The sequence below is a fragment of the Microcystis sp. LEGE 00066 genome, from assembly GCF_015207925.1.
GTDB lineage: Bacteria > Cyanobacteriota > Cyanobacteriia > Cyanobacteriales > Microcystaceae > Microcystis > Microcystis ichthyoblabe_A.
On record NZ_JADEVX010000006.1, the window covers coordinates 1 to 57,671 of the forward strand.

The window sequence follows — 57,671 nt, forward strand, 5'->3', positions numbered from 1 at the left end:
CAGAGAAGTTAAAGCCTGTGGTAGCCTAGATGTGCAAGTAAAACGCAATCCTAATCACGAGGCTAGACTAGCTAAACTAACAGTTAGATTTGCCAGTTTTGAAATACAAGTACCTAAGCATCACTCGAAAGCGAACCCTCGTCAACCGGTCAAATTACAGGCAATTTTAGCTGAAGAAGAAAATCCGCGTCCCGGAGTTAATCCTATCAGTTGGCTCCTCTTAACTAGCCTAGACATTAGTAGCTTTGAATCGGCGATAACCTGTGTGCGCTGGTATAGTTATCGCTGGTTGATAGAACGCTATCATTTTGTTTTAAAAAGTGGTTGTGGATTAGAAAAACTGCAATTAGAAACGGGTCGTAGAATTGAGATGGCTTTAGCTACCTATTCAATTGTAGCTTGGAGATTACTTTGGTTAACCTATCAAGCACGCTTACACGGAGAGGAGAGTTGTGAAAGTTTTTTGGAAGAACATGAATGGCAATCTTTGTGTGCCACTATTCATAAAAAGGAGCCGCCGCCTGAAAAGCCGCCCTCCTTTAGGGAAGCAGTCAGAATGATTGCTTCTCTTGGGGGGTTTTTAGGTAGAAAAGGTGACGGTGAACCAGGTGTTAAAACTATTTGGTTGGGACTGCGAAGGTTACATGATATCAGCCAGACTTGGAAACTATCTCATCAAATTAGTCCCCCCATAGAACCTCCTTGAGCCATCTTGCACACTTTTCTCTTTTTGTCAAATTTTATGTTAAGAAAGATGTGACTAATGGATAGCTTATCAAGGGGGGCAGGGGGGATCGAACCTAAAATCCATTTTTAATTTAATTATAACCAGCTACTTAGCGGATCAAATAAGGCTGATACCCATTACTGGGGGAATAAACAAAGGATTTAAAGCATTTAACCTGTTGGTATAACAAATCCCAGCGCGGTTGTTTTTCCGGCTCTTCGTTACTTGGTATGGTTCGATAGGGGGGCATAAATCGACTAAATCCTTATCTGGCAAAGGATTTAATTGATTAGTTCGCTCTAGATCGAAAATAATTGACAAAAATCGCTAAATGCCTTTCTATATAGGGGTTCCATCCCTTATAACCCCCGTTCATTGCATAACACAAACCGAAGAGCCGTTTTTCCTCCTCGCCGGATTGTAGTTCTTCTTCCATTCGCTGAACAAAAGCTCTTAACATTTTTTTTCGCCCGGAACTATTTAAATAACAGCCACCATTTCGATAGTCAAAATCTTCTAGAACACTGATCACATTTCGATTAACAAGATACAACATCAAAGAATCGATAATCGGTGCGCGAAATTCCTCGATTAAATCAGACGCTAAGGCAGCGTGACGTTCCGAACTTTGATGCAAACAAGCATCATAAGGATCGAGTCCTTGAAGCTCGATTAAAGCCAGCAAATGGTTCCATAGTATCTGATAACCGAAACTCAAAATCGCATTGACCGGATTACCCGGAGGACGACGGGAACGACCTAAAAAGGTGAAATCAGGATTGATCAAACAGTCTCCCAACGCCGAAAAATAACTGTGGGCTGCCGCTCCCTCAAAACCGATCAGACGATCAATACTCTGGGCCTTGGCCGACTGTTCGATCAGATACTCGATACTTTGAATCGATCGAGCCATATTATCCGTTCCCCTTTTCCTCTGTTGTCGGAGCAGAATAACCCGACTATTTTTTAATTTAGCCCCCACGATCGCCCTAGCTACTATTAATCGATCGCTCGCGCTCAACTGCTGCTGGTAACGACTTAGATAACGATAACCTCGCTCGATCGAGATCGAGCGCCCGTAACAATAACCCATGCGTGACAGATAAACGATCGGGATATTTTTCCGTAAACAAGCGCGGATCGCCTCGGTCGTCATCTGAGACTTGCCGAAAATTAAAACCTGTTCCACCAGAGGTAATTGTACCGACCCTAGAACCTGCCCTTCTCGCTTAACTAGCAGGTTTTCCCCCTTGACAGACACATAACAACCCTGTTGGGAAACATACAGACATCTCATCTGGATACCTCCCTCACTCGTCCCGTCTTCTTTCGATCGAGCGATTGGCTTCCCGATGGGTGAGTCTGTATGTTTCTCTGATACTATCTGGTAATCGATCTCGCCAGAGCCAGATCACCACTCGATCGCCGAGAGAAACAACGATAAATGTGGAAAGCGTGATCAGGGCCGTGTTCACAATCACCGCCAGTAGTCCTAAAGGTGCGATTAAGAGGATAATCAGCGTAATTGTTCCATTAACTCCCGATACCGTACAATTCCGAATGAAAGCACTCCTTTTGGATATATACATAACCTTTTTCTCCTAGATAGAGAGCGACACTCCCTACCAAGATAGCCCTAAATATCTCTTCAATACCCTAAAAAGCCAATAATTTAACCCCTCGCTCGATCGGCTAATTTTTCCAGTCCTGATCGGATTTTCTAGCCCTCGGGGTGAAGTAAATTTATATCGGCTTTCCCCTTGACTGAACCGATTGCATCTGTATGACTCAGCACCCCAAATCCCCTAGGGAAAGAACGCTGCGTGAACGAGATAGTCGCGAATTCCAGCGACTTATGCTCCTGATCGCCACCCTCGTCCGACACCCCGGAGTCGGTTATCAAACCCTCGATCCCTCGGAAAATTACCATTCGGGGAAAGATCACAACGCATTAACGGAAGTACAGGAACGGGTGAGAGAACTCGCCGCCACCCTCGCCCTCGGTTGGCCTGCGGAATATCCCTCCATTGCCACCCTGAGAAAAGACATAACGACCCTACGGGATTACAAAATTCTTGATCGCCACGTCTATCGCTGGGGGTATTATCTCGGCACCGGGGTTATGAGTCCCGACGAACTTAAAATCGCCTTTGATGCACTCCGCTCCCGGGCCCTCTATCAGGGTGATCCGAGAATCCGTCAGATCTATCACCAACTCGATCGCCGTCTTCAAGGGTTTACACTCGGCTCCCGGGCTGACTTTCTCTATCCCGTCTGGGAACAACTCGATCGACCGATCAACTATACCGATCCGGAAGAGATGATGGAACGGGGAAAATATCGCCAAACTTTATACGAGAAAATCGACACCCTAGAACAGGCCATTGTCCGGGGAGAGGTAATCGAGATCGCCCGACCGATCGATCCCTATCAAAAGAAATTTACCGGGCTTTTCCCGATCTATCCCCTCCAGCTAATTTACCGTGACATTGGCTGGTATCTCCTCTATGAAACCTATCCCGATGGCTGTCTGGCCATCGGCCGACTCAATCGTTTCGCCGGTCATTGTCGAATCCTCCCAGAACCCTCTCGCTCCCTCGAAGAACAGCGCCACAGCCTCAATAATGCCCACAAACTGATTAAAAATGGCTGGGGCTTGAATTTGGGGGATTTAGCAGCGCAAAAATTGGAATTAGCGGCACAATTAACCCTAATTACCGTTAAAGTTCGCTTTTTTCATCCTGTGAGTTACTTTATCCGGGAGGGAGAAGCACGTCACCCCCGGCAGCAGTTGACAAATCCCCAGATCGACCCGCAGACGAAAATCCTTAACTCGATCGATTACCACATCGCTCTCCCGTCCCGTTCCCTGGAAGAATTTCTCTGGTGGGTACAGCGTTATCTCGAACAGGCCCAGATTCTCTCTCCCCCAGAAATGGCCGAAAAACACCGGCGATCGGCGCAAATGTTGGTCGATCGATATTCTCCCCAAAAAGACGATAATCATAGTAAAAAATTCATACCACCAGAAACTTAGACAGGATCAGCTTTTGAAGCTTTTTAGAAAAAATCTTCAAAATATCGTGTTATCTCTAGCAGTTACTAGGGCATATTGATATACTGAGAACATCGGTCAGCAAGGAGTTGAGGCGTTTATGGCCCTAGGATACTGGCAAGCGAAAATCTGGGGATTACTCCACGATCCTATCTTCAAAGCCCTACATAGCAACTCAGGACGCGCTGATAACAGCTTCTGGAGAGATTTAGAAGTAATGAAGTTGTGGGGAAAACATAACCCCGAAGAATCGACTAAAAAAATTCTCAAACAAATCAAACTAGCTGACTATATCACCTCAGCCAGCGATCGATCGGCGATCGGTAGTTTAACCCAATTCGTTAACTACGATCGAGAAACAGGTCTAGAATTGCGTCACCTCCTCTCCGGAGAACCCTTAGATCTCAAATTAGCCGACACAACCCATCAGAAAATCGCTTCTAACCGCACAGATTACTTAAAAGAACAGGAAAAACGGCTATTTAACCAAATTCCCGACAGATTACGCACAGGAATCTCAGAAAACGAAGCTAAAGAACTATTTTGGTGGTTATGGCGCTGTCTTCCCCAAGCGGCGACGAAATTACTCGATGACGAAAATCTGCTTTTAATGCCCGCCGAAACCAGAATACCGGACGGATCGATCTGGAGTCATGCCAGTTTAACGGCGGCCATCGCCGGGTCCCTAGCGGGATATGATCTCACCTCCGAGGATGTGGTCAATAAATGGCCGACAGGAAAACAATTATCCCACGCTTATCTCGTTAGTTTTACCTTTTCCCCTGTGCAAGAACTAATCAAAGCCAGCCGCAAAATGCGCGATTTTTGGGCAGGTTCTTGGATTCTGCACTATCTATCTGCTCAAGTCTGCTGGCAACTGGCCCAACAATACGGCCCCGATAGTTTGATCTATCCCTCTCTCTACGCACAACCCTTAATCGATCGATGGTTACTAGAGAAATATCCCGATTTTAAACCTTGGATCGACCCACCGAGCGATCGACAATTACTAACCGCCGGATTTCCCAACATTATTATCCTCGTCTTGCCCAAAGATAAGGTGGCAGCGGCCATGCAAACCGCTAAATCTAGTTTATTAAAAGAATGGAAAGAAATTAGTCGGCAAGTTTTCGAGGAATTGGCAGAACGTCACTGGATGCCCAAATTAAAAGAAAATAGTCATACCTGGGACAGTTGGTTAAATGCCCAATGGCAAACCTATTATGTGGGGGTCCCCATCGGTAGAGAAGACCAACTCCTCACCAGTAGCGAAATTTACCAAGAAAACGAAAATAGCGCCGAAAATCAAGCCGAAGACCCAGAAAAAGCGCAAAGCTGGCGAGACAAACAAAACGAACTTTATAATCTAAGTGGCGACAAGGCTTTATTCTTAACAAAAGAGCAGGAATTTCTGCAAAAAGCTGGAAAACTACGCCTTGAGAAATGGAAAAAACATCCCTTTAGTTCTAATGTTGGTTCTTGGTGGAGTAGTGCTTTCGATCAAAACCGTTCGGCCCTTGCTGCTGTCAAAAACGCCCGCGATTGGCAGATTCCCACCGCTTTCGGCCCCCGTTCCACCATTTCTGGACTTGGCCCCGTCGTCCATCCCGATAGTAACAACGATTGGATTGAAGCTAAAACATCGGTTGCAGTTGTAATTGCAAAACCCGTCGTCCATCCCGATAGTAACAACGATTGGATTAGCGAAAAAGCAAGCAAAGAATATTGGCAACGAAATGCCGGATTATTCGATGGGATCGAACAACTCAACGCCACGGAAACCGTTAAACGCGGATTACACCTAATCCTGCCAAAACTCTTAAAAAATAGCGACCAAGAGCGTCTAGATGCCGCTTATCCCGATTTAACCGTGGGAGTCGCCGGTTATCTCAAAACAGGCGGTGATCTCGACCATTTTCATCGAGTTTGTCGCACCATCTCGCGTAGGTTAAGAGAAGACGGGAAAAAGATTCCCCCGGCACTTACCCAACCCTGGGGAATCCCCTACATTGACGATCACATCGAACCAGAATATAAACGTTATCACCCTCGATTTCTCAATGCGGGATGGTTAGTAGAAGAACTAGAGATTACCGATGAAGAAATGGCTAATTATCGCCATCAATTAAGCCAATTAATTGACCAAAACTATCCCCACAATAACCCGGCTGATTGGTATGTTATCGCCGCAGGAGACGGTGACGGAATGGGGGAATGGTTAAAAGGCCAAGAAATGAAACCCTATCGAGAATATATCGCTAAGTCACTTCATCAATACGCCGATCATCCCCCGACCGAAACCGATACCCTAGAAAAAGAAGTACAAAAAGCTTTTGGCGATTTTGTCACCCTCAATAAACGCATGGGACCATCTACCCATAGCGCCCTCAGTCGCGCCCTTTTAGACTTCTCTAATCAACTCGTTCCCTACCTCACCGAACAACGCTATGCAGGACGCTTAATCTATGGTGGCGGTGATGATGTTCTCGCCTATACTAATCTCTGGGAATGGGATAAATGGTTATGGGATATCCAGCAATGTTTTAAGGGAGAAAAAGACCCCCATGGGGAATTTAAGAACGCCGGTGACTATTGGCAATGGGAAGGCGAAAAACCTCCCGAAAATCTCTCCAAACGTCCCCTATTTACCATGGGAAAGCAAGCGACTATCAGTTTCGGTATTGTCATCGCTCATCATTCCGTACCCCTTGCTATCGCCCTAGAAAATCTCTGGGAAGCCGAGAAAAAAGCCAAGGAACACGCCTATAAAGACTTTGACGGCAAAAAAGTCAAAAAAGATGCCGTACAAGTGCGCGTTCTCTACGGCAACGGAAACATCCTAAAATCTACGGCTAAGTTTGATGTTTTTTATCAATGGCAAAAACTCTTAGAATTCGATTTAGATGCCAGTATCTTTGAACAAGCTGCGACAATTTGGGAACAACATCCCGCACCAGTACAAGAAGCGATTTTTCCATGGACAAAAGCCTTCTGTCGCCGTCGGGAGAACTTATCAGAAAAACAAACAGAGCAGATTCAAAAAGAACTTGCCAACTTTCTAGATAGCCTTTGGCAAACTACAGAAAACACACCAAAAGTTCTCAATGAAGCTATCAACAATTGGCTTAAACTAGCGGCTTTTATGACTCGAAAAAGAGAGATTAAGATCGGAGGTTCCATTTAATGTATTGGTACACAATCACTCCCCTAGATGTTCTTCTCCTACGCGATGCCAAACCCTTTAGCCCCGGAGAAAGAGCCTGGGCCGGAAGTACATTTCCCCCCAACGGTCACACGATCGCCGGTGCTTTAAGTGCTTTACTAGATCGCTCTAAAAATAGTTATTTTAAAATCACCGGTCCATTCCTATCCTTTGCCGGAGATACTTTATATCTACCCCGTCCTTTAGGATTCGCCAATTCTGACCCATTAATTCCTATTTCTTGGAGTGATAATTTAACGATTTCAGAAAAGCATATATTTTGGGATCGATCGAAACCTGCCCCCTTAGCTAAGGCTAAACCTCACAAAAATTGCCAAAATCGAGAAAATGAAGCGGAAGAAGAGAAAGAAGGTAAATATCGTCAGTATCTACCTTTTAAAGTTATTCTCAATTATTTAAAAACAGGAGCGATCGACCCTTGCCAATGGTTAGTAAAACACAAAGAAAAAGATAAACCCTGGCAAGAAGAAATTCGTTCCCATAACACCATGAAATCGGGAAGTAAACAGGTAGAAGATGCCGATGGATACTTTGTGGAAAAAGCGATCCGAATGCTACCCGGTTGGAGTATAGCGATCGGAATTGATGTTGATATTCTCACTCCCACAACTTTGCGGTTAGGAGGAGAAGGACACCGAGTTATACTGGAAAAATGCGATAATTTAGGTCAACAATGGCAAGAATTAAAACAACAATCCGAGGAGAACTTTAAACAAATAAATAAAGCGATCGCTTATCTCGTTACCCCCGGTATTTTTGAACGCCGTCACGATAATAATCAAGCCATTTGTCGCTCTTGGCCATGGGAATGGAAACTCGCCCATACTGTTAATAGTAATCAGAAACCGGGCAATCTAGTCAGTGTCGCAACCGATCGAGCTATCCCGATCAGTTGCCGCATTCAATCAAAAGAAAATACTAGCATTCCCGCCCCCCAAGTCTTCGCGGCCCCCGCCGGTAGTCAATACTATTTAAATCAACCTGATCGCCTATTTCAAGAGCAGCCCAATAGTCCCGAATATCACCAACGCTGGCGCAAATTAGGCTACTCAGAATTACTTTGGATCAAATTTGATCGCTGTTTTTGGACAAGCGAATAGGGGCAAATTAGGCTACTCAGAATTACTTTGGACCAACTATAAAGGAGAATAATTAATCATGAAAGATTTTCGCACTGGCTATCTTTACAGTCTCGCTCCTATTCACTGTGGTGGCGAAGGTGACTTAGGCAATATTCTCGAAATTGCTCGCGAAGTACATACAAATTTTCCCTATGTGCCAGGATCTTCTCTGCGCGGCAGTCTCCGAGACGAGATGGAAGTTTTGGATCCCGATGCAACTAGCGTTCTATTCGGTAAAGAGTTAGATGAAACAGGACAAATGGGAGTTCATCAAGTTTGGTTTGGGGATGCTCGCTTATTGTGGGTTCCCATGAAAACTATGTCTCAAAACAATACAGATGTATTTGCTTGGGTTAGTTGTCCTTCTCTCCTCTGCGCTCATGCGATCGCCACAAAAAAAGGGTTTGTCTCTTTTCCAGATCATGCCGTCGGATTGCGTGCGGGAACATACACCGTAGCTGATGCTCAAATCAATGTTTCTGGAGTTTCCCCAGAACAAGAACAAGCGATCGCTCTTTCTGGTAATTTCCCAAATTCCTTAAAAGACTCTCTACAACCCACTTGGGAAAAAAACAGAATCGTTCTTCCCGATGGGGATTTTGAAATCCTAATGGAACACGCTCTCTGGACACAAATCCGTAACAAAATCCAAGAAGCAGGCGCTGCTGAAGTTTTTTGGACAGATGTATGTATTCCCAGAGACACCATTCTCTACTTCAACTGGGGATATAGTCTCGATCAGAAAAATCCCGCTACCGAATCTCAGCACGAACTGCTTATGAGTGTCCTGCAAGGATTAATCCAAGTTGGTGGACAAGCTAATGTCGGTCGCGGTTGGGTACAAAGTTGGGTTAATAACGATAATTTTGTTTCCAGTCTCTCTAGTCAACCTTTAACCGCAGGAGTTTAATTAATCATGTCTAAAAAACACAAAAGCTCGCAATTTACCCCCAATAATTCTTCTAGTCAGCCTAAATCAGCCACTCCTCCCAATTATAGCCCCAATTCCGTCTCATCATCCCCCACAAGAGTTCAATCTCTAACACCTGCAAATATGCCGCCCTTAGCATCATCCAGAGTTCAACCCGAACAGATGAGTTTAAACGCTCACGCACATATTCAAAAATATTTAAAAGAAACTGGTAGAAATTCCCTCACTAAAGAAGACTTAAACGCTGTCCTCCGTCTCTCTCAACACCTGCGAGTATTTGGTCTTCTCTCCGCCGTTGGCTATATAAACCAAGCCAATCAGCAAGATAATAATGTGGTGCGAAAAAGAACTGTCCCCGTATGGAAATGCTTGATTAACAACCTATTGGAGCCTCAAAGTACATTACCCGAAAAAGCTCTCATGGAAAAGGTAATTGCTATGAGTCGAAATAATCCCAGTCAATACATGATTAGTTGGCGTAAATCCCTACAAATGTCTAATCATTGGAATTTTTGGGCGCGTGCCTACTCTGATAGCTAGTTATCTCTCTGTCTTCCCTCTACAAGAGGACAAAAATAATAATTTAAACCACAGGAAAAATTTATGTACACTGGTCCGAAACTGCTAGAGTTACTAGCCTCCAAACACCAACAACAGAACACATCACAATTATACAAACAGGAAATATTTACCCTAGAATGGCGGGCAAAAGTCGGTTCTTTCCCTCATCCAGACCTAGAAACCTTAATTTCTGCTGGCGAACCCTGCGGTGCATGGAAACCTGAGCAAGGTCGTCCTGAAGATAAGCGCAATGTAGGGGAAAATTGGCGATATTTACAAGAACTTCCCCTCTATGGTTACATACCTGGTTCTTCAATTCGCGGATTAGTTCGTGCATGGGCAGAAAAACGCCCCGAAATTCGCGATCGAATGCGTGAGCTTCTCGGAAAACAGGAAAACGACAATATTACTGCCGGAAAAATCGAATTTCTCGATGCTTGGCCTAGGAAAGCCGCTAAATTAACCCTAGATATAGTTAATCCTCAACAAGATTTTCAGGTTTTTCATCGGGGACAAAGCACACCTGTATCCTCTTACACCTTGGGTGATGGACAGGAAGAAATCGAGATTATCGTGGCCATTCGTGGCATTCCTAATCAAACAACACCTGAAGAAGTAGCAGAAGTTTGGGACTGGATAAAACAGGCACTCGGTTTTTACGGTGTGGGAAGTCGTACTGCCAGCGGCTACGGTAGTTTCAAGGATAGTAAAGTTAAAGTTAGACCAGAGCCAGATTACAGAACTAAAAACCTTATTTTCACCCTCTACAGTCAAGGGTCTTCTGGCCCAGATATGAGAACGATGGAACTTCGTCCTTCCCATTGGCGTGGTTGGTTACGTTCTTGGTTATTACGCTTTTTCTTGGGAGTGATGAATCAAAATAACGCCGAAACGACTGTTAATGAATTACTCGGCACTCTTGAACCAGACACACAAAAAGGTCTTGTTCGCTTACAAGTAACAAAGGGGAACAGTTGGGGTGAAGAATCTGAAAACAAACCCGATTTTTATTGTTGGAAAGGACAAGTGAGAATTAGCGCCCCCACGGAAATTTTAAATAAAGTAATTCTTCCTGTAGTTAAGTTTGCCGCTAGTCTCGGTGGTGTGGGCAGAGGGTGGCGCAGACCTTTGCATATTTTTACCATGAATAATGGCAATAAGGCCGCAAGAGGAACTTATTTACATCTAAAACACACAGTCAAAAATCAAGAAACAAATGCAGAAGAAACAAAAAACTTCGCTCTCATTCCTAATAGAGTAGAAGTATGGCAAAACACCTATAGAGTATGGCTAGAGTTTGTACAACAAAAGTGGCCAAATCGTATTAGTCTCAACAGTAATCAAAATCTTGCATCCGAAGTCTTCTCGCCTCAAACCTGTGTAGTTTATCTTGTACCCGGCCCCGTCCGAGAACCAATTGATCAACAAGATATGTCTTGGTTAATTAGCAATCCTACAGATACCCGTGGTGATGGTATGAATTTAATTTATCAAAATCAATATAAACGTAAAATAGATGTAGGAGGTAATGCGGGAAATGGAGGAGCCTATTGTTCTTGGGTAAGTATTAAGCGTATTAAATTTCCTAATAGAGAACAAAATACTGCTTGCTCAGAAGTTGTCTGTGTATTTAAAGGAGGAAATAATTCATTAAGAAATCAATTTATTCAGGATGTCAGCAGCATTGCTGGGGCAGCGAGAGTATTTGGGAGTTAAAAGGTAATCTATGATAGCTAATTTTTCTTTCGCTAAATGGTCATTAATAGACTATCATCGGCTAATTAATTCAGGAATTTTAGCTGATCGCAGAGTAGAATTAATCAATGGATATATAGTCGAAACTTTTCCCAAGACTCCCTTAAACATCTACTACAGAGAGGAATTAGCGCATTTTCTTCGTCAAAATCTTGGTCATCAAGCATGGGTTAGAGAAAGTGGTGCTATCACCCTAGAAAACTCCGAACCAGAAGTCGCTATTTCTGTAGTTGTTTACCCTCCTTCTCGCTATCAAGAACATCATCCCTATCCCAGTGAAATATTTTGGTTAATCGAAATTACTGACGCGCATCTTGACCAATATCTCTACAATAAAAAATCAATTTATGCTCAGGCAAAAATTCCAGAATATTGGCTAATTGATATTACCTCTAAAGAACTTTATATTTTCCGTAAACCTGAAAATGACAATTATCAATTTCATCAAAAACTAACCACAGGTGATGCATTTTCTCTATCATTTCCTGACTTGAAAATATACCTAGATAATTTTTGGTCTGATCATCTTTTCTCAACCTAAATTTTACTGCAATAATCTCATGAAATCAATTTTAGTTGCAACGATCGGAACCAGAGATTTAATGTTTCAAGTCACCAATGGTGACTGGTATAATATTGGCGATGATCGTATGAAAGGTGATATTCTCGGAGAACAGATAGAAGTGGTGTCTGATTTAGCTCTGACCGAAAAATCATCTTTTCGAGAAATATCCCAATACCTTTGGGAAAATATTGAATATTATGGAGATCGAGTAAAACCTGTGATTCTGGGTAAACTTTTGGAAGATAAAATCAATGATCTCGAAAAAGTTTATTTAGTAGTAACTGATCAAAATGAAACAGTAAAAGAAAGAGAAAAAGATAGTCTTTACTCAGGAGAATTAATCAAGTATTGGCTAAATAAATTAAATTCTGATTTGGTAGTAAATATTCTCTATATAGGTAGAAATGATGAAAACCCTTCTAACTTCGAGGAAATGTTCCGTTGGTGGCAACAAGTATGGAAAGAAAATATAAAACCTCAACCCGAACAACCCATTTTATTGTGCTTAAAAGGTGGGGTGGGGCAAGCTTCAGAAGCGTCGAGAATTTCGGGATTGAGTTCTTATGGAAACGATATTAAATTCTATGAATTTATTCTCACTCCTTATAACAATCAAAAGGGCATTTCTTCAGATTACACGGGCCCTTTTTTAGGCACTAACTATCTTTGGGATCGCACTCGACAACAAGCCCTACAATTATTAGAACGCTATGATTATGCTGGTCTTCAGAACTTAGTTAAACCTTACTATGAACAAAATAAACAAAAATGGAAGGAAACCTATGCGCTAATTAAATCTGGATTAAGTTGGAATCAAGGACAATTTGAAGATTTTTTTCAATCCGCTTCTTTTAGTTTCAATAATCAACAAAAAGAGCAGCATCAACAATATTGGTGGATGGCCTACGAACAAGCTTATACTGCTGTAGTTAGAGTAAAACAAAAAAATACAACCGAGGCTATGCTCCATAGTTTCCGAGCGGTAGAAGGCTTAATTTATGAGTGTTTAAAACATGAATTTAAAGACTATATGGTTAATTCTGAATATACTTATTCATCTTTAAAATCATCTGTGTTGAATAAATATCCTGCTCTTAAAGAACTTTTTGTTAATAATGTTAAGCTAGATAGTCGCACTCAACAGAAATTAATAGAGAAGTATATTGCTCTCACTTCTCCCCAGGCAAACTTTAGGGATTTAAAAGCTTGGGGTTCTGAAGAATTGCGTAATCTTAGAAATCGACTATCTCACAAATTAGGAGGTATTAGTGAGAAGGAATTATTCAGTGCTTGGGGAAAAGATACTTACAATCAAAAAGACTGGGAAAAACGTATTTTAAATTGTCTCAATCTAATTACTGAAAATAAATTCTCTTCTTTATGTCAAGGAAGTTTATTTGCTTCTATTCATCAGAGAGTCCTAGAAGCTATCAAAAATTATAATGTTGTTTAAAGTACAAAATGCAATTAGCCCCTACAATAATATTACTGCAGCCATGGTAGGGGTCGATCGTCTGGTCTGAAAATCTAATATAGATGTTTCTCCTCAATTGAGATGTAGCTGGGATGCTGGTGATAAATTAGCAAGTCAAAAGACTATTTAAAAATCAAACTCGTCTAACTCCGATTGTGGGGAAGAAAAGCGACTGCGAGGAGATTTTTTCGACTTTCTAAAAAAAGCGGGAATAATTGCGGCGATAAAAAATCCTATTCCCAAAGAAAAAGCCAATAAAATGCCGATGGGTACTTTAATTGACTCAAATTGTAGAAACTTTAAAGAAACTGGTTGGATATTTTGAATAGCAAAAACTGCCATGGTCATAATCCAACCACCGACAATAGCACTAGCTAAAAAATTAGTGATTGTATTCATGCTTGTCCTCGCCAGATTTGTAGGAGACTTTTTAACCTTTTGTAGGCTAATTTGGGAGTTATATCCCTATTAATTTAACTTCCCTAGGGCGGAAATTACCGTTAATTGACTAAAACGTTACAATTGTCGATCGATCTCAAATAAATCTCGATCGCGATCATATAATTGTGGTCTGATCGCCCTAAGCTAGAGCTAGTAAATATAAATAGCACCCTGTTGATTGATGTTAAAGGTGGTATAACCGGGGGTACTCCCCGGAACTTTGGTGACAGTAATCGTGACTAAATTATCATTATTGACTTCTACGCCATAGATTAAACTAGAAGAATAGCGATCCGCGGCCGCATTAGCTCGATTAATCAGAATATATGCTGGAATTACGAAACCTTTTAGGGTTGTCTCTGCACCCGGAGATAATAATTGGGGAGAGGAATCAATATTGGCCGATAGGTCATAATTGAGGTCAATATCGGTTTGATTGATGATTTTGATCTCCACAGGACGACTCATATTCACCCTAGCGACAGGCTGCCAAGGACCCGGTTGAAAGGTGGTAGCGGGGGGATTTTGAGCGGGTAAAGAGAGGGGAAAAACTAATCCCAAACTTAACACTAGGGAAAAAGTCAAAAAGCGATCGCATTTCATAGATAAATCCTGGTCTTAGGTTTTCATCCTATTTTAGGGAGGTATCCCCAGTGTTTTATAATTAAAGTAGAAGCTTTTGAAATTGGGTTCTTCGGCAGGTAGTATGCTAAGGACTCTTTGCTTATCCTGAAAACCTTACGCGTCAAGTACAGTATTTGTGATTGCATAACAAGTGCCGAAGAACCTGAAATTGTCTATAGCATTGATTGACCAACTATCAGGGAAAATCCTAAGCTTCCCTGATTTTGCTCCGTAAACAAGGCTAAATACACCGATTTTTCTCTAGAAGTTTCCCTAGTAACCCCTATCAACGGTTTAACTTAGGTTGAGATTGATTATATGCCTACCATCGACATATCGGGAGTATCCCACAGTTACGAGTTATTTTCGCCCCGAGCGGATAAGCCGGTTTTAGTCTTTATACACGGTTGGCTGCTGAGTCGTCACTACTGGCAGCCTTTGGTAGATATTCTCTCCCCGGATTATCCCTGTCTAGTTTACGATCTCCGGGGTTTTGGCGACTCCCAAAAAATCACCTCTAAGAGTCCTCCTAGCAGTTATAACCTTGAATCCTACTCCCAAGACGTTATTACTCTTCTTAACTGCTTAAACCTCGACGTTGCTTGGTTAGTCGGTCATTCCCTCGGTGGTAGTGTTGCCTTGTGGGCCGCGGATATCTGTCCTCAACGGATTAAAGGGGTAATCTGTATGAATGCCGGCGGCGGCATCTATCTAAAGGAGGAATTTGAGCGATTTCGGGAAGCCGGAAGACAAATCCTACAGAGAAGACCGCCTTGGTTGCCCAGTGTTCCCTTTATTGATCTTTTATTCTCGCGGATGATGGTCAAGCAAACCCTAAGTAAAAAATGGGGCAAACAGCGCGTGATTGATTTTGTCCGGGCCGATTACCAAGCGGCCCTGGGGTCACTTTTGGAAACCACCACTATCGATGAAGTTCATCTTTTACCCCAGATTGTCTCCCGTCTCCCGCAGCCGGTCTATTTTCTGGCGGGGAAAGAGGATACGATTATGGAAGTTAAGTACGTTAACCATTTGGCCAGTTTTCATCCCTTGTTTGAAACCGGCAGCAACGTGATTGAGTTATCCGATTGTGGTCATTTTGTCATGCTCGAACAAACAGCAGCGGTGGCCCAAAAGATGATCGCTATTCTAAATCAGCATCGGGGTTAGGGGTTGGGTTTTAGGGTTTTAGTGGAAATTTCCCTATCTCCCCATTTCCCGATTCCATCTACAGATACTGTTAAGAAGTGAAAATTTATGTCACAATGACTCTATAAGGGCGATTTTTTACTGAATCGCCGAAGCCGTCTATTAATCGAATCGATGTCTTTGAAGAACGTAGCCCCAAACTGGAAACCTGACTTTCCTTTCTCATTCTTGCCACTACTAGCGGAATTTTTCTCCCTTTTGTGTTACCCACGGGAATTTTTGAGCTATTGCTGAGATTGGCATCTTGTCACTTCCCGTTAGTTGAATCCAACAAAAGAAGCTGTTTAGGAGCAATTTATGTTACACCGCAAGATTTATCAATTCTGTATGGATGGTCAGGAAGTCTGCATTTTCTTGCGCGATCAGCAAAGATGGATTGATAATGCTCGTATTATCGATCTAGAAAGCGATCTCGTCACCATTCGCTACGAAACAGAAGAAGAAGACGAGATTAGTTCTTGGGAAGAAATGGTGCGTTTAGAAAGTATCGGTGCGGTGAGCAGAAAACTGGCCTCCGTGTCGCGGACGAATCCTGATATTAATGTCTCGGAAGATTGTCCAGAAGCAGAACAACTTTATCCCCATTCTCCCGATAGCTTAGATTAATTTTGTCGATTTAACTGACAGTGGCGAGAAGTCCCGCGGTTTTAACCATGGCCAAGGGACTTTTCAGGGATAGAAGGGAAGAGAGCCGCTAAGAATCGCCACTTGTTGTAAAATTATTCTCAGTAGTCGTGCAAAATTAATTTCTTGGTTAGGATAGGCAAAAGGCAAGAAGTAGTTAGATATGTGTAATTGATTATGTCTAGCTACTTAAAAGCCGCCAGATTTTCTCTATTATAAGCTGGAGGAGCAAAATGAATTCTAATCCCTACTTCGCTGGCAAGGATATTTATCAAAAATTTGTGGCAGTAGTAATAGTTTTAATTAGTTGTTGGTTAGTGACTTTTCCCACCTTCGCTGGATCCGCACCTTTAGAAGTTAAAATTAGTCTAGGCTCCGGGCAAGGAGAATTAAAATTCTTTCCTAGTCAATTAGACTTTATTGCTGGACAAAAATACAAATTAATCCTCGATAATCCCAGTCCCACTAAACATTATTTTACCGCTAAAGACTTCGCCGATGCTAGTTGGACGCAGAAAGTTGAAGCGGGAAAAGTGGAGATTAAAGGGGCAATTCACGAACTAGAATTAAAACCTAATGCACAGGCAGAATGGGTAATAGTTCCTCTCAAAACTGGTAAGTATAAATTAATCTGTACTATTACGGGTCATGCCGAAGCGGGAATGGTGGGAGAAATCACCATTAATAACCCATGAATTTAAGAAAAATTGTCTCCTTTGCTTTCCTATTATTTATTCCCCTATCCGTGGTCGCTAGTCGTCTTAATTGGGGAGATCAAGCTATTTTTATCACTGCCGCTTTATCGATCATTCCCCTGTCAATTTGGTTAAGTACCTCTGTGGAAAGAGTTGCCGTAGTTACTGGGCCAACTTTGGGAGGATTAGTTAATGCTATCTTCGGCAATACTACCGCTTTAGTTATTGCCTTAATTGCCCTAAAAAAAGGCTTAGTGGACATCGTACAAGCCAGTATTACCGGTAGTATTCTCAGCGATTTATTATTATTTATGGGCATGGGAATGCTCACGGGAGGTATTCGCTACAAAGAGCAGGAATTTAAACCAATTTTAGCCCGGGTAAATGGTTCTTCTATGACTTTAGCAGTAATAGCGATCGCTTTACCAACTTTAGTAATATATACTTCTAACGTGGTGGAAGTTGCCGATATTCTCAGTCTTTCCCTAGTCACCGCTACGGTTTTATTAATAGTTTATGGGTTAACTTTATTATTTTCCCTGAAAACCCATAGCTATCTCTACGAAGTGGGATTAAGTAACGAAAATACCCCCGACAATCAGGTTAGTGAGGAAGAAAAAGCTCAAGTCTGGATTTGGTTACTTGTGCTGCTTACTTCCACCGTAGCTGTAGCCTATGAGTCGGATTTATTTGTTAATGTAGTGGAATCGGTGATGGAAGGATTTAATCTCACTCCTCTCTTTATCGGGGTAATTTTTATTCCTTTAATTACTGATGTTTCTGGCATAGTTACCGTCACTCAATTAGCCCTAAAAAATCAGATGGATTTAACGGTTTCCGTGGCGATGGGTGATAGTTTATTGGTGGCTTTATTCGTAGCACCTTTATTAGTTTTTATCGGTCAATTTTGGCAACAACCGATGGATTTAAATTTTAATCCCTTTAACGTGGTGGCTTTAATTGTAGCGGTGGTTGTTACTAATTTAATCAGCTTTACCGGTCGTTCTAATTGGTTAGATGGAACCCTATTACTAGCCACCTATTTAATCTTGGCAGTGGCTTTTTATTACCATCCCGCCTAGCCAAAAAAGAGATTCTGGTATTTTCTGAGATTGGGTGCATCTCATTTTTGTAAATCTGGGATTTTTAAGGGGAAACTCTCTGCTAAAGTCGGGCATTACTTTCGATTTTTTCCCTCAATCCAAGCTTTTGGGGGGTAGAACCCCCCAAACCCCCCGTTGGGGGCGTGGCGCGGTCACTGAGCGTGTCGAAGTGCCGCCCCCAAACCCCGGAGCGCATTAGCTTTTCGGTGGGATGCTTACACGCAGCCGCTGACGCATCTGTAATAATTTAAGAGTTACTAATAAGTACCTAAGCAAAATTAATTACATATTTCGATAAAGCTTTTCCCTGTTGCCTATTGCCTCTTGCCTATCTTCACTAGGAAATTTATTTTGCACGACTACTTAATTGCTGATTGTCGGTATTTCTGCAAATGTGAGATTCACTCCTGAGATTTCTGTCTTAGAATGGATTGGTGTCACCTTATCGCCGCAGGATTGCTGATGATGAAAAGAGGGTTTTGGTTTGTCGTCGGGTTAGTAGTAACGATAATTCTGCTTCCTTCCCTAGTTCTTTCTAATTCCATCGGTGAACAGGGAATTTATGCCGATCGCTTGCGGGCAGAACCCTATAATTTATTAGGGCGAAAAATTGCCATCGGTCAAGTGGAAATCGGCCGACCAGCTCAGTTCGGTTATGATAAAGTGGCAGCTTGGCAGCCTCCCTATAAATTAGCCGGTGTTTTTTTTCGCGATCAAATTGCCAAACCCAACACCTATCTAGACAATCACGCCGCTATGGTGGCAACGGTGATGGTAAGTGATGATAAAAAAATCCCCGGAGTGGCCCCAAAAGCGAGATTATATTCGGGGGCGGTGGGTTCTTTGCGACGCGGCGGACAACCAGAAGAATGTCTTACCAGTCAAAATATTGCCCGACAAAATAGCGGTGATGTGCGGGCGATTAACTTTAGTTTTGGGGAATCTTTGCAAAGAGATCAGCGACAGGAACCAAAATTAGATGGTCAAGCTTTATTAACTCAATGTGTTGATTGGTCATCGCGAGTTGATGATGTTCTTTATGTAATTGCCGGTAATCAGGGTAAGGGAGGAATTCCCATTCCCACCGATCATTTTAACGGCATTACTACCGCTTATACAGCCCAAAGAGAAGGAAAATTCACTAAAGTTGATTTTGCTAATATTAGTGCTTTGCCAGTGGGTATTGGCCGCAGTTTAATTAAACGGGAAATTAATGATGGTTCGCGGCGATCGATTAATTTAGTTGCCCCCGGCAATAAAATAGAGCTTTATGACCTCAAAGGTAAATTAAATACCGTTAGTGGCACCAGTTTCGCCGCCCCCCATATTACGGCATCCGTGGCACTTTTACAAGAATACGGCGATCAACAAATTAATCAAAAAAATCCCCATTGGAGTCTCGATTCTCGTCATCATCAAGTGATGAAGGCAGTCATGCTTAATTCTGCCGATAAAATTAAAGATAAGGGCGATGGGTTAAGGTTAGGTATGAGACGGACAGTTTTCACTAAAGACCAAAAAACTTGGTTAGAGTCCGATGCTTATAAAGACCCGAAAATTCCTTTAGATATGCAGATGGGGACAGGCCATCTTAACACTTTGCGCGCCTACACACAGTTTAGTAATGGTCAATGGTCAGCCACAGAATCTATTCCTGCCATTGGTTGGGATTACGGTACAGTTGCCGCTAATGATTATCAAGATTATGCCCTAGAGAAGCCATTAAAAGCTAATAGTTTTGTTTCGATAACTTTAGCTTGGGATCGTTTGGTAGAACTAATCGATACTAATCGCAATAATCTCTATGATCTCGATGAAAGTTTCCAGGATCGCGGCCTGAATAATTTAGATGTTTATCTTTTACCTGCTCAGGAGGATAATAATGCTAAATACACCTGTGCTTCCCTGAGTGATAGTGATAGTTTAGAGCATATTTTTTGTCCTGTCCCCATCTCTGGAAACTATAAAATTCGGGTTCAATATCGTCAACAAGTTAATGAAAAAGAACAAGCTTTTGCTCTCGCTTGGTGGACGGTTCCCGAATAATAAAAATGATAGTAAGTGAGTAAGTGAGGAGAGGCGCTCATGCAAGAGGCAAAAGACAAAAGGGAGAATAAATAATCAGTTCTCTGTTAAACCAGATTTTCTCCCCCACGGCAACCCCTACAGAACCTTGATTTTTCTTTGGCACAGTTTCCAGGGGTTATTTAGAGGTTCTCCCGAATAATACTCCCAATAAGCTTTTTATTATCCAGAGTAATGCTAAGGTTGCAATGGTTAACACAGCCAATCTTGGTAATATATTGAGTAGATAGGCTATTACTCCAAATGCAATAGTAAAAAGAAGCAATGATTTCAAAGCAGAGATTAGGGGAGAGGCTTGTGTTTTATAGCTGCTTGGACTACTTCCTTGGGACAGGAAATAGTATATATTCAGAATTTGTTTGAGAAGCTGATAAGATTGAAGTCTAAGCAGTCGTTTACCAGTCTTACTAGATTCTATGATATCACTCAAAATTATCGCTGACCGAGTGCCTAAACTTTTGAGAATATTAGAAGGTATATCTTTCACTATTGTTTCTGAACCAACTCCATATTCACCCAGGAAGTATTCTTTTTCTTTCCCTTTTAAATCTTCTAGGAAACGTTGAGCAAGTTTTGCAGCAGCTAAGGGAGTTACTGCTTTGTCAAAATAGCCACCAACATATTTGTAGTTTGACTCAGGAGTTGAGTCAATTTTTTGTTGATTCCATTCCAATTGTTCAGAAATTGCGTCTTTGAATACATTCCCTAAATTTTCCTTAAGAATAGCACTATGTCCTAAATTGACAAGCTTATTTAAGAAGTCTTCTAATTCTTTTTTGGCAAGGGTTGTATTAGGTTGAGCAAGTTTAATTAAGTCTTGAATTAGCCCATCTTTTTCTGTTTGTGTTTCTGTGGGAAAAGATTCATCAACAAGTCGCTTGACATATTCTTGAATTTTCTCTTTCTGAGTTCCTGAGAATTGTTCTAGTTCAATTTGGCGACTTACAACTCCAGAGAAGGCTTTTAAGGATTCTGAAGTTAATAACCCATCAACAATACGGTTGACTCCATCTAACCGTCCCCAAAGTATATCATTAGAACGCCAAGATTTCTTAAAAAAGCCTCCAAAAGCACGAAATTGATCTCCAGCTAATTTTTCTTCAAGTCCCTTACCTTTGCCAAATCCTTTATCAGCATCATTGGGAGAAATACGAACAAGTTTAATGGGACTTGTGTTTCGGATATCGGACAAATATTTATAGGGATATATAACTTGGTCAATTAGCTGAAATTTCTCAAATTTGCCAATTACTGGTTTTATACTTTCTTCTATATTCTCCGATTGTTCAGTTAACAACTTCCCAGAAGCTTGTTCTATTTTTTCTAAGATGGTTTCACCTTTGGTTATAGTTAATGCTTCCCAATCTTGATCTAGAGCCATAACTTTAACCCTGTTCCGTAATTGTCCCCGGATAAAATTGATTTTGTCAAAATCTAGCTCTTTGAGATTTTCTACGGTAACATCGGCTAAATCTTGACTATCTAAGATAAGACGCAACAACGTTAATAGATAATTATAGATTTTTTTGCGCTTCAAATTTACAGATTCTTGATTATCGTCCTCTTCTTCTTCTGTGATGAGTTGATAAAATTTTTGTCGAACAGGTTCGGATTTTATCACTTCTTTGATAACCTGATCAATGACTTTGAGCAACTCTAGCAGCCAAGTGATTTTATTGGCTAAATTTTTTAACTCTGTATATTTGGTAATGTCATCTGTATCTTTGGTAATAGCATCAGACATCAGAGAGGAAATTTGGGACAAGAGAAAGTCATGTTTTCTAATAGCATATTGAATATCTAGATTTTCAACATCTTGAGCTAGGGAGTTTAAAGTTTCCTCTCGCTTTTTAATTTCCTCAGAATTATTAATAAATTGGGTCAATAAACTGGCACTTTTTTCTAATAGTTCTTCCTGTTCTTGTTCTTTTCCAACAAAATATTGATTGTCAAAAATTACGGAGAGAACACTATCTCTTAAACTGACTAAACGACACCTCCAATAACGATTTTTGGCTTCTGTTGTTTGTTCAGATACTTCTTCATCAACACTTTTTAATAACAAATTATAGCGACGAATTTTGTCGTTAATACCTTTGATTTGTTGCAGATCTTTGCCAATACTTTCATATCTGGGTAAACTGATTAGAGAACCTGTGATGACTTCCCAAACAGTAGGTTGCTCCATTTCTTTAAATTTGGTACTGTCAACAAAGCTTTCTGGATTGGGATCGAGATAAAATAATTGACGATTGACAGGACGATCTGCTGTACGATAATAAATGGCTTCAGTGGTATAACTAAAAGGACGATTATCTAGAACTCCCCCATCAACAAAATAGATTTTATATCCCTCTTTTGGAGGTTCTTGCGGAAGGATGCGATTTCTCAAAAGCTTTCCCCATTCTTGTAGTTTGTTATCTACCTTATTATCAGACTTAATTTCGACAGGTACTACGGGAAAAGCTAGGGGAAAACAAGAGGTGATTCGACAGAGTTTAGCTAAGGCTTTTTGAGTATCTTTATCTTTCGTAGAAAAAGGGTCTCCAAAATCTTGATCTTCTCGATATTTAAGCTGAAAAACGCAACGATGATCTTTAACTTCGATGACTTTTCCAGTGTTGTCAAAGGTTTGATATATTCTTCCTAAAACATCAGTGCCAGTGATAAATAAATCCAGTTCGTTAAACTCTGAATACCATTCTCCATCAGGAGCAGATTGTTGGTTATTTACAGCTTTTTCAAAAGCTTTAAAAAGTTCTTCCTGATAGTATCCCTCGCCGTTTAAAAGAGAGTTGACATCTATTTGATTATTTTCTTTTTTGATCGGACGCAGTAATTTATTTATATCCCCACTTTCTCGCCAAATATCTCCAAATTCTTTAAAGTCAACTACAATTTTTTCGTAGCTATTAGCAACTGCATAGCTCAAGAGAACTCCATTAATTCCTCCCGCTGAAGTTCCCGATACAATATCAACAACAATATCTGAATCTGTCAGTGCTTTAATTAATTTATAAATTCCCCGACCCCTTGTTGCATTATAAAATTCTCGACAAACACCATTCATATAAACTGCTAGAGAAACCCCACCATAAAGTACTAATCCTAAGCGAGTTTCCTTACGAAAATCTGGTTTTTTCAAGCAAGTGGCTGACGAAGATTGTGTGTTTTGACCAGGTGTTGCAGTCATAGCAAGTCTCCACGATTATTTGGTGTTCTAAAAGGGACAGATACAGTTGGGAGTCGTTTGTGGCGGTTTTTGCGATCAGGGTTGGGACGCTCTACCACCTTTCCCAATATAAAAAGATACACACCCCCCCCCACAAACGTTGTATCCTAGACTATATTTTAATAAATCTTTACATTTATCCTGGTATTTGAGGTTGCGGGGAAACAGAAGTCAGAAAACCAACTAAAGCGGTGCAGTGGGAAAAAGCGAAAAACTGCACAGCTAATCAGGTTCTTGATTGGTAAAAATCCCCAGATATGGAAATCGTTGCTATGATTACGATTATCTCCCATGAAAAATATTCACCAGAAGGAACCTGAATTAACGGCAAATTATAGCGCGGTGCTTCTAAAAGATAATACTCTTTGATTGGTATCATTTAAATACCGAACAGCCTCTGAGAGACACCTCGTTTTCTTTTCGGGATAACATCGTCAGAGATTCCCCAATAGTTTGATGCCTGAGACATATTATATAGCAATAAGTCTTCGGGCATTCTTTCCAAAATAAGCTGGTCGAAATTGGCTGGATTAATATTCATTGCTCCCATCACAGAAGAGCCAAGTTCTTTCGATAATAGCGGAATAACTGCATTACCAATCTCACGAAAACCATGCCATATTGTGCGGTGAAACTGAAACCAATCGGGGAATGTATGTAATCTGGCGGCTTCTCGTACAGTAATACAACGAGGAATAGAATAGTGAATGGGTCTAGGAGCAGTATAGGCCCCTTTGTCACTATTAGTTCCGGCCCGGAGAGTGTTACATAAACCAGTAGGAGAAAGCTTGAAAAAGCGACTTTTTGGTTCCACTGTACCCGGTTCGGTTACGATAAATCTATCAATTGATCTTTGGGTATGAACTGAGCCTATATGTCCATAGATTTTTGTATCTACTATTCTTTGATGGCAAAGTTTAAAAATATCCCCTGGCTGCACTGAATATTTTTTCCTCTTACCACTATAATCTAATTTTGATGCGGGTATGCCTAAATCAGTATCGATAAAGGCCGGTATTAATTCTAAATCTGAAATCGCATCATAGACGCTGGTAAAAGCTGATTTTTTGGCTGGGTTTAAATCGACGGTCTTTGTCAAAGGATATTTAGCCATCGTCACGTCTTTTCGACTACCAATTAAGATTAATCTTCTGCGCTTTTGTGGTGCGCCGTATTCACTGGCATCGAGGATTTTAATTGGCTGATTAATTGTATAGCCAATAGCTTCAAATTCAGAGATTAACTCCTCTAAAAATTGTTTATGTTTACCAGTAGCCATGCCGGGGACATTTTCAAAGATAAAATACTTGGGTTTAATTTCTGCTACAATCCGCAGATATTCAAATACAAGAGAATTTCTAGGGTCATCTATTTGTCGTTTACCAATCAGTGAAAAACCTTGGCAGGGGGGACCGCCGGCAATTAAACTAACATCGGTGGCATAGCCTTTTAGTTTTAATAATTCCCATATTTCTCTACTTGTTACTTTGGCTATATCCCGGCAGATAGTTTGACAATAGGGAAAGTTAAAATGATGAACCAAGGAATGGACTGCATCAAACTCCACCGCTACAGCAATATCAAATCCCGCCGCTTCTAGACCAAGGGACATCCCACCGCAGCCAGCAAATAAATCGATCGCAATTGGTCTATGTTTCACTTTGATGATTAGCTCTCTATTGTCTGCCTTTTATTATACTGTATTTCTGATATAATTAACAATTTAAGTTTTATTAAGAGGGCAATTACTTGAGCAAGTTAGTAATCAATTGATCGACTTTCTCTAATTCTTGAATAATTTGTTTAACTCTTTCTAATTCGTCGGCAGGGTTAGGCGTTTTTTTCGTTTTTATTCCCGAAGAATGAGCGATTTCACCGCGTTCTTCTCCAAAAGTATTCATATTGGCTAACCAAACTTTATCTAAGTCATCACTATCGATGCCGATTGGTAAGAGTAATTTTAATAGGTTAGTTTCTTTAATCCCATGATTTTGATCGATAACTGATTTAAAACATCTAATCGCTATGTCAATTTTTTTAGTTATTTTCAGTTTGTCTAGGGAGACATTTTTGTTACCTTTAAGAGGAGTAATGGTATCGGGAGGATTTTCCATTTCTTGACCAGAAAAAGCGATTACACATAACAAAACTCGACCAGCTTTACCTTGATTATCCCAGATATTTTTTGCTGTCTGTACTGTATCCCAAACTCGATCTTCAAGATAAGATTCAATCTCAGCATGAGCAAAAACTCGATAGGCAAAAGTTAAAGCTAATTGTCTTTCAGAATAGTCATTTATCTCGCTGAATTTACGAGGTAGGAATTGTTTTTTGAGTCGATTTAATTCTTTGGTTAGTTGTCTAAATCTTAGAGATTTCGGCATAGTAAAAAAACAACTATCTTAACCCCTTAAAAATAATACGATTGTCTTCCATCTGAGGAATATTGAAGTTAATATCTAATACTTCTGATAAAGCTTGACCCCATAAATGAAAACGATCATAGGTTGATTGTTTAGTATTTGTACTAATTAATACAGCATTTTTAAATCGATCAACGGCAGTACGACATAAACTTTTAAATGCTTCTTCTACCTGTTCTTTGTTTGTCTCGGCAGCTGCTCTCATTAGATCATCGCAAAAGTAAAAAACCATCACATCTAAAATTGCTCGATTGAACTGACTTCGATAAGTTGCCGATTCAGGCAGCCAGAGACGGGAAAAGTTTTTCTCTCCAAAAATATTAATCGTTGTCTGGACAGCTTTTTCAAATTGATCAATAATATTTTTGATTTCTTCTGAGTTTTGATCCCATCGAGCATTAAGCGAAACACAAGCATTATCAAGAAATTTTTTAAGATCACCGCGATAATCGGATAAATAATAATGAAAAGCTACATAACGCAATAATATATCAGTGTCGCGCATCCGGAAATCGGGATAGGAAGATTTAAATATTTTCTTTAATGCTTGACTTTCGATCGCTCGATCATCTAAAAAATTAATAAAACCTCCTGGGTGTAATGCTTGTCTTAATTCTTGAGAAGACAAAGGGGTATTTTCCACATTGAGACGCAGAAAAATTTTATGGAGGAAACTCTCCGTTTTCCAATTACGGATAACAATCGTGCGGATAGTTTGATTATCCAGTTGGTCTAAGAAATCATTTAAATTGAAGTCATTTTTTAGATCTTGATATTGGCAGCCATTGAGATTATCTAGAAATTCTAAATCTTTTAAAGTAAAACTATTATTAGGTGTGTCACTGTCACCATAAAACTGTAAAATTGTTAGTAGGCGTTGTTTGCCATCAAGAACGATAAATTTCCCTTTTTCCTTGTTATTAGTAGCTAAGACAATCTGTGGGACTGGAAACCCTAGAATTAGGGATTCAATAAATCGACTTTTACGAGTAATATTCCAAGCATCTCGTCTTTGAAAGCGCGGATTGAGTTGAATATTTTCTCGAATTAATTGATCGCGGATCGTTGCGGTAGTCCAATCACTGCTGGCAACAACAGTGTCGGAGATTTCTTTGAGTTGTAGCTTTTTTTGGTTTGCTGATTCTCCTGCAATATCTTCTTCTCCGGCAAAATCCACCGCTTCTATTTCTTCCCACATCTCTAACTGTGCCATGGTAGTAATTAATCTCCTCAATTGTCTATTCTGCAAAAATCCCGCCCCAATATTTGGACGGGACTAATAATCAATCAATAATTCAATACTACTCCCATTCTATAGTTCCGGGGGGCTTAGAAGTAATATCATAAACCACGCGGTTAACTCCCTTAACTTCATTGACAATGCGATTAGAAATTGTCTCCAATAAATCATAGGGAACCCGCGACCAATCGGCAGTCATTCCGTCTTCACTGCTGACTAAACGTAGGACAATAGGATAAGCGTAGGTACGTTGATCTCCCATTACTCCCACACTGCGGACAGGCAATAAAACCGCGAAAGCTTGCCAGAAATCGTGATACATTCCCTGCTTATTAATCTCGTCGCGCACTACCCAATCTGCATCGCGCAAAATATTTAATTTATCTGCGGTGACTTCCCCTAAAATGCGAATCGCTAAACCAGGGCCGGGGAAAGGTTGACGACGAACAATTTCTTCTGGAAGACCGATCGATCGTCCTAATTTTCTCACCTCATCCTTAAATAATTTTCGCAGGGGTTCGACTAATTTAAACCGGAGATTTTTCGGCAGTCCACCAACGTTATGATGACTTTTAATTTTAACCGCGACTCTTTCCCCGGTTTTGGGATCCACATTACTATCGGCCGATTCAATCACATCGGGATATAAAGTTCCTTGGGCCAGATAATCAAAGGGTCCCAAACGATTTGATTCTTCTTCAAACACCTGAATAAATTCATGGCCGATACGACGGCGCTTTTCTTCGGGATCGGTGACACCGGCAACTTGCGCTAAAAATCGTTTTCTAGCGTTGACATACTGGACTCCGATATGGAATTGCTCGTTAAATATCTGCATTAATCGTTCTGGTTCACCCTTACGCATGAATCCTTGATCGATAAACATACAGGTTAGTTGATCACCGATCGCTCGATGCAAGAGGAATGCTAAGGTAGAGGAGTCCACACCGCCGGATAAAGCCAATAAAACTCGCTTATCGCCCACTTTTGCCCTAATTTCTCGGATCGATTCCTCGACAAAAGCTTCCGTGGTCCAAGTGGGGTCGCATTTGCAGATATGATAGACGAAATTGCGAATTAAGGCGATTCCTCCCACAGAATGGACAACTTCCGGGTGAAACTGCACTCCAAAGAGTTTTTTCTGGTGATCGGCAATAGCCGCACAATCGGTATTATCGGTATGAGCGAGAATTTCAAAACCCGCAGGCAATTCCACGCAGGAATCCCCGTGACTCATCCAAGCGGTGGAACCGTCCTCGACATTGGTTAATAAATCGGTAGGATCGTTGATAAATAGGGATGCTTTGCCGTATTCGGCCCGTTTTGCCCGTTCTACCCTGCCCCCTAACTGCTGTACCATCAATTGCATCCCGTAGCAAACTCCGAGGATGGGTACACCTAAATTCCAAATTTCGGGATCACAGTGAGGCGCTCCAGGATCATAGACGGAATTGGGACCGCCCGAAAGAATTATTCCTTTCGGGTTGATTTGGGCCAATTGTTCGGCGCTGGTACGATAGGAGAGAACTTCGGAGTAAACGTTCGTTTCCCTGATTCTGCGGGCGATTAATTCAGAATACTGGGAGCCAAAGTCAAGAATGATGATTATTTGACGATTAAGGCTATTAGTGAAGGACTCTGAGGGCAAAGTCTCTTGGGGGGTGGGAAGGGGGGTTTGAGTTGTCACTACGATCAAGAAAAGAAACTGGCAGGAAAAGGTTAAAGATTTGTAAACTAAATCGGCTATTGTTCTGAAAATAAGCTACAATGGTGTGACCTTATTAGTTTCATTTTTTAAGACTAAATATTCCCACGATCATAGCACAGTCACTGGGGAGTAACTTGTAGATTTTGCAAAAATTTAAGGCCATTTTCGCTTTTGCTGATCAAAGAACGAGAGCGATCGAATAAAATACAACCGACCCCAAGATGACCGTTACTGTGGTTATAAACGTATTCTTGGCAACGGCGATCGATAGTATTAGCCATTTCTCCATAGATGCGTTCCACCCAATTATCTCCCGTTTGCCGGTCTAATTGACGCAGATATTCCAGACCGTTTTCGCTGGTGCTACTGTCAAAAATTTGCTGGAGATGGGGGGTAGCTAAACCCATTTTAGCGGCGTAGGCGGTGAGAATTTCCCGACGACCATCGGCGAGATGATGGTGAGTCTGAAAGATTCCCCCGGCAAGTTTAATTAATTTACCGTGATAACCAAACAAAAGAATTTCAGATATTCCCTGTAATTGTGCCTCTAATAACATCGGCCCGATCCAATTGGCTGTTTTTACCAAAATATCAGGATTAATACCTATTTGAGGGGCTAAATCTAAGCCATTTTCCCCGATACAAAACACCAAGCGATCGAAACGACGGGATAAAATTTTTAATTGCTCGCGAAAGATTTCTAACTGTCCGGGGGCGCTGAGGGGCTGGGAAATGCCAGTGGTACCCAACAAAGATAATCCCTCTACCACCCCAAAAGCGGCGTTAGAAGTCCTTGTGGCCAGTTTTTTGCCTTCCGGCAGGATAATCGTCACTTTGATGCTTTCTTGGGGCAGTAACAGGGGTCTGAGGTTTTCTTGCAGCAGACGCTGGGCATAACTATAGATAGCTGATTTTCCGCCATTATCAACCTGTAGGCCAATTCCTTGACCGCCTTGAATCTCTATCTCTTGATTACCTGTTTTTCTTTCTACTAACGCCCATATAGGGGTATTTCTAGTTAAATCTAAATTGTCCCCCGGATCGCTGCGGGTGATGGCTAGGGCAGCATCGGGGTTAAGTCGGGCAACTTGTTCGATGGCAATTGTAACGGCTTCTGGCGGTTCTAAAAGATTAAAAGTAACGGAATTTAGCTCATTTGTAACGGCTTCTGGCGGTTCTAAAAGATTAAAAGTAACGGAATTTAGCTCATTTTCGCCGTGGAGATGCTGGAGAGATGCGATCGCACTGGCACAGGCAAAAACCGGCAAAGTGTAACCGGAACGGGGTGGGGAGATAGACATGAATAGGGTCGATAGCCAATCAAATTAGCCGTGATCTGATTATAGAACTAGGGGGCAACCGCTGCTATTTTTGATGATTGTTTGACATCCTCACCCCCGGTGGTGAGGATGTCAAACGCTATTGACAATTGGCCAATTTTGTGATCCTTGTGAGAATTTCAAGGGATACTAGCAATCAGAATAGTTACAAACTCCACCTATTTGGTCGATTGTTGCTTAACAATTGAGATGGCAAATTCTCCTCAAATATGCCTTAATTGTCGGTAGGCAACCCACATAAAATGGCTAATTCAACTCTGAATTGGCGATTCTATATACCCCAGAGTCCCAGAAGAGCGATAAGCAGAATCATCTCGATCCCGTTACAAATCACTGATTACTGTTGACTAACTCCTGCTTAATTACTCTAGAATTTTGATGAGCAAGGGGTAAAGTAAACCAAAACTGTGAACCAACCCGCGGGGTACTTTTTACTCCAATTCTCCCAGAGTGAGCCTCGATAATTTGCCGACATTGGTAGGAACCTAAACCGATTCCCGTTAGGTGTTGATTATGAAGATTTCTTACATATAAATGGAAAAGATGTTGACATTGTTCCTCATCCATGCCAATACCATTATCGCTTAAAGTGCAGTAGAGCATATCTTGGTCAATACGAGCATCTAAAGCTAATTGAATTGGTGAAGGATTATGTTTTAAGGCATTATTTAATAATTGTTCAAAAACACTTCTTAGCTGACAAGGATCGGCATCAATAGCGGGTAAGTTATCGGGGAGAAGATTAATAAAAGTAGCTTGGTATAAATCAAAATCTTTTTGCCAATCTTTGAGCCAAATTTGCACCTGTTCTTTTAAAAATAGAGGTTGACGATGCAAGATTAAAGGCCGTTCTTCAGCAAAATGATTTTCTGATAAAGCATTAATTAAAGTTAATTGTCGATCGCAACTACGCACCACCTGATCGAGCATTGCTCGCGAGATAGTTACTTTTTCTGTTTGCCGACACTGGAAATTTTTTAATAACATCACTAATCCCATAATCGAAGTGCGTAGATCGTGGGATACTGCCTGTAAAAAAACCGTTTTCATTTCGTATAAACGCTGAATTTCCCGGACTTTTTCTCGCAGTTCTAGGGTTCTAGCTGCCACTTCCTGTTCTAAATTATTATTCAAGCTTTGCACCCTCTGATATAGTTGCGCTTGGCCGATAGCGATACAAACTTGGGTGGCTAACTGTTCTAATAATTTGACCTCGCTTTTTTGCCAATGACGGGGATGGGAATATTGATGGACAACTAAAGCACCTAAATGTTGATTATTAACCGTTAGAGGTAAAACTAAAGAGGATTTAACTTGCAGGTATTCGTAATAACCCTTGAGAGTGGGCAGCGTTTGCACCTTAGCGGTATTATCAGCAATAATTAACTTATCTAAAGAAAATAATTGTCCCAATTCTTCCAGTAATTCTGGTTCGGGAAACCAACCCATCAGCGAGGGAATATCGGGACGACGGGACTCAGCGACTACCTTAGACCAACCCCGCTCTTGACAGTGACCGATATAGACTTGATCGGCATCGAGAAAATTTCTGATTTCCCCAACAATGGTATTTAAAACTTGATCTATATCTAAAGATTGATGGACTTTTAAAGCAACTTGTGTGACTAAATGTTCTCGTTCTAAAGTTTCATTTAAAGCTCGATCGATCTGTTGTCTTTCGGTAATCGCCGCCGATAAAAACAGAGAAGTTGACATGACAATGACCAAAAAGATTTGTAAGATCAGGACACCTCTGGTATGGTCGGGGGCTTGTAGGATAAAAGGACTGATTCCCCCGACCAATCCCATCAAAGCTAAAATAGATACTAAAAAATTGGCTATTACCGCTCCCCAGGTCTGAAAACGCATAGCAGCCCAAACCACAAAAGGAAAAGGCAGATATTCGAGGTACTGCACCATACTCCAATCGGGGTTAAGAAAATCCTGTTGACCACCAAAAACCACGAAAGTCACCACCGTTAGCAAACTCATACAAAGTAATGCCTCGCCAAGGCGTTGGGGTTGCCGGGGTTCCCGCAGGGAGTGACGATTGAAGCAAAAACGCAACAGCAGCGGCGTGGTCATTAAGATCCCCGTACTATCTCCGAGCCAGATCATGCCCCAAGACTGTCCAAATTGTCGCCAATCCCAAGTATTTAGCCAACTACGAGCAAAAGTATCGATAGTGGCATTAACTGCCGAGGCTAATAAAGCCGCTAAAAATACCAGTAAAAGGATATCGCGAATACGCTGTAAAGTGGCGGAAAATCTCAGATAATGTAGGAATTGCGCCCCTAACAGAGCCGATACACTGCTACCGAGCGCCGAAAATAGAGCTATGGGCCAACTGGCCCCTAAAAAGAAGGTAAGAAGCAAATCTCCGATAAAAACGCCTAAAACTAGCCTTTTTCCCCCTAAAAAAACAGCAGTTAAGCCAATACCAGCACTCATCCAAATTGGGGCAGGTCGCGACCCTAAATTTAAGCAGAGATAGCCTAGCCAACCAACACCCAGATAAGCTAGGGCAACAAGCACAATTTTAGACCGATCTGATGAAATACGCAGCATTTTCAGTTATCAGTTATCAGTTATCAGTTATCAGTTATCAGTTATCAGTTATCAGTTATCAGTTATCAGTTATCAGGTTTAAGTTTTAAGTTATTAGGTTTAAGTTTTCAATTTTCAATAAATTTAGTATCTTTCACTGGTCACTGGTCACTAGACCTCTTGCAAAAGTCTTAAGTGGATCCTTGTACAGCAACATTTTTGAAGATTATCAACTACTAATAAATAATTAACTGAAAGTCCCTCCCATTATTGTTTCTATCGTTTGTTTTCGGATTTATGCAAGAGGTCTACTGGTTACTGGTTACTGGTCACTGGTCACTGAATCACTGAATCACTGTTAATCTCTCTCCAGATTGCCTAAACTAGGAGTAGTTCTGCTTCATGCAGATGGGTGAAAACCGTACATTTTCCCGTTAGGAATCAAAGATCATGCGGATTTTAATTGTTGAAGACGATCCTTTAATGCAGTTAGGTTTAGAACAAGCGCTCGGTGAACAGCCAGATTTTGAGATCGTCGGTCAAGCTAGTGATGGTCTGGCGGGGGTACAATTAGCCCTATCCCTACGGCCAGATTTAGTGGTCATGGACATCGGTTTACCCCGTCTCGATGGCATTGCGGCAACTAAACAGATTAAGGAGGGTTTAGCTAATGTTCATGTGGTTATGCTCACTTCCCACACTCTGCAACAGGAAGTGATCGCAGCTCTGGCCAGTGGCGCTGATGCCTATTGTATCAAGGGAGCGAGTCTCGATCGCCTTTTGGCCGCCATTGAAGCAGCTAAGGACGGGGCCACCTATTTAGACCCTCAAATTGCCCGTTTAGTCATGGATAATCTCAAACCGCCGGCAGTGCAACCTAATCCCAATCTAGCACTTTTATCGGAGCGAGAAATGGAGGTTTTAAAGTTAATTGTTGAGGGCAAAAGTAACGCTGAAATCGCCGAACAACTTTATTTAAGCACCAATACGATTAAAACCCATGTGCGGGGAATTATGAATAAATTGGCCGTGGACGACCGAGTACAAGCGGCCGTAATTGCCCTGCGATCTGGTATTGTTTAAGGGAAAAATGACGATTTACCCACAGGAATATTCTGGCTCTTCGTTACTTGTTATGGTTCGATAGGGGGGCATAAATCAACAAAATCTTTATCTGGTAAGGGATTTAATTGATTAGTTCGCTTTAGATAAAAAACAATTGACAAAAATCGCCCAATGTCTTTCTCTATAAGGGTTCCATCCCTTATAACTCCCGTCTATTGCATAAGACAAACCGAAGAACCAATATTCTACCGCAATTGCTACTGCTACAATTGCTCAAAAAATCCCTTCAATGATTTATAATAAGTTGTTGACCTATCTCTGTTGGACTAACCATGACTATCGCTGAAAGCTTACCCCTAGTGGAGTCCCATGTAAACCCTGAGATAATCTTCCCAGAAGGCGAATTTTGGAGTGATGAACCACCCTTGGAAAGTAACCTACATCTACAACAAATTATTTTATTAATTCAGTGTTTAGAATGGTGGTGGCGCGAGCGAGAAGATTATTTTGCCGCCGGCAATTTAACCATTTATTACAGTCCCAACCAGAAAAAGTCAGAATTCTTCCGTGGTCCGGATTTTTTCGTCGTTTTGGGGACAAATTCTAACCCCAACCGCAGAAGTTGGGTAGTTTGGCAAGAAGAGGGCAAATATCCCAATTTAATTATCGAAATTCTCTCCGATAGTACCGCCAAAGTTGACCGAGAGGAGAAAAAACAAATTTATCAGGATATATTTCGCACTCCCGATTATTTTTGGTTTGACCCAGAAAGCTTAGAATTTCAGGGATTTACCCTAATTAGCGGTCAATATCAACCGATTACCCCCAATCCCCAGGGATGGCTCTGGAGTCAACAATTAGGCTTATATTTGGGTTTATCTGCCAATAAATTGCGCTATTTTACCTCCGAAGGCGAATTAGTACCCACTCCCGCAGAAGCGGCACAACAGGCAGAAAATCGGGTTTTAGAGGCAGAAAATCGGGTTTTAGAGGCAGAAAACCAAGTCGAGCAAGAAAAGCAAAAAGCGGCGAAATTAGCGGCTAAACTGCGGGAATTAGGCATAGATACCGAGGAAAATCTCTAATCTTCATTTTCGGGGAGGGGTGAGGGTATTTGGTGTCATTTAGAGGCTGAATAGTTGATTAATCGCAGAAAGCTCCGCGCAAGCGTAAATTTTCCCGCAATTCCTCGGTCATCCCCACGTTATCGGCAAACTTTGCCCCCTGCACTTTTGCCCCACTCAAATTCGCTTGAGTGATGTTGACTTCAACCAAATTAGCTCCTGTTAAATTAGAGCCAATTAAATTAGCTAAAGCCAAACTAGAACGGTAAAAATCAGCATAACTTAAATCGGCATTAGCTAATAAGGCTCCGCTTAAATCCGCTCCTTTGAAACTAGCATGACTGCCGTTAATTTCACTTAAATCAGCATCGGTTAAATTTGCCCCCCGCAGATTAGCTTGATAGAGATTAGCCATGCCTAAAGATATACCACTTAATTCCGCTGCCAGGAGATTTGCCCCAGTAAAATCCGTTAGGGGATCCAGTTCAGCTAATTGGGCCAATTCCAGAAAATCATCACTAACAGCAGCATAAATTCCCTCGATTTGTGCCTGCAATTTCTCTAAATTTTCTGATGCTGCTGGTTGCGGTTCAACTAGAACATTATCTAATTCCACCTGCGATGAACCCAAAGAAATACGACTCAAAAAAGCATCAAATTGATTTTCCATCAGGAAAAATGCTAACTTTCGCTCTAAAATACTATGTTTATTGGGACTTAGATCGTGTTTCCATAATCCCGATGTTTCCGTGATACAAATATCGGCAGCTGTCAGCGAAAATTGCACCGTCAGATGATAAGGTTCTTCCTCCACACTGACGGTTCCTAGGTTAATCCTTTCGATCGCTCCTGTAAATATTGACTGAGGACTTTTGAAAGATAACCGCCATTGATGATTATTAATACGATTTATGTATAAATCTTGACTAGAAAGAGGATTTGGTGTTAGGTGACAATTAACTAAAAGAAAATCTAATTTTCCTCCTTTTAGTCCCCATTTGATTTCCCCGCCGAGGAGAGATTGAATTTGAGCTTGTAGGTGTAAAGTTAAATATAAATCAAATTTTTGCGAGTCGGTGGCTACTGGTTCTAGGGTTAACGATACACTATCGGGATAGCGATCAAAGGCAGCTAAAAGACGCATAATCCAAAAGAGAAAAGCCAAAATAAACAGTAAAAAAGTGGTGTTTCTCCGGCCCTAAAGCCGAGAACTCACCCCTATTTAAAACAATAGCCGATTTTCTCGATCCTCGATGAACATTTCTTCGGCGATCGCTGAATGATTGCCCCCGAAAATCAAGGTTAAATTAGTTGACTTTCTCTTTTTTGCCGATATTGCCGTCCGCATTAAAAAACATCGGTAAAAAGCGTTCTATAAACATTTGCGGATCACGATTCCAGGCTTTTTGAGCCGCTTCTACCCGGAATAATTGCAATTTCGGGTCGAGAAGGGATTGGGGTAAACGTTCCATCAGATATTGAGGACGTTCCCAGAGTGGCATAGTGGCGGCGATTTCCATTAAATGACCGACGCGGCGCAATTCTGCCCCCAGGGTGATATCCATGCCCGATTCATAGGCGGCCTGTTCGATCGCTGAGTATTTGGCCTTGGCTTTTTCGACTTTTTGCCGATGTTCAGGGCTTTTTTGGGCAATTTTGGCTAACCAACGATTGCCCCAACGCACATGACCTGCTTCTTCGGGAAAGATTTTGGCGATCGTTTCCTGAATTTTCAGATTTTCCGGGGTTTGTTCCCCTGCTTTGAGGGCATAAATATGGGCGGCAAAGTATTCGCATCCCCGTTTTTCCGTGACGTTAATTGCCGCTAGGGCCGCAATCAGTCCATCTTCCCTTTGTTCTTCGCCTTGGAATTGATCTTGATCGAGAAGACGTTCAAATTCATCGATATAGGACAACCCCGGCGGTTTCCCCACATCGGCCCCCAATTCGATCAATAAATCGGTTAACCAGTAGGCATGGCGGGCCTCATCGGCGACGTGACGGGAAAGCTCCTGGATCAGTTCTTTTGGTTGTCCGTCTAGGGTTTCGATCAGTTCGGTCAGGTCTTTACAGCTACGTTGTTCGTTGTAGCGGTAACGGTTGAGGGTGACAAGATGAATTTCGCGATCGCTAATGACACGCTTCATGATGTCGCGAGCGCTCATCGTCTTCTTGAATTTACGAGGGTAAGCAACGGTCATGATTTTGTATCGTTTTGTAAACGGCTTTCCGTATTCTAACGGAGTTTTTTCCCGATCTGGCAAGGGATCGGCAAGTGACAAGCTTTTTTCAGTGTTGCCAAAGGCACGGCGTAGCCGTCCAGTAAACAGTAATCAGTGACCAGTGAAAGATAAGCTGCCCGCGCATTTAAATTGCTTGTGGAGATGAGATACTCTTTACCGTTGGCTCTTGCAAGAGTAAAGAGATTGGGGGGAGATTCGGCTAATCTAAGAATAAGCGGTTAAAATGCGTCTTAGCTTATCAAGGACAACTAGAACTGTCTATGAACACATTTACTCCCCATCAAATTGTTAGTTTGTTTTGCAAAAATCGAACTTTATACGGAGAAGTAATTCAGGTGATCGAAAGTCGTTCGGCTCTTTGGGTGCGTCCTCTTTGGTTAATTATAGCCGATAATTTTGAGACCATTGATGTGCGGGAATGTTCCGATTTAATCCTGCCGATGGAATTATTTAACCCCGCCTTAGATACGGAAGTTTTACCTCTATTTTCTCAAGCAATTAAAGATAATTATATCGCCAATATTTCCTATCCTCTCCAGGACTTTGTGCAGAAAGTTTGTCAAAATTATCCCGAATATTTTCAGAAAAATCTATGATTGACGAAGGTTACGTTAAATACAATTGTACTTGGATTCCTGACCGTCCCTTAATAAGCTCAGAGATTGCAGAATTAAATTATTGGCGCAATCGCCTCTATCGACTGGGATTAATCGGTCAATACGATAACGGAATCGGTTTTGGGAATGTGAGTAAACGAGGAAAAATAGACAAAGAAATCATTATTTCTGGCACTAACACCGGGGGAATCCCAGTATTAAATGAATCCCATTACACCACGGTTATAGACTACGATTGGAAAGAAAATCGGGTCACTTGTCGGGGAACAATTGCCGCTTCTTCGGAAACTCTCACCCATGGAGCAATTTATGAAGCGAATCCCCAGATTAATGGGGTGATTCATATTCATCATCGCCCCCTGTGGCAAAATTTAATGTATCGAGTGCCGACCACTCAAGAAAATATCGCCTATGGAACCCCAGAAATGGCCGCAGAAATTATCCGTTTATGTCAAGAAGAGCGTCTAGAGGAGCAACAAATTTTAGTGATGAGTGGTCATGAAGAAGGAATTATCGCCTTTGGGCAAGATTTAGCAAAAGCGGGCAACTTATTATTATCCTATTACCAGCAATCTCAATCATCTTGAAAGTGACCTCCTTTCCAACTCACCACCAGGGAGACAAAAGCGGTTTTGATTTAGTCGTTTTCATGTTAACTTGTTCTGTAGATTTTCGTTTTTAAGGAATGCCATCGTGATCGACATCTTCCATCATCTATCCGTCTCGATCGACTTTTCGCCTCTTACCAATGTCTTGATGACTATTTCCGAGCAAGACGTGGATATCATCGGCAATGTCCAGAAAGCCTTCTCAAATTTCGTCAAAACTGGGCAAGCATCGGCCTTATTAATCGGTTTGGTTGTCGGTTATCTGTTTCGAGGTTTTACTTCTTATTAGCTTTTCGCCTATGGGCATTCAGCCAGAGCGAGCAATTCTTGCTATTCTTATGTTTGTAGGGTTGGAGATTTTTCTAACCTGAAGCGGTAATGCTATCAGCACTGGATTATTCCCCAAAATTGTCCAGCATATTTTGGTTAACTTTATCCACAATCATCTAACGAAAACAGTGACAGCAAAGAAAACTTGGAGCGATCGCTTTGAAGGTAGTCTCCATCCTACGATCGTAGAATTTAACGCCAGTATTGGCTTTGATATCGAATTAATCGAGTATGATCTCACCGGATCGATCGCTCACGCTAAAATGCTCGCCTATACGGGTATTATCAGCCCCGAAGAAGCAGATAGTCTCGTCTCTGGATTGGAACAAATTCGTCAAGAATACCGCACCGGCAACTTTAACCCCGGCATCGATCAAGAGGACGTGCATTTTGCCGTAGAACGCCGTTTAACCGAGATTGTGGGAGATGTGGGCAAAAAACTGCACACGGCCCGTTCGCGCAACGATCAGGTAGGAACGGATATACGTCTGTATCTTAGACAACAAATTGATGATATTAGGCAAGAAATTCGCAATTTTCAGCAAGCTTTAGTCAATCACGCTGAAAACCATCTGGAAACCCTGATCCCCGGTTACACCCACCTACAGCGCGCTCAACCGATTAGTTTAGCCCATCATCTCCTCGCTTATTTTCAAATGGCCGAACGGGATCACCAAAGATTAGGGCAAATTCGCGCCAGGACTAATATTTCGCCCCTAGGATGTGGCGCTTTAGCGGGGACGACTTTTCCAATTGATCGTCATTACAGTGCCAATTTACTCGATTTTGAGCAGGTGTATAACAATAGTCTCGATGGAGTCAGCGATCGAGATTTTGCTATTGAATTTATGACGGCCGCTAGTCTGATTATGGTCCACCTGAGCCGTTTGAGCGAAGAAATGATTCTCTGGTCTTCCCAAGAATTTAGTTTTATCACTCTCACCGATAGTTGTGCCACGGGATCTAGCATTATGCCCCAGAAAAAAAATCCCGACGTTCCCGAATTAGTGCGCGGCAAAACAGGGCGGGTTTTTGGGCATTTACAGGCGTTATTGACCTTAATGAAGGGTTTACCCCTGGCCTATAACAAAGACTTGCAGGAGGACAAGGAGGCGTTATTTGATGGCGTTAAAACCGTGCGGATTTGTTTACAAGCGATGACGGTACTTTTAGCCACCGGGATTCAATTTAAAACTGACCGATTAGCTAACGCAGTTGCGGAAGATTTTTCTAATGCGACGGATGTGGCGGATTATTTAGCCAGTAAGGGGATTCCCTTCCGAGAAGCTTATAATTTAGTCGGGAAAGTGGTTAAAAGCAGTTTGGCAGCGGGTAAGTTATTGAAAGATTTAACCCTGACGGAATGGCAAGAATTACATCCGGCTTTTGAGGCCGATATCTATGACGCGATCGCTCCTCGTCAGGTGGTGGCGGCCCGTAATAGCTATGGTGGCACAGGTTTTGAACAAGTGCGATCGGCTTTAATTCAAGCTAAAGCCATTCTCGATCATGATTGATATTGTTAGGGGTTTTGGGTTTTGGGGTATTAGTTAAAATTTCCCTATCTCCCTATCTCCCTATCTCCTAATTCCTATGGATCGTGTTTGGTATTTTATTAAAAGTGTGATGGGAATTATCTTTCGTCATCCTGTAACTGGGGTGACAATAATTCCGCTGCTTGCTGATGGTACAATTGTTTTAATCCGACGCAGAGACACCGGCAAATGGGCCCTACCGGGGGGAATGATCGATTGGGGGGAAGATATTTTTAATACTGCTCAAAGGGAATTAAAAGAGGAAACGGGATTAAATTTAGTCATTTTAGGGCGTTTAGTCGGGGTTTATTCCTCTTTTGAGCGTGATCCACGCATTCACTCCATTTCAGTTTTAATTGAAGTGACGGTTGCGGGGAATTTTCAGATCAAAGATACATTAGAAGTTAGTGAGGTGAGAGCTTTTAGCGTCGAAACTTTACCTCTAGGCAATCTCAGCCACGATAACGATCGCCAACTAGAAGATTATCTCAGGGGTGCCACTGTAGTGGCTTGATTTTTTTCTATGTGATGGTGATTTTGTTGATTTCGATAAGACTCACGGTTTGTTTAATTTTTTAAAGGAGGATTTTTAAAATTTGCTGTTACCTTTGTCCTGTATTGCTTTTAGTGGGATAATACTCGAAAGCAGTTCGCCATTCAATAACCGGAAGGTTGATACTTGGCTATGGATTTGGTAGCATGGCGGCGGAAAAAATGTGCTTATTATGGGCAAACCACAAATCTCTATCGGAATTCCCCTAGTTCCTCACCAGACCAAACCTCTAACCCCCAGAATCTGCTAAGTTACCTAGTAAATCAGTAGCGACTACACTGGTAGAAACCAAAGTGAAGAAGAAGTCAGAGATCCAAATTTTCCTAGCTCACGCTAGTGAGGATAAACCAGCAGTTTTGGCACTGTATAACCGCCTCAAGCAAGCGGGATATAAACCTTGGTTGGATGAAGAAGACCTGATTCCGGGTCAAATTTGGCGAGATGAAATTCCGAAAGCGATTAAAGCTAGTCAGATTTTTCTGGCCTGTCTGTCAGCGAAATCGGCTAAACAGGGATACATCCAACGGGAGTTGAGGATTGCACTTGATACCTTGGGACAGATGCTACCGGGGACAATTTTTTTTATTCCCATGAGGTTAGAAGAATGCGAAATTCCTGATCTGCGAAGTGCAGAAGTTGGCTTGAATCTGCGAGATATTCAGGTTCTTCGGTTTGTCTTATGCAATAGACGGGAGTTATAAGGGATGGAACCCTTATAGAGAAAGACATTGGGCGATTTTTGTCAATTGTTTTTTATCTAAAGCGAACTAATCAATTAAATCCCTTACCAGATAAAGATTTTGTTGATTTATGCCCCCCTATCGAACCATAACAAGTAACGAAGAGCCGATATTCACCGGCTTGATTATTGGAAAGAAAACGGATTTGAGCAACTAGAAAGAGCAATTACCCATCAGTTCAAGCTTGAACCGGAAGAGCTAAAACAACCAGTAATCGTTCCAGAAGAGCCAAAACAACCGGTAATCGTTCCAAAAGAGCCAAAACAACTGTTATCAGTATTTAACTTTGAGATCGTGCGAGTAAATGCGAAGGGTGAGCAAATCAAAAAAGAGTTGAAACAGTCCCAATATTTCAGCGAAGATTTGGGCAACGACATCACCTTAGAAATGGTCGCCATTCCGGGGGGAACTTTCCTGATGGGAACAGAAGACGAGGAAATCGAAAGACTGGTGAAAAAATTTGGTTGGGAAGGATATAGAAGGGAAAGACCACAACATCAAGTAACTGTCCCACCCTTCTTTATAGGTAAATATCCCATCACCCAGGCCCAGTGGAAAGCGATCGCCTCTCGTACCGATTTAAAAGTTAAACAAGACCTTGATCCTGATCCTTCCCAGTTTAAAGATCCCCCCAAACCCCCCTTAAAAAGGGGGGCTTCCGATTCCCCCCCGTTTGAAGGGGGGGCTAGGGGGGGATCGCCCACGCGCTGGGATAGACCCGTGGAACAAGTCAACTGGTACGATGTGATCGAATTCTGTGCGAGATTATCAAAACTAAAGGAGGGAAGGGAATACCGACTACCGAGTGAAGCGGAATGGGAGTACGCTTGTCGTGCTGGAACCACCACCCCATTTTACTTTGGGGAAACCATTACGGGGAAATTGGCCAACTACGATGCCAGCTATACCTACGCTGGGGAAGCGAAGGGAGAATATCGACAACAAACGACTCCCGTGGGACAATTTCCCCCAAACGCTTTTGGACTGTACGATATGCACGGCAATGTCTGGGAATGGTGCGCCGATACTTGGCACGATAACTATGACGGTGCGCCGACCGATGGCAGTGCTTGGATAGAAAATGGTAATGATAATCGTTCTCCTCTGCGGGGCGGTTCTTGGTTCCCCCTTCCTACTTTCTGCCGTTCCGCTTACCGCGACAACTTCAACCGCCGCGACGGCAACTACAACGACGGTTTTCGGGTGGTGTGCGGTGCTGGGAGGACTTTGTAACCCTTTTCCTCTTTTTTCCCTTTTTACCCTCATTCCCTATTTTTTCTCTTTTCTTTTCTTTCCCGCCCTTAGGCGGGTCGATTTTTTTGAGAAAATGGCGTTAATGTTAAATTTTATACTAAATCCAGTTATTAAAAACTGATTATTTATTCCCCCTTTTGCCTTTTGCATGAGTAGAAAACGGGTTTCTCGGAGAAACCCGTTTTCTGTGGGTTACTCAACGGATTTAAAAATTAGGTAAAACCCTACACTCGGCCACCGGGAAAAACTTTTTCAGCATACCCTAAATAGGGTCTGCTGAAAAAGTACGGGCGAAGCATTCGGATAGAAAATCTACGGTTTCACCGATAGGTTATTGCCCGAATGCTTCGCCCCTACAGGACACGGGCCGATGAAGACGCAAGGTTTTGAACGACGATTCTCTCAAAATCTTGCACCTGTGAGAGCAAAACAGAACCCTAAAACCCTTACCTCGTCTATATTTCACATTTATTCAGCATACCCTAAATACTGGCTTTCTCTCTTTAACGGCTGATTCCGCGAAGTTGCTCCAGAAGTTGATCAAGAATGTCTTCCATCTCTTCCGGGCTTCTGCCCATCCTGACCGGTCCGCGCAGAAACTCTTTAACCGTTATCTTTTTATCGCGGAAGTCCAGGACAAAATTATAGATTTTTTCGGTGGATTGAACTTGTAATTTCATCTCCTCTAGCATTTGCTCAATCGGGTCGATGCCATCCTTCTCACAAGCGCGACTGGCCCTCACCATCTCGCCTTCCGGGGTATTTCGCACCGAGCGCAGTTCTCTTTTCAGGTTCTCGTATTGCTTTTTGAGTAGTTCGTTATTGGTTTCAACCCTCTCGCACTGTCGTTTGAGGTCGCTTTCCGATGAGCCTTCAACCTCGAAAGAGTCCCCCATTTGATACTGTCGTTCGATTTCGAGCAGTTTGGCAATATCTCCCTCTTTATAGGCGCGGTTGACTTCCTTCATAATCTCGTTGTGACGCATCCGAGTTTCGGGATCCGTAACCTTGTCGGGGTGAAAAATCTCGGCCATTCTCAGGAAAGTGCGGCGTATTTGTCTAGATTCAGGAGATTTAGGCGAGCTTTCAGGTGATAGCTCTGTTCCATCATCGTGACGGTTATAGGAGTCTCCCCCAGAGAAGAAATCCTGCGCGGATTGCTCCGATGATCCTTCTGGTTCTTCGTCTCCGAAAAGTTCGTCAAGTTCTTCATCTCCATCGTCAAATTTCGGGCTAATCACCCCCGTTAACTGAAGTGTCTCGTAAATTCCGAGAATGCTTTTTTTTGTCTGCTGCCCCAATTTTCTAGCAGTGAGGATTTCGTCAAAAAGGGCGTGTATTTCGCGGTCGAGGTCGCTAAGTTTTTCATAGAGAGGTTGCCCTCTCTGGAAAATCTCCGTCGCCAGGGAACGCATCTGGTCGAGGAATTTCTTCAGTTCGTTGCGTTTTCTGCCAATCTGCTTGAGGAGCCACTGATGCTCCTCCTCTAAAGCTTGCAGACGAAAATGTAGGGAAGACAGAGCCAAGGAAGGAGAGGTGGGCGAATCAGAGGAGTTCGGTGATTTCGGCTTTTTAGATCTGGTCATTACTTTGGGGTGAAAGCATATTGTCCATTCTACCAAGCCGGAAGGAGCCGCATTCCTAAAACTCACCCTTGGCTCATTTTATTGTTTCTCCCCACCTCCCTGCTCCCCATCACCCCTGCTCCAGCGCCCTACGGAAACCTTTTAAAGTGGCTAGAAGCTACATATATCAATGGTCTTAATTAATCCTTATCAATCGAATTAAATTTTTGTACATAAAATTCTCGCTCAGATTAATTATTTTTTCCAGATTCCGCTAGACTTATTTAGTAAGTTCAATCGAGATTCAATATTCCATAGCTAAATTTCTATAGCACAGGCTAGAAGGAAAGTTTAGCGAGGGATTCCTTTACCCATAATTCAGCACACATATTTGCTCTAGCAAGCAGGTAGGAGATTCTATGTCAAAATTTTCGAGACGGAAATTTTTAACCACGGCGGCAGTTTCAGCAGCAGGGGCTGTTGTCCTCAAAGGTTGTGTGGGTAATCCCCCCGACAGTACGGGTGGAACCAGCAGCACCGCACCCGCTTCCCCGGTTGCTTCTCCCGTTGCGGTGGCTCCCGGAGAAGCCCCCGAAACCACCAAAATTAAATTAGGTTATATTCCTATCGTTGAGGCCGCACCTTTAATTATTGCCAAGGAAAAAGGCTTTTTTGCTAAACACGGGATGCCCGATGTGGAAGTCTCCAAACAAGCTAACTGGGGTGCTGCTAGAGATAACGTCGAAATTGGGGCAGATGCGGGCGGAATTGACGGAGGACAGTGGCAAATGCCCATGCCTTACCTGATTTCTGAGGGACTAATCACCAAAAATAACGTTAAAGTCCCCATGTATGTGTTAGCGCAGTTAAACACCCAGGGTAACGGAATTGCGATCGCAGGTAAACACGAGGGTAAAAATATCGGTTTAGACCTGAAACCCGCCAAAGATTACATCCTCGGCATGAAAACGACGGGAACTCCCTTCAAAGCTGCCTATACTTTCCCGAAAGCTAATCAAGACTTCTGGATTCGTTACTGGTTAGCCGCCGGTGGTATTAACCCCGATACGGATATTAACCTAATTGCCGTACCCGCAGCCCAAACCGTGGCCAACATGAAAACGGGAACCATGGATGCGTTTAGTACCGGCGATCCTTGGCCAGCGCGAATTGTGGCTGATCAGATCGGTTTTATGTCAGCTTTAACCGCAGAAATCTGGCCCTATCACCCGGAAGAATACCTCGCTATCCGCGCCGATTGGGTGGATAAAAACCCGAAAGCCACCAAGGCCTTATTAAAAGGAATTATGGAAGCGCAGCAATGGCTCGATCAAGAGGCAAATCGGGCAGAAGCGGCGGCAATTCTCGCTAAACCGGCTTATTTCAACCTCAAAGAAGAAATTATCGCCGGTCCCCTCAAAGGAATGCAGAAAATGGGTGACGGTAAACCGGAAATCACCGACAAAAATAAAGGGGTTTTCTACTGGAAAGATCCCGCCGGTAGCGTTTCCTATCCCTACAAGAGTCATGATCTCTGGTTTTTAACCGAAAGTGTTCGTTGGGGTTTCTTGCCGAAAGAAACTTTAACCACTGCCTCAGCATTAATCGACAAAGTTAACCGCGAGGATCTTTGGAAAGCGGCAGCTACAGAATTAGGGGTTCCCGCAGCCGATATTCCCACCAGTACCTCCCGCGGTGTCGAGAAATTCTTCGATGGCAAGACTTTTGACCCCGCCAATCCCCAAGCTTATCTCGATAGTTTGGCGATCAAAAAATAGCGAGCTTTTTCCGATAGGCTAGGGGCATAAAATATCTAGTCTATCAATCCCAAAAATGTTTTCTTATCTTCCCAATCAAGTAACTTTATTTTCAACCAAGGAAAACGACAAAATGGCAACTAGCGTCAGCAGAACAAGTAAAGGTGGTTTCAACTTTAGTAAATTCTGGAAAAAGCATTCTGGGGATATCCTTCCTCCGATTGTGGGTATTTTATTTTTCCTGATTTTATGGCAGTTAATGTCTATGGTGGGATTAATTAAATTACCGCCGCCATCGGATATTATTACTAATGAGCGTACCCGCACCTATTTAATGTATCCTTTCTTTGACCGTGGAGGTATTGATAAGGGACTATTCTGGCAAACTTTAGCCAGTCTGCAACGGGTATTAATCGGTTATTCTTTTGCCGCAGTGGTGGGTATTGGAGTTGGGATTATGGTCGGTTTAAATTCTTTCTTAAATAAGGCCCTCGATCCCCTTTTCCAATTCCTGAGAACAGTTCCTCCTCTTGCTTGGGTTCCCCTATCTCTGGCCGCTTTACAACAAAACCAACCTGCTGCTTTATTCGTTATTTTTATCACCGCAGTTTGGCCAATTTTGATTAATACCACTGTCGGTGTCCAACAAATTCCCCAAGACTATATTAACGTTAAACAAGTCTTGCAATTGTCCAACCAAAAATTCTTTTTCAAAATATTAATTCCCTCAGCACTTCCCTACATCTTCACTGGTTTGAGAATTGCGATCGGTTTAGCTTGGTTAGCGATTATTGCGGCAGAAATTGTTATGTCTGGTATCGTCGGTATCGGTTTCTTTATCTGGGATGCCTACCAAAATAACTACATCAGCGATATTATTCTCGCTCTGTTTTATATCGGTGGTGTTGGTTTATTGCTCGATCGCTTTATGGCTTGGTTGCAAACTCAAATCGTTCGTCAATAGGGAATCAATGGGGAAACTTTCCCCATTTATAAATAACTAAAACTTGAGCCAATTTAAGGAGAAAAAACTATGAGTTTGTTCGTCGCTGTCGATAACATCGATAAAGTATTCCCCCTCAGTGGTGGCGGTGAATATGTGGCCTTGAAAGGGATCGATTTACAGATCAAAAAAGGGGAATTTATCTCCCTCATCGGTCACTCTGGTTGCGGAAAATCCACCCTCTTAAACATGATCGCTGGTTTAGATTTGCCCACGGAAGGAGTGGTTACTTTGCAAGGTCAAAGCATTAAAAAACCAGGACCTGATCGCATGGTAGTCTTCCAAAACTATTCCCTTTTACCCTGGTTAACCGTCAAAGAAAATATCACTCTGGCCGTCGATCAAGTTCTCACCCAACTATCAGAAGAAGAAAGAAAAGCTGAAGTCGAAAAATATATCGATCTGGTCAATCTTCGTCATGCAGTGGATAAACGCCCCAACGAATTATCGGGGGGGATGAAACAACGGGTAGCGATCGCTCGCGCCCTAGCCATCCGTCCGAAAGTTCTCCTTTTAGATGAACCCTTTGGCGCGTTAGATGCCCTGACTAGAGGTAATCTACAGGAACAGTTAATGCAGCTGTGCGAAGAATACCAAATGACCTCGGTAATGGTGACGCACGATGTGGATGAAGCAGTGCTATTATCTGATCGCATCGTCATGCTCACCAACGGTCCTGGCTCAAAAATTGGCGGTATTTTGGAAGTGGATATCCCCCGTCCCCGCAAACGCATGGAAGTGGTGGAACACCCCAGTTACTACAGTCTCCGGAGTGAAATTATCTATTTCCTCAACCAACAAAAACGGATCAAAAAACTACGCGCTCGCAAAGTCGAAGTGATTGCCCGTCACGGTTTAGAAAAAGTCAATCTAGAGATCGGTTTTGTTCCCCTCACCGCTTGCGCGCCCCTAGCAGTGGCCAAAGAAAAGGGATTCTTCACTAAACATGGTCTAGATGAGGTGAATTTAGTCCGGGAAACCAGTTGGCGAGGCATTGTGGACGGGATCGCAGGGGGATTCCTCGACGGGGCGCAAATGCCTTCGGGAATGCCCACCTGGTTAACCGTCGGTGGTTATCAGGAGCAACCTTTGCCGATTGTCAGCGCCCTGACTATGACTCGTAACGGTAACGGTGTCACCCTCGCTAAACGCTTCTATGACGAGGGGGTGATTGACGGTAACGCCTTAAGACAGATGCTATTGGAATCGAGGGATCAGCGCCATATTTTTGGGATTGTTCACCCCTCCTCGATGCACAATTTGCTCCTACGTTACTGGTTAGCGGCAGCGGGAATTGACCCCGATAAAGACGTTCACCTCGAAACTATTCCCCCGGCCCAAATGGTAGCCGACCTGAAAACCGGTAGTATTGACGGTTACTGTGTGGGTGAACCCTGGAATCTCAGGGCCGCCATGGAGGGTATCGGTTACACCGTCGCTACCGACTTAGAAATCTGGCAGGGCCACCCAGGTAAGGTCCTGGGAGTCCGGGAAGATTGGGCCAATAAATACCCTAATACCCACGTCGCTTTAGTCAAAGCACTGCTGGAAGGTTGTCGCTACTGTGCCGAGGAAGGGAATCAGGAAGAAATTCGTCGAATCCTCGCCAGTCGTCAGTATCTTAGTACCAATATTGATTATATCCAACTGGGTGATCCCAACTCCTACGCGTGCAGTCTCGATCAACCGATGAAAGAATATGCACACCATCTGTTCTATGGAGAAGGGGTAAATCGTCCCAGTCGTACCGAACACCTCTGGATGATGACCCAAATGGCACGCTGGGGCCACATTCCTTTCCCCCGTAACTGGGTAGAAATTCTCGAACGCGTCTGTCGGGTGGGTGTCTTCAGTACCGCGGCCCGGGAATTGGGTCTAGGGGATATTAAATATCGTCGCACACCGATCCTTTTATTCGATGGTATCGAGTTTGATGCCGAGGATCCGATCGGTTATCTCAATAGTTTAGAGATCAAACAAAACGTCACCATGGCCGAAGTGGCTATTGATGCTCGTCCTAGCGCCAGTGAATCTCGCAAAATTGCCTAAAAATCGACTAAGGGGATAATTACTCGCCAATTATCCCTAGTTATTGCTCCTATTAACTAATTTCCCCCAAAGACTAATCATGTACACCACCACCGAGACAATTAACCGAGCAACCCAGACCCCCAGTAAAGAAGCTTTTGTCACCATTGAAGGAGTTTCTAAGGTTTATCCCACTCCCAGAGGTCCCTACACCGTCCTCAAGGATGTTAATCTCAGCATCAATGAGGGTGAATTTATCTGTGTGATCGGTCACTCCGGTTGCGGTAAATCGACCCTGTTAAATATGGTGTCGGGTTTTTCTTCTCCCACCGATGGCATCGTTAAAGTTAACGGTAAGAAAATTACTAAACCTGGGCCCGATCGCATGGTAGTGTTTCAAAACTATGCTTTGTTGCCTTGGTTAAGCGTTTTTGAAAATGTCTATCTTGCGGTAGATGCGGTGTCTCCCAATGCTCCAGAAGCGCAAAAACGCTCGATCGTGCGGGAACATTTAGCTATGGTGGGTTTAACCGAAGCTATGGATAAAACCCCTCCCCAAATCTCCGGGGGGATGAAACAACGGGTTTCGATCGCTCGCGCTCTTTCTATCCGTCCGGAGGTGTTGATTCTTGATGAACCTTTCGGTGCCTTGGATGCGATTACCAAAGAGGAATTACAGGAAGAATTGCTGAAAATCTGGCAAGATAAACGCTGTACGGTGTTGATGATTACCCATGATATCGATGAGGCTCTTTTCCTCGCTGATAAGCTGGTAATGATGACCAATGGACCAGAAGCAAAAATCGGCGAAGTGATGAATATTCATTTCCCCCGTCCCCGCGATCGGGAGAGAATTATGGAGGATCCGGAATATTATCGTCTGCGTAACTATGCCCTCGACTTCCTCTATAATCGTTTCGCTCACGATGATGTTAGCTAGATGCGAGCATTTGTATTAGTTTGGGGTGCGGTTGACTTAATAGCGATCGCACCTAGATTTTTTTTCTAGGGAAGCCTTATTCAAGTAAAATCATTTCTAAGTAGGTAGAGTTTAAAAATTTTCAGATGCCCCCCTTATTAAGGGGGGATTAAGGGGGGATCAGCTTACTTGTCAACTAAATAGAACAATTAGCAATCAAATACAATAATAATTTTTACTTTTTACTTAATTGATCATGCTCAAACAGATACGGAAACTACTTATCAATTTCGGTCAACAATGGCGCGATGAAAATTTTATGAAGTCGATTCATGTCGTTGAAAACTTAGTTTCTAAGGTTTTATCCGTAGCCTTAATTATTGTTATTATTGTTTCTCTTTATGATCTAGTAGTTATCCTAATCCGAGATTTATTTACTACGGAACCCATCGGTTTTTTTGGCAAAACTTTAATTGAAATTTTCGGTTTATTTCTCAATATTTTAATTGCATTAGAGTTATTAGAAAACATCACTGCTTACCTAAGAAAACACATCGTACAGGTTGAATTAGTCGTAGTTACGGCTTTAATTGCCATCTCTCGAAAAATTATTATTTTCGATCCCAACAAATACAGTAAAGATGATTTAATTGCCCTCACCGTGGGAACCTTAGCTTTAGCAGCAAGTTATTGGTTAATCAGAAAAGTTAATCGCGACAATCGTTCTTGAATTAAGGGAAAGGGATAGATTTTCTAAATCTATCCCTTCTAAATAGGGTGTGCTGAAAAAGTTTGTTGGTGGGGTTAAGGAGTCAGGAGTCAGGAGTCGGGAGTTTCAGGCCTTGTTGCCCTCTCTTTTTGTACCAATTTATGTACTAAAAGAAGGATAATGCAAGGTTTTTGAGAGTCCCAATCCGATTTTCGCAGCATGAACATCGGATTTTAACAGGTCAAAAGCCTTATTTTAAAAGGGTTTTACCATTATTCAGCAAACCCTAAATATTTAGGGTTTGCTGAATAAATCTAAAAACATTGTTCGATAATACTTTTAGACTTTTTTCCCCTTAAAAAGTGCCGGCCATTGGAGTAATCGGGGGGAAAATTCAGGGACTTTTTCCCTGAAAATTAGGTAATTGACCCCCTGAAAATGGGTAAAACCCTACACCCCACACCCTACACCCCACCCCCAGGAAAAACTTTTTGCCGCAAACCCTATTTACTGGACTCTAGAAATATTACCCGCTTTAATCCAACCTTCGCGACCATCGGACAGACGCACGCGATGCCATTGCCCATCGCTGCTGGTTCCCACCACACTGACTTTAGTATTATAATCCAGACCGCCGAGACGAGTGGATTCACTGGTAGGTTCCGAGCGCAGACTTAAACCGCTTTGCCATGTCACCCGCGCTTGATAACCCTCGGGTGTGGTTTCTTTTTTTGTTTCTTCGGGACTGGGTTTCGGGGCAGCTTTTGGTGCCGGTGCAGCTGTGGGAGACTCTTTCACCTCAGCTTGGGGTTGTTCTTGGACGGGAGTAGTAGGGATGGATTTAGCAGATTTTTCCTCCTTAGTTTCCTCTTTTTTCTCCTCGGTAAAGACGGGTTTAGGAGGATTAGAACTCATACCAGAGAGAAGTATATAGGCGACAGCAGTGGCCCCACCGACTAAAATGACCACTCCCAGGACAAAACCAACCATAAATTGTAATAAACCAGATAAACGCTTCATATTGGTGCTAAATTAACTGTTAGGATTAACATTAAAACGATCATCGCGAGAGGCTAAACGAGCTTTACCGGACTTGGCCCAATCCTGTAGAAACTGGATCTGTTCTTGAGCAGTGCGGGCTAGGGGTATAATCTGACTAGCGGCCTCAAGCACATCATCGGTGCTAAAGTCGCGATTTTGACTAAACCCGATGTGCATCGCTTCCACGATGGTTTGTTCGATTTCTGCCCCCGAAAAATCGGGAGTTTCGTAGGCTAGTCGCTTTATATCATAACTTTTTAGATTATGGGGCCGGACTTTCCCTAAATGAACGCCAAAAATCTCCTCGCGGGACTTTTGGCTAGGTAGTCCGACAAAAAATATCTCATCGAAGCGTCCTTTTCGCAACATTTCCGGGGGCAAAGATTGGATGTTATTAGCCGTAGCGACGACAAAAACTGGCGATTGTTTCTCCGCTAACCAAGTGATAAAAGTCCCGAAAACCCGTCCGGTGGTTCCTCCGTCGCCTTTCCCATCCACTCCGGCGAAAGCTTTATCGATTTCGTCTATCCACAGCACACAGGGAGCTAAAGCTTCAGCGAGATTAATCATCTGACGGGTGCGTGATTCCGATTCTCCCACCAATCCGCCAAATAAACGCCCCACGTCTAGACGTAGTAGCGGTAAGTGCCAATGATGGGAAATAGCTTTCGCTGTCAGGGATTTACCCGTCCCTTGAATTCCCACCAATAGTAAACCCCGGGGATTGGGTAAACCGTAGGCGCGGGCGCGTTCACTAAAAGCACCACCGCGACGAATCAGCCAGTCTTTGAGATTATCTAGGCCCCCGATGTCAGAAATCTGCTCTGTGGCGGGATAAAAGTCTAATATCTGGGTTTGACGAATCGATTGGCGTTTTTCTGCCAAAATTAATTCCACGTCCTCTGGCTCAATTTGGCCGTGACTGGCTAAACATTTGGCTAAAACCCGACGAATTCTCTCTAGGGACAATCCTTGGGCAGAAAGCACTAATTCATCGAGGAGTGGTTCTTTGACGGGTTGTCCGGTGGCGGCGATTAATCGCTGGATTTCCTGTTTGATTTCTTCGCCACTGGGGAGGGGAAAATCGACGACGGTGATTACTTCGGTGAGATCCGAGGGGATAGACAGTTCGGGAGCGACGATAATTAGGTTTTTAGGCTGAGATTTCAGAGAACGGGCGAGATTTCGCAATTTTCTGGCGATGGAAATATCTTCGAGAAAGCGCTGGAAATCGCGTAAAATGATGATGGCGGCGATGTTAGGCGGCAGCTTTTCGACGAATTCAAGAGCTTGCAGGGGATTACGCCGAGCAAAGTTCTCATTATTGGGATTATCTTGATAACCATCCACAAAATCCCAGACATAGACAGCACGGTTATTGCTCTGTTTGGCAATATCGGCGATCGCTTTTTCGAGACGTTCTTCTTCTAAGGTGGTAACATAGATGAGAGGATAACGGGCCCGCAGCAGTAATTGAAATTCTTCACCAAAGCTCATAGCTATTCGTCTATAATTGTTGCTATTTATATCATCATCAGAAAATATAGCAGTTAGCCGTCAGTCAAATAAGGATGGCAGGTAAGCCGTACTACATTTTAAGATAAGTTAAGCTCGTCTATAAAAAGATTTTAAAAAAACCAATTTACGCTTGTATTTTTTTAAATGTATGGTATAATGTCATTGCCTTAATCCAGATTAAACCTGTATTAACTAAATCAATATCTTGTTAATTAGATTAAGCTTTAGTAAATTAAATCAGCCCATTAGGAGGGTAAGCCAATCTTAACAATCCTTGATCAAATAAACTTTATGTGAGTTGCTTACCCAGAGGCTGGTTCAGGCATATTTAAGTAGAATTTGCCATCTCAATTATTAAGCAAAAATCAACCAAATGGGTCGAGTTCGTAACTATGATAATTGACTGGTATCACTTGAAATGCCGACGCGGATCACAAGTCAATTGTCAATAGCGTTTGAGATGCTCTCACCCTGGCCTATTAGGGGTAACAAAAGTTAGTCATAGGTTGGCCGTTTCTTTTCTGTAAATTAATTTCAGCCTTTCTCACAACCATTTCCTAGGGAGGGTTTAATTCATGTTTAAACTAGCTGCAGACTTTTTATCTTTGGATTTTCTCTGCCGACCAAATCAGAAAAATAAGCCAGAAAGTAAATTTAACTCTTTGCCAATTTCTCAAATCATGAAAGAGGGTAAAGTTTTAGCGATAATTCTCCGACGAGAGTTTAACCAAGAGGGAGTTCATTTCCTAACTCCCGATGATTTTTCCCAACAGTTGGCCTATATGAGACACCCGACGGGAAAAAGTATTATGCCCCACGTTCATAACAAAGTACAACGGGAAGTATTTTTTACCCAGGAAGTCTTAATTATCAAAAAAGGAAAACTGCGGGTAGATTTCTATGATGACGACCAAAAATATCTAGAAAGTCATATATTGAGAGATGGGGATGTGGTTTTATTGATACAAGGTGGCCATGGTTTCCAAGTCTTAGAAGAAATAGAAATGATTGAAGTAAAACAGGGTCCCTATGTTGGTAATCAGGATAAAGCTCGCTTTACAGGAATTGAGGAAACCTTGGTTAAAATGGCAGGAGCAGAGATAGAATGAGTAGCTTTATTCCTGTCAATGAGCCACTACTTGCGGGCAAGGAAAAACAGTATCTTAACGAATGTATTGATAGCGGTTGGATTTCTTCGGAAGGTCCCTTCGTTGAGAAGTTTGAAGAAAAATTTGCCCTCGCTGTTGGGCGAAAGTATGCCGTTTCCGTGTGCAATGGTTCTATGGCCTTAGAAGCGGCCATCGTCGCTTTAGGAATTGGTTCGGGGGATGAAGTGATTCTTCCCACTTTTACCATCATTTCCTGCGGGGCCGCCATTGTCAAAGCCGGGGCGATTCCCGTGGTGGTGGACTGCGAAGCGCAGACTTGGAACATGGATATCGCTCAGATAGAGGCAAAAATCACGCCCCGCACTAAAGCGATAATGGTGGTTCATATCTACGGATTACCGGTGGCAATGACTCCAGTTTTAGAATTAGCTCAAAAATACGGTTTGAAGATTATTGAAGATGCGGCTGAAATGCACGGTCAAACCTATCAAGGTAAACCCTGTGGTAGTTTCGGTGATATCAGCATCTTTAGTTTTTATTCCAACAAACATATTACCACTGGGGAAGGGGGCATGATTGTCACCAACCAAGAGGATATTTTTGAGCGTTGTCGTTCCCTGAGAAATTTATATTTTCAGCCCCAACGACGTTTTATTCACGAAGAACTGGGCTGGAATCTGAGGATGACTAATCTGCAAGCGGCAGTGGGTTTAGCCCAATTAGAACAGCTAGAAACTTTTGTCCAGCGCAAAAGAAAAATGGGCAGACGCTACAGGGAATTATTGCAAAATATCCCCTGTCTAGAATTGCCTCTACCTCAAACTGATTATGCCGAAAATATTTATTGGGTTTATGGTATTGTTCTCAAAGATGAGGTTAACTTTGATGCTATGGAAGCGATGAAACGCCTCAAAGAACATCAGATTGGTACGCGTCCTTTTTTCTGGTGTATGCACGAGCAACCGGTATTTCACAAAATGGGATTATTGCAAAATATTTCCTGTCCCGTGGCCGAAAGAATGGCGCGCCGGGGTTTTTATCTGCCTAGCGGTTTAGCTCTCACAGACGAGCAAATTGAGCGAGTAGCCCAAGCAGTTCGGCAAGTTTTTGCTGAGGCTGAGTAGGGATGAAAAATTGATGAAAATTTTTTGAATAAAAACCAACTTTTATGGTAATTGGCATGGAAGGCAATATCGAGGATTTAATTTCTTTGTCTCCTAGCGCTGGTCATTGGAAAATCCTTGATAATTACTACAAAAAGGTATGAAGATAAGCTGAAGGATTCCTCGTTTATAATTATTAGGTATGAATAATGTTATTGACCATGATCGTTTATTTAAGGAATTAATTGCGACTTTTTTTGTTGAATTTATTCAGTTATTTTTTCCTGAGATTATCAATTATTTAGAGCTTAATCAGATCACATTTTTAGACAAGGAAGTCTTTACCGATGTCACGGAAGGAGAAAAGTATGAAAGTGATTTAGTCGCCCAAGTTCAATTTCGAGGACAATCATCATTTTTCTTAATTCATCTAGAAGCACAGTCTAGCTCTCAACCAGAATTTAATCGGCGAATGTTTACTTATTTCGCTCGTCTGCATCAAAAATTTGCCTTACCAGTTTATCCCATTGTCATATTCTCCTATGATCGTCCACAAAAAGAAGCAATTCGTCAATATAAAATTGAGTTTCCTGACTTAAAAGTGTTAGAATTTAACTATCAAGTTGTCCAGTTAAATCGCTTGAATTGGCGAGATTTTATCAATCAAGCTAATCCCGTCGCCGCCGCTTTGATGGCTAAGATGAAAATTGCCCCTCGCGATAGAGCAAAAGTTAAAGCACAATGTCTAAGATTATTGGTAACATTAAGATTAGATGCCGCTAGAATGCAATTGATTTCAGGCTTTGTCGATACCTATCTCAATCTCAACTCGTCCGAGGAGATAGAATTTCAACAGGAGATTAGCACATTTATTCAACCCGAACAGGAGGGAGTTATGCAGATTACAACCAGTTGGATGCGCCGCGGTTTAGAACAGGGTTTAGAACAGGGTTTAGAACAGGGTTTAGAACAGGGTTTAGAACGGGGTTTAGAACGGGGTTTAGAACGGGGTTTAGCAAGAGAAAGAAATCTAATTATTCGTCTGATTAAACGTAAGTTAGGAGCTATTGATGTGGCTCTAGAGAGTCGGATTATGACCTTGAATATTGATGATCTAGAACGAGTGGGGGAAGCTTTATTGGATTTTTCGACATTGGAGGATTTAACTCATTGGTTAAATGCTTTAGATGCTTAGTATTTTTCTCTTAAACTTCACAGAAGGCTATATATAGTTATGGGTGTAACTTTTGAAAATGCTATCCAACAAACTCAATATTTACTAAGTCAAATTGAGTTTTTAGATATCAAGACAATCACTGAGAAACTTACTGATGTCGCTCAGGATAGAGCAAAAGTTATAGAATTTCAACAGGAGATTAGCACATTTATTCAACCCGAACAGGAGGAAGTTATGCAGATTACCACCAGTTGGATGCGCCGCGGTTTAGAACAGGGTTTAGAACAGGGTTTAGAACAGGGTTTAGCAAGAGAAAGAAATCTAATTATTCGTCTGATTAAACGTAAGTTAGGAGCTATTGATGTGGCTCTAGAGAGTCGGATTATGACCTTGAATATTGATGATCTAGAACGAGCAGGGGAAGCTTTATTGGATTTTTCAACAGGGGAGGATTTAACTAATTGGTTAAATAATTTAGATGCTTAGTATTTTTCTATTAAACTTCACAGAAGGATATTTATTGTTATGGGTATAACTTTTGAAAATGCTATCCAAAAAACTCAAGATTTACTAAGTAAAATTGAGTTTTTAGATACCGATACAATCACTCAAAAACTTACTGAGTTAGTCTCCACAGAAAATGGAGCTAGAGGATTTTTTGTTACTTATTTAACCAGCGATTTATCCTATACGGAATATCCTAGCTTGGAAGTAATCACCGCTTTAAAAACTTCCCCGATATTGGTGAATGAATTATTAGTTAAAAATCTGGCCATGTCCACGGCAATGGTCATCTATCATCGCAGTCAAGGAGACGAAGAAAATGCTCAAGGTTCTGAGAAAGTCCAAGAAAAAACCAGTCAACTAATTAAGCAGTTATTGTCGCCAGCCTTGGGGGAAAAATTACAACAATTAGCTACCAGTTTAAACACAGGACAAGGAGAATATCAAGCCTTTCTAGAACGCTGGGGATATGACGATTGCCAACGTCAAGCGATCGCAGAAATCATTCAAACTTTTCTTTAGTAACTAGCTGATTTTTTCCCAAAG

At 42.2% G+C, this 57,671-nt stretch carries 46 protein-coding genes and 6 pseudogenes; 34 read left to right on the plus strand and 18 right to left on the minus strand.

Annotated features, from left to right (window positions below; translation table 11 throughout):
- Nucleotides 1–706, plus strand: a pseudogene (locus IQ224_RS01780) (IS4-like element ISMae7 family transposase); the annotation flags it as partial.
- A 130-nt stretch (nucleotides 707–836) separates the two neighbouring features.
- Here IQ224_RS01780 and IQ224_RS24790 read toward each other — a convergent pair.
- The 3 genes and pseudogenes from IQ224_RS24790 to csx18 all read right to left on the minus strand — a co-directional run.
- A pseudogene (locus IQ224_RS24790) lies at nucleotides 837–938 on the minus strand (CRISPR-associated endonuclease Cas1); the annotation flags it as partial.
- A 78-nt stretch (nucleotides 939–1,016) separates the two neighbouring features.
- On the minus strand, nucleotides 1,017–2,024 hold the full coding sequence (gene cas1, locus IQ224_RS01785; protein ID WP_228036049.1) for a CRISPR-associated endonuclease Cas1: 1,008 nt from the start codon (nucleotides 2,022–2,024) through the stop codon (nucleotides 1,017–1,019).
- Between the two features lie 13 nt (nucleotides 2,025–2,037).
- On the minus strand, nucleotides 2,038–2,316 hold the full coding sequence (gene csx18, locus IQ224_RS01790; protein ID WP_002741944.1) for a CRISPR-associated protein Csx18: 279 nt from the start codon (nucleotides 2,314–2,316) through the stop codon (nucleotides 2,038–2,040).
- 194 nt (nucleotides 2,317–2,510) lie between these two features.
- Here csx18 and IQ224_RS01795 point away from each other — a divergent pair, with 194 nt between their 5' ends.
- From IQ224_RS01795 to IQ224_RS01830, 8 genes are all read left to right on the plus strand, one after another.
- Entirely contained in the window at nucleotides 2,511–3,764 is a 1,254-nt protein-coding gene (locus IQ224_RS01795; RefSeq protein ID WP_194032440.1) for a YafY family protein, read from the plus strand.
- A gap of 118 nt (nucleotides 3,765–3,882) precedes the next feature.
- Nucleotides 3,883–6,966 carry a type III-B CRISPR-associated protein Cas10/Cmr2 gene (gene cas10, locus IQ224_RS01800; protein ID WP_194032441.1) on the plus strand — a complete coding sequence of 1,028 codons (3,084 nt, stop codon included), beginning with the start codon at nucleotides 3,883–3,885 and terminating at the stop codon, nucleotides 6,964–6,966.
- Complete coding sequence (locus IQ224_RS01805; RefSeq protein ID WP_002741941.1) at nucleotides 6,966–8,105, plus strand: type III-B CRISPR module-associated Cmr3 family protein; 1,140 nt, start codon at nucleotides 6,966–6,968, stop codon at nucleotides 8,103–8,105. The genes cas10 and IQ224_RS01805 overlap by 1 nt, the downstream gene beginning before the upstream one ends.
- Nucleotides 8,106–8,163: 58 nt before the next feature.
- Complete coding sequence (gene cmr4, locus IQ224_RS01810; protein WP_002741940.1) at nucleotides 8,164–9,036, plus strand: type III-B CRISPR module RAMP protein Cmr4; 873 nt, start codon at nucleotides 8,164–8,166, stop codon at nucleotides 9,034–9,036.
- 6 nt (nucleotides 9,037–9,042) lie between these two features.
- Entirely contained in the window at nucleotides 9,043–9,597 is a 555-nt protein-coding gene (locus IQ224_RS01815) for a hypothetical protein (protein ID WP_036399876.1), read from the plus strand.
- Nucleotides 9,598–9,660: 63 nt separating this feature from the next.
- Nucleotides 9,661–11,334, plus strand: coding sequence for an RAMP superfamily CRISPR-associated protein (locus IQ224_RS01820; RefSeq protein WP_002741936.1), 1,674 nt, complete (start codon nucleotides 9,661–9,663; stop codon nucleotides 11,332–11,334).
- A gap of 10 nt (nucleotides 11,335–11,344) precedes the next feature.
- Nucleotides 11,345–11,914: a Uma2 family endonuclease gene (locus IQ224_RS01825; protein ID WP_002741934.1), complete on the plus strand. Its 570-nt coding sequence runs from the start codon at nucleotides 11,345–11,347 to the stop codon at nucleotides 11,912–11,914.
- 19 nt (nucleotides 11,915–11,933) lie between these two features.
- Nucleotides 11,934–13,391: a hypothetical protein gene (locus IQ224_RS01830; protein ID WP_194032442.1), complete on the plus strand. Its 1,458-nt coding sequence runs from the start codon at nucleotides 11,934–11,936 to the stop codon at nucleotides 13,389–13,391.
- 147 nt (nucleotides 13,392–13,538) lie between these two features.
- On the opposite strand, the gene IQ224_RS01835 is transcribed toward IQ224_RS01830, so the two are convergent.
- Both IQ224_RS01835 and IQ224_RS01840 read right to left on the minus strand, forming a co-directional pair.
- A complete protein-coding gene (locus IQ224_RS01835) occupies nucleotides 13,539–13,811 on the minus strand; it encodes a lipopolysaccharide assembly protein LapA domain-containing protein (protein WP_194032443.1) in 273 nt (90 codons plus the stop codon).
- Between the two features lie 192 nt (nucleotides 13,812–14,003).
- Complete coding sequence (locus IQ224_RS01840; RefSeq protein WP_194032444.1) at nucleotides 14,004–14,456, minus strand: hypothetical protein; 453 nt, start codon at nucleotides 14,454–14,456, stop codon at nucleotides 14,004–14,006.
- Nucleotides 14,457–14,795: 339 nt separating this feature from the next.
- Between IQ224_RS01840 and IQ224_RS01845 the strand changes: the two genes are divergently transcribed.
- From IQ224_RS01845 to IQ224_RS01865, 6 genes and pseudogenes are all read left to right on the plus strand, one after another.
- Nucleotides 14,796–15,647: an alpha/beta fold hydrolase gene (locus tag IQ224_RS01845; RefSeq protein WP_194032445.1), complete on the plus strand. Its 852-nt coding sequence runs from the start codon at nucleotides 14,796–14,798 to the stop codon at nucleotides 15,645–15,647.
- 336 nt (nucleotides 15,648–15,983) lie between these two features.
- Nucleotides 15,984–16,292: a DUF6679 family protein gene (locus IQ224_RS01850; protein WP_002735547.1), complete on the plus strand. Its 309-nt coding sequence runs from the start codon at nucleotides 15,984–15,986 to the stop codon at nucleotides 16,290–16,292.
- Between the two features lie 251 nt (nucleotides 16,293–16,543).
- Complete coding sequence (locus IQ224_RS01855) at nucleotides 16,544–17,005, plus strand: cupredoxin domain-containing protein (protein WP_194032446.1); 462 nt, start codon at nucleotides 16,544–16,546, stop codon at nucleotides 17,003–17,005.
- Nucleotides 17,002–18,087 (plus strand): calcium/proton exchanger, encoded by a 1,086-nt coding sequence (gene cax / locus IQ224_RS01860; RefSeq protein ID WP_194032447.1) that lies wholly within the window; start codon nucleotides 17,002–17,004, stop codon nucleotides 18,085–18,087. The genes IQ224_RS01855 and cax overlap by 4 nt, the downstream gene beginning before the upstream one ends.
- 55 nt (nucleotides 18,088–18,142) lie before the next feature.
- A pseudogene (locus IQ224_RS24795) lies at nucleotides 18,143–18,359 on the plus strand (hypothetical protein).
- A 175-nt stretch (nucleotides 18,360–18,534) separates the two neighbouring features.
- A complete protein-coding gene (locus IQ224_RS01865; protein WP_194032448.1) occupies nucleotides 18,535–20,154 on the plus strand; it encodes a S8 family serine peptidase in 1,620 nt (539 codons plus the stop codon).
- Nucleotides 20,155–20,311: 157 nt separating this feature from the next.
- Here the strand turns inward: IQ224_RS01865 and IQ224_RS01870 are convergent, their stop codons facing one another.
- The 8 genes from IQ224_RS01870 to IQ224_RS01900 all read right to left on the minus strand — a co-directional run bounded on the left by IQ224_RS01870 (nucleotide 20,312) and on the right by IQ224_RS01900 (nucleotide 32,704).
- The gene (locus tag IQ224_RS01870; protein ID WP_194032449.1) at nucleotides 20,312–23,386 is read right to left on the minus strand and encodes a patatin-like protein; all 3,075 of its coding nucleotides are present in this window, start codon (nucleotides 23,384–23,386) and stop codon (nucleotides 20,312–20,314) included.
- Between the two features lie 158 nt (nucleotides 23,387–23,544).
- Nucleotides 23,545–23,718, minus strand: coding sequence for a S26 family signal peptidase (locus IQ224_RS23735; RefSeq protein WP_370583117.1), 174 nt, complete (start codon nucleotides 23,716–23,718; stop codon nucleotides 23,545–23,547).
- Between the two features lie 86 nt (nucleotides 23,719–23,804).
- The gene (locus IQ224_RS01875; protein ID WP_002741908.1) at nucleotides 23,805–25,085 is read right to left on the minus strand and encodes a DNA cytosine methyltransferase; all 1,281 of its coding nucleotides are present in this window, start codon (nucleotides 25,083–25,085) and stop codon (nucleotides 23,805–23,807) included.
- Nucleotides 25,086–25,170: 85 nt separating this feature from the next.
- Nucleotides 25,171–25,809 (minus strand): HEPN domain-containing protein, encoded by a 639-nt coding sequence (locus IQ224_RS01880; RefSeq protein ID WP_002741907.1) that lies wholly within the window; start codon nucleotides 25,807–25,809, stop codon nucleotides 25,171–25,173.
- 13 nt (nucleotides 25,810–25,822) lie between these two features.
- Nucleotides 25,823–27,061 (minus strand): DUF262 domain-containing protein, encoded by a 1,239-nt coding sequence (locus tag IQ224_RS01885; protein ID WP_002741905.1) that lies wholly within the window; start codon nucleotides 27,059–27,061, stop codon nucleotides 25,823–25,825.
- Nucleotides 27,062–27,149: 88 nt separating this feature from the next.
- Entirely contained in the window at nucleotides 27,150–28,775 is a 1,626-nt protein-coding gene (guaA, locus tag IQ224_RS01890) for a glutamine-hydrolyzing GMP synthase (RefSeq protein WP_002741904.1), read from the minus strand.
- A 140-nt stretch (nucleotides 28,776–28,915) separates the two neighbouring features.
- The gene (gene cbiD / locus IQ224_RS01895) at nucleotides 28,916–30,097 is read right to left on the minus strand and encodes a cobalt-precorrin-5B (C(1))-methyltransferase CbiD (protein ID WP_002741903.1); all 1,182 of its coding nucleotides are present in this window, start codon (nucleotides 30,095–30,097) and stop codon (nucleotides 28,916–28,918) included.
- 369 nt (nucleotides 30,098–30,466) lie between these two features.
- Nucleotides 30,467–32,704, minus strand: a complete 2,238-nt coding sequence (locus IQ224_RS01900; RefSeq protein ID WP_036399866.1) for an MASE1 domain-containing protein — start codon at nucleotides 32,702–32,704, stop codon at nucleotides 30,467–30,469.
- Nucleotides 32,705–33,133: 429 nt separating this feature from the next.
- On the opposite strand from IQ224_RS01900, the gene IQ224_RS01905 reads away from it, so the two are divergent.
- Nucleotides 33,134–33,766 carry a response regulator transcription factor gene (locus tag IQ224_RS01905; RefSeq protein WP_002737320.1) on the plus strand — a complete coding sequence of 211 codons (633 nt, stop codon included), beginning with the start codon at nucleotides 33,134–33,136 and terminating at the stop codon, nucleotides 33,764–33,766.
- 314 nt (nucleotides 33,767–34,080) lie between these two features.
- Nucleotides 34,081–34,833, plus strand: a complete 753-nt coding sequence (locus tag IQ224_RS01910; RefSeq protein ID WP_002791028.1) for a Uma2 family endonuclease — start codon at nucleotides 34,081–34,083, stop codon at nucleotides 34,831–34,833.
- A 58-nt stretch (nucleotides 34,834–34,891) separates the two neighbouring features.
- Here the strand turns inward: IQ224_RS01910 and IQ224_RS01915 are convergent, their stop codons facing one another.
- Together IQ224_RS01915 and IQ224_RS01920 are read right to left on the minus strand one after the other, a co-directional pair.
- Nucleotides 34,892–35,956, minus strand: a complete 1,065-nt coding sequence (locus tag IQ224_RS01915) for a pentapeptide repeat-containing protein (RefSeq protein WP_084990132.1) — start codon at nucleotides 35,954–35,956, stop codon at nucleotides 34,892–34,894.
- 163 nt (nucleotides 35,957–36,119) lie between these two features.
- A complete protein-coding gene (locus tag IQ224_RS01920; protein ID WP_194032450.1) occupies nucleotides 36,120–37,013 on the minus strand; it encodes a ferritin-like domain-containing protein in 894 nt (297 codons plus the stop codon).
- Between the two features lie 302 nt (nucleotides 37,014–37,315).
- Here IQ224_RS01920 and IQ224_RS01925 point away from each other — a divergent pair, with 302 nt between their 5' ends.
- The 7 genes and pseudogenes from IQ224_RS01925 to IQ224_RS01955 all read left to right on the plus strand — a co-directional run.
- Nucleotides 37,316–37,651 (plus strand): hypothetical protein, encoded by a 336-nt coding sequence (locus IQ224_RS01925; RefSeq protein ID WP_110578780.1) that lies wholly within the window; start codon nucleotides 37,316–37,318, stop codon nucleotides 37,649–37,651.
- Nucleotides 37,648–38,259 carry a class II aldolase/adducin family protein gene (locus IQ224_RS01930; RefSeq protein ID WP_002747958.1) on the plus strand — a complete coding sequence of 204 codons (612 nt, stop codon included), beginning with the start codon at nucleotides 37,648–37,650 and terminating at the stop codon, nucleotides 38,257–38,259. The genes IQ224_RS01925 and IQ224_RS01930 overlap by 4 nt, the downstream gene beginning before the upstream one ends.
- Nucleotides 38,260–38,365: 106 nt before the next feature.
- A complete protein-coding gene (locus tag IQ224_RS01935; RefSeq protein ID WP_051048494.1) occupies nucleotides 38,366–38,569 on the plus strand; it encodes a hypothetical protein in 204 nt (67 codons plus the stop codon).
- 169 nt (nucleotides 38,570–38,738) lie between these two features.
- Nucleotides 38,739–40,127: an argininosuccinate lyase gene (gene argH / locus IQ224_RS01940; protein ID WP_002735516.1), complete on the plus strand. Its 1,389-nt coding sequence runs from the start codon at nucleotides 38,739–38,741 to the stop codon at nucleotides 40,125–40,127.
- A 76-nt stretch (nucleotides 40,128–40,203) separates the two neighbouring features.
- Nucleotides 40,204–40,659: an NUDIX hydrolase gene (locus tag IQ224_RS01945; protein ID WP_194032451.1), complete on the plus strand. Its 456-nt coding sequence runs from the start codon at nucleotides 40,204–40,206 to the stop codon at nucleotides 40,657–40,659.
- 332 nt (nucleotides 40,660–40,991) lie between these two features.
- Nucleotides 40,992–41,401 (plus strand): annotated as a pseudogene (locus tag IQ224_RS01950) (toll/interleukin-1 receptor domain-containing protein); the annotation flags it as partial.
- A 145-nt stretch (nucleotides 41,402–41,546) separates the two neighbouring features.
- Nucleotides 41,547–42,671, plus strand: a pseudogene (locus tag IQ224_RS01955) (formylglycine-generating enzyme family protein); the annotation flags it as partial.
- Nucleotides 42,672–43,195: 524 nt separating this feature from the next.
- Here the strand turns inward: IQ224_RS01955 and IQ224_RS01960 are convergent.
- Nucleotides 43,196–44,278 (minus strand): molecular chaperone DnaJ, encoded by a 1,083-nt coding sequence (locus tag IQ224_RS01960; RefSeq protein ID WP_194032452.1) that lies wholly within the window; start codon nucleotides 44,276–44,278, stop codon nucleotides 43,196–43,198.
- Nucleotides 44,279–44,676: 398 nt separating this feature from the next.
- On the opposite strand from IQ224_RS01960, the gene IQ224_RS01965 reads away from it, so the two are divergent.
- The 5 genes from IQ224_RS01965 to IQ224_RS01985 all read left to right on the plus strand — a co-directional run bounded on the left by IQ224_RS01965 (nucleotide 44,677) and on the right by IQ224_RS01985 (nucleotide 50,694).
- Nucleotides 44,677–46,035: a CmpA/NrtA family ABC transporter substrate-binding protein gene (locus tag IQ224_RS01965; protein ID WP_194032453.1), complete on the plus strand. Its 1,359-nt coding sequence runs from the start codon at nucleotides 44,677–44,679 to the stop codon at nucleotides 46,033–46,035.
- A 112-nt stretch (nucleotides 46,036–46,147) separates the two neighbouring features.
- Nucleotides 46,148–46,978, plus strand: a complete 831-nt coding sequence (ntrB, locus tag IQ224_RS01970; RefSeq protein WP_194032454.1) for a nitrate ABC transporter permease — start codon at nucleotides 46,148–46,150, stop codon at nucleotides 46,976–46,978.
- Nucleotides 46,979–47,047: 69 nt separating this feature from the next.
- Nucleotides 47,048–49,066 carry a nitrate ABC transporter ATP-binding protein gene (locus tag IQ224_RS01975; protein ID WP_194032455.1) on the plus strand — a complete coding sequence of 673 codons (2,019 nt, stop codon included), beginning with the start codon at nucleotides 47,048–47,050 and terminating at the stop codon, nucleotides 49,064–49,066.
- A 79-nt stretch (nucleotides 49,067–49,145) separates the two neighbouring features.
- Nucleotides 49,146–49,985: a nitrate ABC transporter ATP-binding protein gene (locus tag IQ224_RS01980; protein ID WP_024970023.1), complete on the plus strand. Its 840-nt coding sequence runs from the start codon at nucleotides 49,146–49,148 to the stop codon at nucleotides 49,983–49,985.
- A gap of 235 nt (nucleotides 49,986–50,220) precedes the next feature.
- Nucleotides 50,221–50,694 (plus strand): phosphate-starvation-inducible PsiE family protein, encoded by a 474-nt coding sequence (locus tag IQ224_RS01985; RefSeq protein WP_002736649.1) that lies wholly within the window; start codon nucleotides 50,221–50,223, stop codon nucleotides 50,692–50,694.
- A 486-nt stretch (nucleotides 50,695–51,180) separates the two neighbouring features.
- On the opposite strand, the gene IQ224_RS01990 is transcribed toward IQ224_RS01985, so the two are convergent.
- Together IQ224_RS01990 and IQ224_RS01995 are read right to left on the minus strand one after the other, a co-directional pair.
- Complete coding sequence (locus tag IQ224_RS01990; RefSeq protein WP_194032456.1) at nucleotides 51,181–51,693, minus strand: SH3 domain-containing protein; 513 nt, start codon at nucleotides 51,691–51,693, stop codon at nucleotides 51,181–51,183.
- A gap of 12 nt (nucleotides 51,694–51,705) precedes the next feature.
- Complete coding sequence (locus tag IQ224_RS01995) at nucleotides 51,706–53,211, minus strand: AAA family ATPase (protein WP_194032457.1); 1,506 nt, start codon at nucleotides 53,209–53,211, stop codon at nucleotides 51,706–51,708.
- A gap of 596 nt (nucleotides 53,212–53,807) precedes the next feature.
- Here IQ224_RS01995 and IQ224_RS02000 point away from each other — a divergent pair.
- The 5 genes and pseudogenes from IQ224_RS02000 (at nucleotide 53,808) to IQ224_RS02020 (ending at nucleotide 57,647) form a co-directional block, all read left to right on the plus strand.
- Entirely contained in the window at nucleotides 53,808–54,341 is a 534-nt protein-coding gene (locus tag IQ224_RS02000; RefSeq protein ID WP_002751481.1) for a hypothetical protein, read from the plus strand.
- Nucleotides 54,338–55,465, plus strand: a complete 1,128-nt coding sequence (locus IQ224_RS02005; protein ID WP_004157598.1) for a DegT/DnrJ/EryC1/StrS aminotransferase family protein — start codon at nucleotides 54,338–54,340, stop codon at nucleotides 55,463–55,465. Before IQ224_RS02000 ends, IQ224_RS02005 begins: the two co-directional genes overlap by 4 nt.
- Before the next feature lie 181 nt (nucleotides 55,466–55,646).
- Nucleotides 55,647–56,639 (plus strand): DUF4351 domain-containing protein, encoded by a 993-nt coding sequence (locus tag IQ224_RS02010; protein ID WP_084990012.1) that lies wholly within the window; start codon nucleotides 55,647–55,649, stop codon nucleotides 56,637–56,639.
- 162 nt (nucleotides 56,640–56,801) lie between these two features.
- Nucleotides 56,802–57,107: pseudogene (locus IQ224_RS02015) on the plus strand (DUF4351 domain-containing protein); the annotation flags it as partial.
- Between the two features lie 39 nt (nucleotides 57,108–57,146).
- Nucleotides 57,147–57,647: a hypothetical protein gene (locus IQ224_RS02020; RefSeq protein ID WP_004157601.1), complete on the plus strand. Its 501-nt coding sequence runs from the start codon at nucleotides 57,147–57,149 to the stop codon at nucleotides 57,645–57,647.
- Nucleotides 57,648–57,671 lie beyond the last annotated feature (24 nt).

Excerpts from the sequence above, each read along its gene's own strand:
- IQ224_RS01870 (WP_194032449.1), bottom strand. The coding sequence starts at position 23,386 with ATGACTGCAACACCTGGTCAAAACACACAATCTTCGTCAGCCACTTGC.
- IQ224_RS01965 (WP_194032453.1), top strand. The coding sequence starts at position 44,677 with ATGTCAAAATTTTCGAGACGGAAATTTTTAACCACGGCGGCAGTTTCA.
- IQ224_RS01820 (WP_002741936.1), top strand. The coding sequence starts at position 9,661 with ATGTACACTGGTCCGAAACTGCTAGAGTTACTAGCCTCCAAACACCAA.
- IQ224_RS01980 (WP_024970023.1), top strand. The coding sequence starts at position 49,146 with ATGTACACCACCACCGAGACAATTAACCGAGCAACCCAGACCCCCAGT.
- IQ224_RS01920 (WP_194032450.1), bottom strand. The coding sequence starts at position 37,013 with ATGACCGTTGCTTACCCTCGTAAATTCAAGAAGACGATGAGCGCTCGC.
- IQ224_RS01850 (WP_002735547.1), top strand. The coding sequence starts at position 15,984 with ATGTTACACCGCAAGATTTATCAATTCTGTATGGATGGTCAGGAAGTC.
- cas1 (WP_228036049.1), bottom strand. The coding sequence starts at position 2,024 with ATGAGATGTCTGTATGTTTCCCAACAGGGTTGTTATGTGTCTGTCAAG.
- IQ224_RS01835 (WP_194032443.1), bottom strand. The coding sequence starts at position 13,811 with ATGAATACAATCACTAATTTTTTAGCTAGTGCTATTGTCGGTGGTTGG.
- IQ224_RS02020 (WP_004157601.1), top strand. The coding sequence starts at position 57,147 with ATGGGTATAACTTTTGAAAATGCTATCCAAAAAACTCAAGATTTACTA.
- IQ224_RS01845 (WP_194032445.1), top strand. The coding sequence starts at position 14,796 with ATGCCTACCATCGACATATCGGGAGTATCCCACAGTTACGAGTTATTT.
- IQ224_RS01960 (WP_194032452.1), bottom strand. The coding sequence starts at position 44,278 with ATGACCAGATCTAAAAAGCCGAAATCACCGAACTCCTCTGATTCGCCC.
- IQ224_RS01840 (WP_194032444.1), bottom strand. The coding sequence starts at position 14,456 with ATGAAATGCGATCGCTTTTTGACTTTTTCCCTAGTGTTAAGTTTGGGA.
- IQ224_RS02000 (WP_002751481.1), top strand. The coding sequence starts at position 53,808 with ATGTTTAAACTAGCTGCAGACTTTTTATCTTTGGATTTTCTCTGCCGA.
- IQ224_RS01975 (WP_194032455.1), top strand. The coding sequence starts at position 47,048 with ATGAGTTTGTTCGTCGCTGTCGATAACATCGATAAAGTATTCCCCCTC.
- IQ224_RS01990 (WP_194032456.1), bottom strand. The coding sequence starts at position 51,693 with ATGAAGCGTTTATCTGGTTTATTACAATTTATGGTTGGTTTTGTCCTG.
- cbiD (WP_002741903.1), bottom strand. The coding sequence starts at position 30,097 with ATGTCTATCTCCCCACCCCGTTCCGGTTACACTTTGCCGGTTTTTGCC.
- IQ224_RS01815 (WP_036399876.1), top strand. The coding sequence starts at position 9,043 with ATGTCTAAAAAACACAAAAGCTCGCAATTTACCCCCAATAATTCTTCT.
- IQ224_RS01865 (WP_194032448.1), top strand. The coding sequence starts at position 18,535 with ATGGATTGGTGTCACCTTATCGCCGCAGGATTGCTGATGATGAAAAGA.
- cas10 (WP_194032441.1), top strand. The coding sequence starts at position 3,883 with ATGGCCCTAGGATACTGGCAAGCGAAAATCTGGGGATTACTCCACGAT.
- IQ224_RS01855 (WP_194032446.1), top strand. The coding sequence starts at position 16,544 with ATGAATTCTAATCCCTACTTCGCTGGCAAGGATATTTATCAAAAATTT.
- cax (WP_194032447.1), top strand. The coding sequence starts at position 17,002 with ATGAATTTAAGAAAAATTGTCTCCTTTGCTTTCCTATTATTTATTCCC.
- IQ224_RS01930 (WP_002747958.1), top strand. The coding sequence starts at position 37,648 with ATGATTGACGAAGGTTACGTTAAATACAATTGTACTTGGATTCCTGAC.
- IQ224_RS02005 (WP_004157598.1), top strand. The coding sequence starts at position 54,338 with ATGAGTAGCTTTATTCCTGTCAATGAGCCACTACTTGCGGGCAAGGAA.
- IQ224_RS01910 (WP_002791028.1), top strand. The coding sequence starts at position 34,081 with ATGACTATCGCTGAAAGCTTACCCCTAGTGGAGTCCCATGTAAACCCT.
- IQ224_RS01805 (WP_002741941.1), top strand. The coding sequence starts at position 6,966 with ATGTATTGGTACACAATCACTCCCCTAGATGTTCTTCTCCTACGCGAT.
- IQ224_RS23735 (WP_370583117.1), bottom strand. The coding sequence starts at position 23,718 with ATGGGAGATAATCGTAATCATAGCAACGATTTCCATATCTGGGGATTT.
- IQ224_RS01900 (WP_036399866.1), bottom strand. The coding sequence starts at position 32,704 with ATGCTGCGTATTTCATCAGATCGGTCTAAAATTGTGCTTGTTGCCCTA.
- IQ224_RS01880 (WP_002741907.1), bottom strand. The coding sequence starts at position 25,809 with ATGCCGAAATCTCTAAGATTTAGACAACTAACCAAAGAATTAAATCGA.
- IQ224_RS01985 (WP_002736649.1), top strand. The coding sequence starts at position 50,221 with ATGCTCAAACAGATACGGAAACTACTTATCAATTTCGGTCAACAATGG.
- IQ224_RS01915 (WP_084990132.1), bottom strand. The coding sequence starts at position 35,956 with ATGCGTCTTTTAGCTGCCTTTGATCGCTATCCCGATAGTGTATCGTTA.
- IQ224_RS01830 (WP_194032442.1), top strand. The coding sequence starts at position 11,934 with ATGAAATCAATTTTAGTTGCAACGATCGGAACCAGAGATTTAATGTTT.
- IQ224_RS01885 (WP_002741905.1), bottom strand. The coding sequence starts at position 27,061 with ATGGCACAGTTAGAGATGTGGGAAGAAATAGAAGCGGTGGATTTTGCC.
- cmr4 (WP_002741940.1), top strand. The coding sequence starts at position 8,164 with ATGAAAGATTTTCGCACTGGCTATCTTTACAGTCTCGCTCCTATTCAC.
- IQ224_RS02010 (WP_084990012.1), top strand. The coding sequence starts at position 55,647 with ATGAATAATGTTATTGACCATGATCGTTTATTTAAGGAATTAATTGCG.
- IQ224_RS01925 (WP_110578780.1), top strand. The coding sequence starts at position 37,316 with ATGAACACATTTACTCCCCATCAAATTGTTAGTTTGTTTTGCAAAAAT.
- IQ224_RS01995 (WP_194032457.1), bottom strand. The coding sequence starts at position 53,211 with ATGAGCTTTGGTGAAGAATTTCAATTACTGCTGCGGGCCCGTTATCCT.
- IQ224_RS01905 (WP_002737320.1), top strand. The coding sequence starts at position 33,134 with ATGCGGATTTTAATTGTTGAAGACGATCCTTTAATGCAGTTAGGTTTA.
- ntrB (WP_194032454.1), top strand. The coding sequence starts at position 46,148 with ATGGCAACTAGCGTCAGCAGAACAAGTAAAGGTGGTTTCAACTTTAGT.
- IQ224_RS01825 (WP_002741934.1), top strand. The coding sequence starts at position 11,345 with ATGATAGCTAATTTTTCTTTCGCTAAATGGTCATTAATAGACTATCAT.
- csx18 (WP_002741944.1), bottom strand. The coding sequence starts at position 2,316 with ATGTATATATCCAAAAGGAGTGCTTTCATTCGGAATTGTACGGTATCG.
- IQ224_RS01795 (WP_194032440.1), top strand. The coding sequence starts at position 2,511 with ATGACTCAGCACCCCAAATCCCCTAGGGAAAGAACGCTGCGTGAACGA.
- IQ224_RS01945 (WP_194032451.1), top strand. The coding sequence starts at position 40,204 with ATGGATCGTGTTTGGTATTTTATTAAAAGTGTGATGGGAATTATCTTT.